Source organism: Comamonas serinivorans, assembly GCF_002158865.1.
In the GTDB taxonomy this organism is placed as follows: domain Bacteria; phylum Pseudomonadota; class Gammaproteobacteria; order Burkholderiales; family Burkholderiaceae_C; genus Comamonas_E; species Comamonas_E serinivorans.
Map to the genome: position 1 here is coordinate 4,262,501 of NZ_CP021455.1, position 54,517 is coordinate 4,317,017.

55 protein-coding genes, 2 tRNA genes and 1 pseudogene (1 of these 58 only partly in view) are annotated in these 54,517 nt (G+C 67.6%); 22 read left to right on the plus strand and 36 right to left on the minus strand.

Annotation, left to right across the window (positions count from 1 at the left end; all coding sequences use genetic code 11):
* Nucleotides 1–860, plus strand: partial view of an ATP-binding cassette domain-containing protein gene (locus CCO03_RS18250; RefSeq protein WP_087283396.1) — the 3' portion only. 1,048 nt of this gene lie to the left of the window's left edge; 860 of the gene's 1,908 nt are visible here — the last part of the coding sequence; its start codon lies beyond the left edge, outside the window; its stop codon occupies nucleotides 858–860.
* Nucleotides 861–1,462: 602 nt separating this feature from the next.
* Here CCO03_RS18250 and CCO03_RS18255 read toward each other — a convergent pair.
* Both CCO03_RS18255 and CCO03_RS18260 read right to left on the minus strand, forming a co-directional pair.
* Nucleotides 1,463–2,590, minus strand: coding sequence for an anhydro-N-acetylmuramic acid kinase (locus CCO03_RS18255; RefSeq protein WP_087283398.1), 1,128 nt, complete (start codon nucleotides 2,588–2,590; stop codon nucleotides 1,463–1,465).
* Nucleotides 2,591–2,654: 64 nt separating this feature from the next.
* The gene (locus CCO03_RS18260) at nucleotides 2,655–3,968 is read right to left on the minus strand and encodes a M23 family metallopeptidase (RefSeq protein ID WP_087283400.1); all 1,314 of its coding nucleotides are present in this window, start codon (nucleotides 3,966–3,968) and stop codon (nucleotides 2,655–2,657) included.
* 234 nt (nucleotides 3,969–4,202) lie between these two features.
* Here CCO03_RS18260 and tyrS point away from each other — a divergent pair, with 234 nt between their 5' ends.
* Nucleotides 4,203–5,435 carry a tyrosine--tRNA ligase gene (gene tyrS / locus CCO03_RS18265; protein ID WP_087283402.1) on the plus strand — a complete coding sequence of 411 codons (1,233 nt, stop codon included), beginning with the start codon at nucleotides 4,203–4,205 and terminating at the stop codon, nucleotides 5,433–5,435.
* A 242-nt stretch (nucleotides 5,436–5,677) separates the two neighbouring features.
* Here the strand turns inward: tyrS and CCO03_RS18270 are convergent, their stop codons facing one another.
* Nucleotides 5,678–6,229, minus strand: a complete 552-nt coding sequence (locus CCO03_RS18270) for a hypothetical protein (RefSeq protein ID WP_157667793.1) — start codon at nucleotides 6,227–6,229, stop codon at nucleotides 5,678–5,680.
* A 42-nt stretch (nucleotides 6,230–6,271) separates the two neighbouring features.
* Here CCO03_RS18270 and dtd point away from each other — a divergent pair, with 42 nt between their 5' ends.
* From dtd to CCO03_RS18295, 6 genes are all read left to right on the plus strand, one after another.
* Nucleotides 6,272–6,730: a D-aminoacyl-tRNA deacylase gene (gene dtd, locus CCO03_RS18275; protein WP_087283406.1), complete on the plus strand. Its 459-nt coding sequence runs from the start codon at nucleotides 6,272–6,274 to the stop codon at nucleotides 6,728–6,730.
* Nucleotides 6,731–6,957: 227 nt separating this feature from the next.
* The gene (locus CCO03_RS19990) at nucleotides 6,958–7,170 is read left to right on the plus strand and encodes a hypothetical protein (protein ID WP_205690333.1); all 213 of its coding nucleotides are present in this window, start codon (nucleotides 6,958–6,960) and stop codon (nucleotides 7,168–7,170) included.
* Between the two features lie 105 nt (nucleotides 7,171–7,275).
* Entirely contained in the window at nucleotides 7,276–8,439 is a 1,164-nt protein-coding gene (locus CCO03_RS18280) for an acyl-CoA dehydrogenase family protein (protein WP_087283408.1), read from the plus strand.
* Between the two features lie 122 nt (nucleotides 8,440–8,561).
* Nucleotides 8,562–8,930, plus strand: a complete 369-nt coding sequence (locus CCO03_RS18285; RefSeq protein ID WP_157667795.1) for a hypothetical protein — start codon at nucleotides 8,562–8,564, stop codon at nucleotides 8,928–8,930.
* 3 nt (nucleotides 8,931–8,933) lie between these two features.
* Nucleotides 8,934–9,155: a hypothetical protein gene (locus tag CCO03_RS18290; protein WP_087283411.1), complete on the plus strand. Its 222-nt coding sequence runs from the start codon at nucleotides 8,934–8,936 to the stop codon at nucleotides 9,153–9,155.
* Nucleotides 9,156–9,341: 186 nt separating this feature from the next.
* Nucleotides 9,342–10,610 carry a multifunctional CCA addition/repair protein gene (locus CCO03_RS18295; RefSeq protein WP_087283413.1) on the plus strand — a complete coding sequence of 423 codons (1,269 nt, stop codon included), beginning with the start codon at nucleotides 9,342–9,344 and terminating at the stop codon, nucleotides 10,608–10,610.
* 256 nt (nucleotides 10,611–10,866) lie between these two features.
* Here the strand turns inward: CCO03_RS18295 and CCO03_RS18300 are convergent, their stop codons facing one another.
* Complete coding sequence (locus CCO03_RS18300) at nucleotides 10,867–12,078, minus strand: MFS transporter (protein WP_087283415.1); 1,212 nt, start codon at nucleotides 12,076–12,078, stop codon at nucleotides 10,867–10,869.
* 134 nt (nucleotides 12,079–12,212) lie between these two features.
* Between CCO03_RS18300 and CCO03_RS18305 the strand changes: the two genes are divergently transcribed.
* A complete protein-coding gene (locus CCO03_RS18305) occupies nucleotides 12,213–13,274 on the plus strand; it encodes a LysR family transcriptional regulator (RefSeq protein ID WP_087283417.1) in 1,062 nt (353 codons plus the stop codon).
* Nucleotides 13,275–13,346: 72 nt separating this feature from the next.
* On the opposite strand, the gene CCO03_RS18310 is transcribed toward CCO03_RS18305, so the two are convergent.
* Entirely contained in the window at nucleotides 13,347–14,585 is a 1,239-nt protein-coding gene (locus CCO03_RS18310; protein ID WP_087283419.1) for an MFS transporter, read from the minus strand.
* A gap of 196 nt (nucleotides 14,586–14,781) precedes the next feature.
* On the opposite strand from CCO03_RS18310, the gene CCO03_RS18315 reads away from it, so the two are divergent.
* Both CCO03_RS18315 and CCO03_RS18320 read left to right on the plus strand, forming a co-directional pair.
* Nucleotides 14,782–16,497: an IPTL-CTERM sorting domain-containing protein gene (locus CCO03_RS18315; RefSeq protein WP_157667796.1), complete on the plus strand. Its 1,716-nt coding sequence runs from the start codon at nucleotides 14,782–14,784 to the stop codon at nucleotides 16,495–16,497.
* A 148-nt stretch (nucleotides 16,498–16,645) separates the two neighbouring features.
* Entirely contained in the window at nucleotides 16,646–18,367 is a 1,722-nt protein-coding gene (locus CCO03_RS18320; RefSeq protein WP_157667797.1) for a DUF11 domain-containing protein, read from the plus strand.
* A gap of 226 nt (nucleotides 18,368–18,593) precedes the next feature.
* On the opposite strand, the gene CCO03_RS18325 is transcribed toward CCO03_RS18320, so the two are convergent.
* Genes CCO03_RS18325 through CCO03_RS18335 form a run of 3 tightly spaced genes read right to left on the minus strand, consistent with a single transcriptional unit; the run spans nucleotide 18,594 to nucleotide 20,617 of the window.
* A complete protein-coding gene (locus CCO03_RS18325) occupies nucleotides 18,594–18,788 on the minus strand; it encodes a DUF2905 domain-containing protein (protein ID WP_087283425.1) in 195 nt (64 codons plus the stop codon).
* The gene (locus tag CCO03_RS18330) at nucleotides 18,785–19,420 is read right to left on the minus strand and encodes a DJ-1/PfpI family protein (RefSeq protein WP_087284909.1); all 636 of its coding nucleotides are present in this window, start codon (nucleotides 19,418–19,420) and stop codon (nucleotides 18,785–18,787) included. The genes CCO03_RS18325 and CCO03_RS18330 overlap by 4 nt, the downstream gene beginning before the upstream one ends.
* A gap of 21 nt (nucleotides 19,421–19,441) precedes the next feature.
* Entirely contained in the window at nucleotides 19,442–20,617 is a 1,176-nt protein-coding gene (locus tag CCO03_RS18335) for a class I SAM-dependent methyltransferase (protein WP_418236032.1), read from the minus strand.
* Nucleotides 20,618–20,810: 193 nt separating this feature from the next.
* On the opposite strand from CCO03_RS18335, the gene CCO03_RS18340 reads away from it, so the two are divergent.
* From CCO03_RS18340 to CCO03_RS18355, 4 genes are all read left to right on the plus strand, one after another.
* On the plus strand, nucleotides 20,811–21,647 hold the full coding sequence (locus tag CCO03_RS18340; protein ID WP_087283427.1) for an SDR family oxidoreductase: 837 nt from the start codon (nucleotides 20,811–20,813) through the stop codon (nucleotides 21,645–21,647).
* Between the two features lie 64 nt (nucleotides 21,648–21,711).
* On the plus strand, nucleotides 21,712–22,158 hold the full coding sequence (locus CCO03_RS18345) for a dihydroneopterin aldolase (RefSeq protein WP_087284912.1): 447 nt from the start codon (nucleotides 21,712–21,714) through the stop codon (nucleotides 22,156–22,158).
* Nucleotides 22,155–22,553, plus strand: coding sequence for a dihydroneopterin aldolase (locus CCO03_RS18350; protein ID WP_087283429.1), 399 nt, complete (start codon nucleotides 22,155–22,157; stop codon nucleotides 22,551–22,553). The genes CCO03_RS18345 and CCO03_RS18350 overlap by 4 nt, the downstream gene beginning before the upstream one ends.
* Before the next feature lie 312 nt (nucleotides 22,554–22,865).
* The gene (locus CCO03_RS18355) at nucleotides 22,866–24,134 is read left to right on the plus strand and encodes an alpha/beta fold hydrolase (protein ID WP_087283431.1); all 1,269 of its coding nucleotides are present in this window, start codon (nucleotides 22,866–22,868) and stop codon (nucleotides 24,132–24,134) included.
* Between the two features lie 243 nt (nucleotides 24,135–24,377).
* Here CCO03_RS18355 and recG read toward each other — a convergent pair whose 3' ends face one another.
* Nucleotides 24,378–26,615, minus strand: a complete 2,238-nt coding sequence (recG, locus tag CCO03_RS18360) for an ATP-dependent DNA helicase RecG (protein WP_087283433.1) — start codon at nucleotides 26,613–26,615, stop codon at nucleotides 24,378–24,380.
* 276 nt (nucleotides 26,616–26,891) lie between these two features.
* On the opposite strand from recG, the gene CCO03_RS18365 reads away from it, so the two are divergent.
* Complete coding sequence (locus tag CCO03_RS18365; RefSeq protein WP_257789721.1) at nucleotides 26,892–27,422, plus strand: YiaA/YiaB family inner membrane protein; 531 nt, start codon at nucleotides 26,892–26,894, stop codon at nucleotides 27,420–27,422.
* A 592-nt stretch (nucleotides 27,423–28,014) separates the two neighbouring features.
* On the opposite strand, the gene CCO03_RS18370 is transcribed toward CCO03_RS18365, so the two are convergent.
* The 5 genes and pseudogenes from CCO03_RS18370 to queA form a co-directional block, all read right to left on the minus strand.
* Nucleotides 28,015–28,893 (minus strand): YiiX/YebB-like N1pC/P60 family cysteine hydrolase, encoded by an 879-nt coding sequence (locus CCO03_RS18370; protein WP_087283435.1) that lies wholly within the window; start codon nucleotides 28,891–28,893, stop codon nucleotides 28,015–28,017.
* Between the two features lie 355 nt (nucleotides 28,894–29,248).
* A complete protein-coding gene (tgt, locus tag CCO03_RS18375) occupies nucleotides 29,249–30,442 on the minus strand; it encodes a tRNA guanosine(34) transglycosylase Tgt (protein ID WP_087284916.1) in 1,194 nt (397 codons plus the stop codon).
* Nucleotides 30,443–30,812: 370 nt separating this feature from the next.
* Entirely contained in the window at nucleotides 30,813–32,303 is a 1,491-nt protein-coding gene (locus tag CCO03_RS18380) for a PQQ-dependent sugar dehydrogenase (protein ID WP_087283437.1), read from the minus strand.
* 434 nt (nucleotides 32,304–32,737) lie between these two features.
* Entirely contained in the window at nucleotides 32,738–34,057 is a 1,320-nt protein-coding gene (locus CCO03_RS18385) for a methyltransferase domain-containing protein (RefSeq protein WP_087283439.1), read from the minus strand.
* A gap of 172 nt (nucleotides 34,058–34,229) precedes the next feature.
* A pseudogene (queA, locus tag CCO03_RS18390) lies at nucleotides 34,230–35,299 on the minus strand (tRNA preQ1(34) S-adenosylmethionine ribosyltransferase-isomerase QueA).
* Between the two features lie 194 nt (nucleotides 35,300–35,493).
* Here queA and CCO03_RS18395 point away from each other — a divergent pair.
* The 3 genes from CCO03_RS18395 to CCO03_RS18405 all read left to right on the plus strand — a co-directional run bounded on the left by CCO03_RS18395 (nucleotide 35,494) and on the right by CCO03_RS18405 (nucleotide 38,371).
* A complete protein-coding gene (locus CCO03_RS18395) occupies nucleotides 35,494–36,687 on the plus strand; it encodes a phosphoglycerate kinase (protein WP_087283441.1) in 1,194 nt (397 codons plus the stop codon).
* A gap of 90 nt (nucleotides 36,688–36,777) precedes the next feature.
* A tRNA-Gly gene (locus CCO03_RS18400) sits at nucleotides 36,778–36,853 on the plus strand.
* 540 nt (nucleotides 36,854–37,393) lie between these two features.
* Nucleotides 37,394–38,371, plus strand: coding sequence for a Bug family tripartite tricarboxylate transporter substrate binding protein (locus CCO03_RS18405; RefSeq protein WP_087283443.1), 978 nt, complete (start codon nucleotides 37,394–37,396; stop codon nucleotides 38,369–38,371).
* A 16-nt stretch (nucleotides 38,372–38,387) separates the two neighbouring features.
* On the opposite strand, the gene CCO03_RS18410 is transcribed toward CCO03_RS18405, so the two are convergent.
* The 21 genes from CCO03_RS18410 to glpK form a co-directional block, all read right to left on the minus strand.
* Complete coding sequence (locus CCO03_RS18410) at nucleotides 38,388–38,987, minus strand: LysE family translocator (protein ID WP_087283445.1); 600 nt, start codon at nucleotides 38,985–38,987, stop codon at nucleotides 38,388–38,390.
* Between the two features lie 190 nt (nucleotides 38,988–39,177).
* A tRNA-Met gene (locus tag CCO03_RS18415) sits at nucleotides 39,178–39,254 on the minus strand.
* A 22-nt stretch (nucleotides 39,255–39,276) separates the two neighbouring features.
* Complete coding sequence (gene rplQ / locus CCO03_RS18420) at nucleotides 39,277–39,669, minus strand: 50S ribosomal protein L17 (protein ID WP_087283447.1); 393 nt, start codon at nucleotides 39,667–39,669, stop codon at nucleotides 39,277–39,279.
* Nucleotides 39,670–39,766: 97 nt separating this feature from the next.
* Entirely contained in the window at nucleotides 39,767–40,765 is a 999-nt protein-coding gene (locus CCO03_RS18425; RefSeq protein ID WP_087283449.1) for a DNA-directed RNA polymerase subunit alpha, read from the minus strand.
* Nucleotides 40,766–40,866: 101 nt separating this feature from the next.
* Nucleotides 40,867–41,490 carry a 30S ribosomal protein S4 gene (rpsD, locus tag CCO03_RS18430; RefSeq protein WP_087283451.1) on the minus strand — a complete coding sequence of 208 codons (624 nt, stop codon included), beginning with the start codon at nucleotides 41,488–41,490 and terminating at the stop codon, nucleotides 40,867–40,869.
* A gap of 122 nt (nucleotides 41,491–41,612) precedes the next feature.
* Nucleotides 41,613–42,014, minus strand: coding sequence for a 30S ribosomal protein S11 (gene rpsK, locus CCO03_RS18435; protein WP_087283453.1), 402 nt, complete (start codon nucleotides 42,012–42,014; stop codon nucleotides 41,613–41,615).
* An 18-nt stretch (nucleotides 42,015–42,032) separates the two neighbouring features.
* Nucleotides 42,033–42,398: a 30S ribosomal protein S13 gene (gene rpsM / locus CCO03_RS18440; protein ID WP_087283455.1), complete on the minus strand. Its 366-nt coding sequence runs from the start codon at nucleotides 42,396–42,398 to the stop codon at nucleotides 42,033–42,035.
* Nucleotides 42,399–42,421: 23 nt separating this feature from the next.
* Nucleotides 42,422–42,535 carry a 50S ribosomal protein L36 gene (gene rpmJ, locus CCO03_RS18445; protein ID WP_087283457.1) on the minus strand — a complete coding sequence of 38 codons (114 nt, stop codon included), beginning with the start codon at nucleotides 42,533–42,535 and terminating at the stop codon, nucleotides 42,422–42,424.
* A 37-nt stretch (nucleotides 42,536–42,572) separates the two neighbouring features.
* Complete coding sequence (gene secY, locus CCO03_RS18450; protein WP_087283459.1) at nucleotides 42,573–43,886, minus strand: preprotein translocase subunit SecY; 1,314 nt, start codon at nucleotides 43,884–43,886, stop codon at nucleotides 42,573–42,575.
* Nucleotides 43,887–43,911: 25 nt separating this feature from the next.
* Nucleotides 43,912–44,343, minus strand: a complete 432-nt coding sequence (gene rplO, locus CCO03_RS18455; RefSeq protein ID WP_087283461.1) for a 50S ribosomal protein L15 — start codon at nucleotides 44,341–44,343, stop codon at nucleotides 43,912–43,914.
* 9 nt (nucleotides 44,344–44,352) lie between these two features.
* A complete protein-coding gene (gene rpmD, locus CCO03_RS18460; protein WP_087283463.1) occupies nucleotides 44,353–44,535 on the minus strand; it encodes a 50S ribosomal protein L30 in 183 nt (60 codons plus the stop codon).
* A gap of 12 nt (nucleotides 44,536–44,547) precedes the next feature.
* On the minus strand, nucleotides 44,548–45,066 hold the full coding sequence (gene rpsE / locus CCO03_RS18465; RefSeq protein ID WP_087283465.1) for a 30S ribosomal protein S5: 519 nt from the start codon (nucleotides 45,064–45,066) through the stop codon (nucleotides 44,548–44,550).
* Between the two features lie 17 nt (nucleotides 45,067–45,083).
* Entirely contained in the window at nucleotides 45,084–45,449 is a 366-nt protein-coding gene (gene rplR, locus CCO03_RS18470; protein ID WP_087283467.1) for a 50S ribosomal protein L18, read from the minus strand.
* 11 nt (nucleotides 45,450–45,460) lie between these two features.
* Entirely contained in the window at nucleotides 45,461–45,994 is a 534-nt protein-coding gene (gene rplF / locus CCO03_RS18475) for a 50S ribosomal protein L6 (RefSeq protein ID WP_087283469.1), read from the minus strand.
* A 24-nt stretch (nucleotides 45,995–46,018) separates the two neighbouring features.
* Nucleotides 46,019–46,414: a 30S ribosomal protein S8 gene (gene rpsH, locus CCO03_RS18480; protein ID WP_087283471.1), complete on the minus strand. Its 396-nt coding sequence runs from the start codon at nucleotides 46,412–46,414 to the stop codon at nucleotides 46,019–46,021.
* An 18-nt stretch (nucleotides 46,415–46,432) separates the two neighbouring features.
* Nucleotides 46,433–46,738, minus strand: a complete 306-nt coding sequence (rpsN, locus tag CCO03_RS18485; protein WP_087283473.1) for a 30S ribosomal protein S14 — start codon at nucleotides 46,736–46,738, stop codon at nucleotides 46,433–46,435.
* 8 nt (nucleotides 46,739–46,746) lie between these two features.
* Nucleotides 46,747–47,286 (minus strand): 50S ribosomal protein L5, encoded by a 540-nt coding sequence (gene rplE / locus CCO03_RS18490; protein WP_087283475.1) that lies wholly within the window; start codon nucleotides 47,284–47,286, stop codon nucleotides 46,747–46,749.
* Between the two features lie 8 nt (nucleotides 47,287–47,294).
* On the minus strand, nucleotides 47,295–47,627 hold the full coding sequence (gene rplX / locus CCO03_RS18495) for a 50S ribosomal protein L24 (RefSeq protein ID WP_087283477.1): 333 nt from the start codon (nucleotides 47,625–47,627) through the stop codon (nucleotides 47,295–47,297).
* 9 nt (nucleotides 47,628–47,636) lie between these two features.
* On the minus strand, nucleotides 47,637–48,005 hold the full coding sequence (gene rplN, locus CCO03_RS18500; RefSeq protein WP_087283478.1) for a 50S ribosomal protein L14: 369 nt from the start codon (nucleotides 48,003–48,005) through the stop codon (nucleotides 47,637–47,639).
* 201 nt (nucleotides 48,006–48,206) lie between these two features.
* A complete protein-coding gene (locus tag CCO03_RS18505) occupies nucleotides 48,207–49,808 on the minus strand; it encodes a glycerol-3-phosphate dehydrogenase/oxidase (protein ID WP_087284918.1) in 1,602 nt (533 codons plus the stop codon).
* Complete coding sequence (gene glpK, locus CCO03_RS18510; protein ID WP_087284917.1) at nucleotides 49,805–51,352, minus strand: glycerol kinase GlpK; 1,548 nt, start codon at nucleotides 51,350–51,352, stop codon at nucleotides 49,805–49,807. Before glpK ends, CCO03_RS18505 begins: the two co-directional genes overlap by 4 nt.
* Nucleotides 51,353–51,465: 113 nt before the next feature.
* Here glpK and CCO03_RS19995 point away from each other — a divergent pair, with 113 nt between their 5' ends.
* The 3 genes from CCO03_RS19995 (at nucleotide 51,466) to CCO03_RS18520 (ending at nucleotide 53,452) form a co-directional block, all read left to right on the plus strand.
* Nucleotides 51,466–51,816, plus strand: a complete 351-nt coding sequence (locus CCO03_RS19995) for a hypothetical protein (protein WP_157667799.1) — start codon at nucleotides 51,466–51,468, stop codon at nucleotides 51,814–51,816.
* Nucleotides 51,817–52,010: 194 nt separating this feature from the next.
* Nucleotides 52,011–52,850 carry a pyrroline-5-carboxylate reductase gene (proC, locus tag CCO03_RS18515; protein WP_087284919.1) on the plus strand — a complete coding sequence of 280 codons (840 nt, stop codon included), beginning with the start codon at nucleotides 52,011–52,013 and terminating at the stop codon, nucleotides 52,848–52,850.
* Between the two features lie 2 nt (nucleotides 52,851–52,852).
* Entirely contained in the window at nucleotides 52,853–53,452 is a 600-nt protein-coding gene (locus tag CCO03_RS18520) for a P-loop NTPase family protein (RefSeq protein ID WP_205690334.1), read from the plus strand.
* 57 nt (nucleotides 53,453–53,509) lie between these two features.
* Here CCO03_RS18520 and ubiA read toward each other — a convergent pair whose 3' ends face one another.
* On the minus strand, nucleotides 53,510–54,424 hold the full coding sequence (gene ubiA, locus CCO03_RS18525) for a 4-hydroxybenzoate octaprenyltransferase (protein WP_087283480.1): 915 nt from the start codon (nucleotides 54,422–54,424) through the stop codon (nucleotides 53,510–53,512).
* Nucleotides 54,425–54,517: the final 93 nt, after the last annotated feature.

Here is a 54,517-nt window from a genome sequence, read left to right on the forward strand (position 1 = left end):
CGCTGCTCAAGCTGATCCTGGGCGAGCTGGACGCCGACTCGGGCCACATCAAGCGCGGCGCCAACCTGCAAGTCGCCTACTTCGACCAGATGCGCGACACCCTCAACCTCGATGCCACGCTGGAGGACTTCATCAGTCCCGGCAGCGAATGGATCGAGATCGGCCAGAAGCGCCAGCACGTGAAGAGTTACCTGGGCGATTTCCTGTTCAGCCCGGCGCGTGCGCATTCGCCCGTTCGCAGCCTGTCCGGCGGTGAACGCAACCGCCTGCTGCTGGCCCGCCTGTTTGCCCGGCCCGCCAACGTGCTGGTGCTGGACGAACCCACCAACGACCTCGACATCGACACCCTGGAATTGCTGGAAGACATGCTGGCCCAGTACGAAGGCACGGTGTTCCTCGTCAGCCACGACCGCGCCTTCCTGGACAACGTGGTCACCAGCACGATTGCCTGGGACAGCCCCGGCCACTGGCGCGAATACGAAGGCGGGGTGGATGACTGGCTGGCGCAAAGCGAGCGTTGGCGCGCCTTCGCCGACACGGTGCCGGCAGCGTCCCGCACGACGGCCCCCTCCGCGGCCGAGGCGTCGTCACCCGACAGCGCAGCCCCTTCATCCGCCAGCCCGAGCGCCCCGCGGAAAAAGCTTTCCTACAAAGAGCAGCGCGAGTTCGATGCCCTGCCCCAGCAGATCGAAGCGCTGGAGGCCGAGCAGACCGCCCTGCGCGCCGAACTGGCCGACGGCAGCCTGTACGCCAGCGACCTGGAGCGCGCCGTGGCCCTGCAGGCACGCGACACCGAGATCGAAACCGCCTTGATGGATGCCCTGGAACGCTGGGAAGCCTTGGGCGCTCGCATGGGCTGAGCGTCACGTCGCATCTCAGATCGATTGTTGAATTTCAAGCAGTATGACCCGATTTTCGTTTATCCAGAAACGGTGACCACCCCATACTACCTCACGCTCAACATCGAAGCCAGGATGCAACGTTCAACGTGACTCGCCGGCCGCATGCCCCATCGAACCACCAGACACGATGTACGCCGATGTGCGGGCCAAACCGTCCAACGTGAGGCGCCAAGCGGCCCACCCCGCACGCATCGGCACCGCCGGCGCGTTTCGCGCCAGGCAAACCCTCACACACCGAACCACAGACCGTCGCAGCGAGGAACCGTCGAACTGCACGCACGCACGCGGTGGGACCCACGGCGTGGCCCTGCCGCGCCGCGCACAGCCAACGCATCCGCTTCGCCCAGCTTATCGAGATCGCGCAACGCATCGGGCTTACGCAACATTTTTTGCGGGGTATGGGGTTGTTGCCGATCTCCTGTAAACGGCAATGTCAGGATACCCCATGCACCAATCGCACTCAACGGGACCAACGCATGTGGGCGCATGGACCATGCTCCACACGGTGTGACGCAGACGCCCGCAGCCCTGACCAGCGCGCCAAAGGCTTCAGCCCAGCCTCATCGCGGGTAGATGGCCCCCAGGATGCGCGGCCCCTGGGCATGGGTGACGCTGGGCAGGTTGCCCGGCAGCCCCTGGCAGCAGCGCCAGGCCAACCAGGCAAACGCCGCCGCCTCGACCTCGTCGCTGGCCAGGCCATGCATCTCTGCCGTTTCAAAGCACAACCCCGGCAATCGGCGCTGCAAGCGGCGCACCAGATCGCCATTTCGGCTGCCGCCCCCGCACAGGATCACGCGCGTGGCCGCCGGCGCGTGCCGCACGATGGCGTCGGCCGTGCTCTGCGCCGTCAGCTCGGCCAGCGTGGCCTGCACATCGACGGGTGACACATCCCCCACGGCCTGCAAACACCCCGTCAGCCAAGCCAAGTGGAAATCGTCGCGCCCCGTGCTCTTGGGCGGCTGCCGGGCAAAGAACGGGTGGGCCAGCAAGCGCTGCAGCAGCTCGGGCTGCACCCGTCCCGTCGCTGCCCATGCGCCATCGCGGTCATAGGGTGCCTTCAGGTGCCGCTCGCACCACAGGTCGAGCAGGGCATTGGCCGGTCCGGTATCCAACCCGCGCACCGCATCGCCCTCCAGGATGCTGATGTTGGCAATGCCGCCCCAGTTGAGGACCACGGTATCGCCCGCCGCCTTGCCCAGCCACGCCTGGTGAAAGGCTGGCACCAACGGCGCCCCCTGGCCGCCCGCCGCCAGATCGCGTGCACGCAGGTCGGCCACCACGGTGATGCCCGTCAACTCGGCCAACAACGCGGGCTGGTTGAGCTGCAAGGTGTAGCCATGGGGCAAGTCGGCCGACACCGCTTGCGGGTGATGGCGCACCGTTTGACCATGCGCGCCCAGCGCATCGATCGCCGCGGCCTGCAAGCCGGCGTCTGCGAGCACCCGCGTCACCGCTTCGGCATACAAGCGCACCAGGGCAATCGATGCCACCGAGGCCCGATGCAACTCGTTGGCCCCGGCGGCATTCAGCGCCAGCAACTCTTCGCGCAGCTCGCCGGGCATGGCCCGGTGCGCATGGGCCAGGCGCTGCATCGGCGCCTGGGCGTCGAAGCGCATCAGCACGGCATCCACCCCGTCCATGGAGGTGCCGGACATCAGGCCAATGGCGAGAAACGGTGCGTGGGTCATGGTCGGCTACATGAAAAAAGCCGCGAAACGCGGCTTTGAATCGGAACAGGGATGGGCGACGGGCTCACTCACCCATCACACCGCTTTGCAATTGCTTGGCCGCCGCCATTTGGGTGCTCATGTAGGCCGACGCCGTCTTGAACACCTGGCGCAACTCGGGCGCGATGGGCTGGGTGCGGGCGTAGTCGGCCAACACCGCCGGGTCGTGCGGCTCGTTGTTGATGCGGAATTCGAAATGCAGGTGGGGGCCGGTGGCATAGCCGGTCGAGCCCACGGCGCCGATCGTGGTGCCTTGCGTGATCTTTTGACCCTGCGCAACGTCGATCCGGCTCAGGTGGGCATACACCGTGCTCTGGCCTTGGCCATGGTCCACGAACACCACGTTGCCATAGCCGCTCTGCACGCCGGCAAAGGTCACCTGACCATCGCCCACCGTGCGCACCGGCGTGCCGGTGGGCGCCGCGTAATCGACCCCCGAATGCTCGCGCACGTAGCCGAAGATGGGGTGATTGCGGCTGCCGAAGTTGCTCGACACGCGCGTGAACGCCAAGGGCGCCACGGTGTAGCTGCGCTTGAGGCTCTTGCCGTCAGGGGTGTAGTAGCCGCCGTTGCCCGGGGTCTGCTCGAACCACATGGCCTGGTTGCGCTTGCCCCGGTTGATGAACTCGGCCGACAGCACACGCCCTGCACGCAGCGCCTCGCCATCGGCCTCCATCACCTCGTACACCAGCGTGAACCGATCACCGCGGCGCACCGACCGGTGGAAATCGACCAGACCGGAAAAGATCTCGGTCAGCTGGTCGGTCACCGAATCGGGAATGCGCGCCTCGTCCATCGCCGTGAACAGCTTGGAATCGACCTGGCCGCTCACCACCCGTGTGGCAGCAGTCAGCGGCGCCGACTCGACGCGCGACAGCAGGCCCTGGTCGTCGCGCTCGACCACCAGCCGCGAAAACTTCACGGCCTCGTCTCCATCGATCCAACGGGTGGTCAGCGACACCAGGCGCTGGCGCTCGTCAACCTGCGCCGACACCGTGCGCCCCGACGTGCCCAGCAACGCCTCGCGCACCGATTTGTTCTGGCGGATGAAGGCTGCGGCTTCGGCATCGACCACCCCCAGGCGGCTCAGCAACGAGTCGGCGGTGTCGTTCTGGCGCGAGGTGTCCTGACGGCTCAACTGGAAGCTGTAGCCCTCCAGCGCCTTGACCTGTTCGGCCAGGCCTTGCGTCTGCACCGAATGCGTGATCTCACGAACTTTTACATTGCTGTCGGTGGCGCTGCCATTGGCCACGGCGAAGGCCCCACCACCGCCCAACAGGAACACCGCTGCCAAAGCGGCCGTCACGCGCTGAGGGTGACGCTGGAGGGAATCGGCCATCGCCAACGATGCGTTGATGAATGTTTGTTTCACGAGAACCTGTCTTGCCCGCCAGGGATGTCGGGGTGATGGCCCATACCATCGATCGGCACCGGGCAGAAGCCCGATCCGCCCCGGAAACGGCGCGCAAGTGTGAAAATTGCATGAAGTTTGGCCGCATAAAATGCTTTGAGCTGCGACCAGCGATAGCTTCAGTATATCGACGTAGGTAGATGCCTACAATAAATTATCCCTATGAATGCCCCTGCTGTTACACGCCATCCGGTCACCGATCGGGTCCGCGAAGCGTTGGCCATCACCTTGCGTGGCGCCGACGAATTGATCCCCGAATCCGACTGGCTGCAGAAGCTGGCCCGGGCGGAAGCCACGGGTGAGCCGCTGCGGATCAAGCTCGGGCTGGACCCCACCGCGCCCGACATCCACATCGGCCACACGGTGGTGCTCAATAAATTGCGCCAATTGCAGAACCTGGGGCACACGGTCATCTTCCTGATCGGCGACTTCACCAGCCTGATCGGCGACCCCTCGGGCCGCAACAGCACGCGCCCCCCGCTGTCGGCCGAGCAGATCCGCGTCAACGCCGAGACCTACCGCGAGCAGGCCTACAAGATCCTCGACCCCGAGCGCACCGAGCTGCGCTACAACTCCGAGTGGTGCGACCAACTGGGCGCGCGCGGCATGATCCAGCTCGCCGCCAAGTACACGGTGGCCCGCATGATGGAGCGCAACGACTTCCACCAGCGCTTCACCGAGGGCAGCTCCATCAGCCTGCACGAGTTCCTCTACCCGCTGATGCAGGGCTATGACTCCGTCGCCCTGAAGTCGGACCTGGAACTGGGCGGCACCGACCAGAAGTTCAACCTGCTCATGGGCCGCCACCTGCAGCAGGAGCACGGGCAGGAGCCACAGTGCGTGCTGACCATGCCGCTGCTGGTGGGGCTGGACGGCGAGCACAAGATGTCCAAGTCCAAGCACAACTACATCGGCATCACCGAGGACGCGAACACCATGTTCGCCAAGACCTTGTCGATCTCGGACGACCTGATGTGGGACTGGTACACGCTGCTGTCGTTCAAGTCCCTGGCCGAAATCGACGCCCTGAAGGCCGAGGTGACGGGCGGACGCAACCCCAAGGACGCCAAGGTCATGCTGGCCAAGGAGATCACGGCGCGATTCCATTCGGCCGCGGCGGCCGACGCGGCCGAGCAGGACTTCGCATTGCGCAGCAAGGGCGGCATCCCCGACGAGATTCCGGAGCTGACGCTGACCGGTGCACCGGTGGGCATCGGCGCACTCATCAAGCAAGCCAACCTGGCCGCCTCCACCGGTGAAGCCAACCGCCTCATCGACGGCGGTGGCGTGCGCATCGACGGCCAGGTCGTCAGCGATCGCGGCCTCAAGCTGGATGTGGGGACGTATGTGCTGCAGGTGGGCAAGCGCAAGTTCGCGCGCGTGACCCTGAGCTGAGTCGCGCACGGCCAAGGCCCAGGCCTGGCGGACGCGGCGCACCGGGGGTCTGGCGATCAACGCGGTCAGCCGTGGCCTCAGACATGGCGTCCAACCGCTGCGCCAGCCGGGCTGCGAACCGCCCAGTGCCCCGCACAGAGCATCGAAGCCTGGCAGATCACCCCATGAAGCAGTATGGCCGGGTTGTCGTTCAAATTTGAACGACAACCCGGCCATACTGCCTTTCAACACACCAACGCGCGTCAGTTGCTGGGCTGGGTGTGCTGCGGCGCCAGGGCCTTGCACTCGGCCGAGCTCCAGTCGTTCTTGCAATGCGCCCAGCCGCAGGCGTTGCGGCGGAAGGGGTTGTTACCCGCCTCGGTCAGGCACTTGCCCAGCGGCGTGTTCGAGCGGCCGCCCTGGTCGCCGATGACGTTGCCGCCACTGGCCGGACAGGCCCCCTGGCCCCAGCGCCCCTGGCAGTGCTGGCGCATGCAACGGTCGCGTGCCACGGGGTTCATGCCCACGTGGTCCATGCAGCTCTTGAGGCTGGCGTTGGGGTCCGCCGAGGGATCGGCGCTCGAGCGGTAGGGCTGGTCCTTGGTCGACCGCGGCGCGGCTTTCGCCGCAGGCGCCGGGCTGCGCTGGCCCTGCTGCTGGCTTTGTTCAGCGCGGTGCTTGCGAACGGCTTCGATGGCCTCGCGCGAATTCTGGGCCTGCGCATCCACGCCGGCCGTCAGCGTCGTCACGGCCACCGCCAGCACGGCCAGGCCATGGCCCATGCGCCGCAGCAGGGTTTGCCATTGGGGTCTCATGCATACTCCTCGGTTGTTCATCCATGGGCACTGTAGCCAAGAATGATTGCCTTGATCCAGCGCGTGTTGCAAGCCAATGTGACAGTGGGCGGCCGCACCACCGGCGCCATCGGCCGCGGCCTGCTGGTCCTGCTGTGCGCCGAACGCGGGGACGACACCGCCACCGGCGAGCGCCTGCTGGCCAAGCTGCTCAAGCTGCGCGTGTTCGCCGACCCCGCCGGCAAGATGAACCTCAGCGTGCAGGACGTGCAGGGCGGCCTGCTGATCGTGAGCCAGTTCACGCTGGCGGCAGACGTGTGGAGCGGCAACCGCCCCAGCTTTGGCGCCGCCGCCCCACCCGAGCTGGGACGTGCGCTGTACGAGCACGTGGTGGCGCGCGCCCGCGCGCTGCACCCCACCGTGGCCACGGGGGAATTCGGCGCCGACATGCAGGTGCAGCTCGTCAACGACGGCCCGGTGACGATCCCGATGCGGGTGGCGCCCGTGAGCCTCGCTGGCTGACCGCTTCGGCTGGCTTCCGTTGCGGCGTCCTCGGGAAATGCTGGGCCAGGGCGCGTGGGCGGTGCAATTCGTTGTTGCCCCTTGACGCCCTTGTGCCGCGGCGGCATCCCTCGGATGCAACCTGCAGGCTCGAGCCGTGCAGGGACGCCTCATGCTGTGGAGTAGTCCCTCACTCCCGTTTTTCAATCAATGATGACAAGGCCATACTGCTTTTCAGTTGTGAGGGGTTGGGCACTGTCCCTCGGCGAACACCCCTCATCCAGCCCGACATGCGCGTCTCGGCGCGCCGTTGCATCGCCGATCTGGGCGAGACGCGCGAGCCGCTGGCGCTGGCGCTGCTCGCATCCCGGGCACGTGGCGCGGCCCGCCTCGCGCGGCCCTTCACCACGCCGGATCGCCTGTGCGGCAACCCCGATTCCATGGGCCAGGCCCGCGCATGACCTGGCGCCAGCCCGCCGCCTTTGACGCGCGGGCGATTGGCCGCGCCCCGCGACGGTGCAAAAATGCCCAGTTCCGCCCGTCCGGGCAAGCTATCCCACACGCGCATGGACTTCGCACTCAACGAACAGCAGCAGCAAATCGTCGACGCCATCGAAAAGGTGTGCACGCCGTTTGATGCCGACTACTGGCTGGCCCGCGACAACGACGGCGAATTCCCCGAGGCCTTCTACAACGCCCTGGCCCAGTCGGGCTGGCTGGGCATCGCCATGCCCGAAGAGTTCGGCGGGGCCGGCCTGGGCATCACCGAGGCGGCGCTGATGATGCACACCATCGCCGGCACCGGCGCGGGCCTGTCGGGCGCGTCGGCCGTGCACATGAACATCTTCGGCCTGCACCCGGTCGTGGTCTACGGCACGCAGGCGCAGAAGGCGCGCATGCTGCCGCCGCTGATCGCCGGCAAGGACAAGGCCTGCTTCGGCGTGACCGAGCCCAACACTGGACTCAACACCCTCAAGCTCAAGACCCGCGCCGTGCGCGACGGCGACCACTACGTGGTGCACGGCCAGAAGGTGTTCATCTCGACCGCGCAGGAGGCCAACAAAATCCTGCTGCTGGCCCGCACCAAGCCGGTGGAAGACTGCAAGGGCACCGAAGGCCTGAGCCTGTTCTACACCGACCTCGACCGCAGCACGGTCGAAGTGCGCGAGATCCCCAAGATGGGCCGCAAGTGCGTGGACACCAACCAGGTCTTCATCGACGGCCTACGCGTGCCCGTCGAAGACCGCATCGGCGAAGAGCACAAGGGCTTCGAATACATCCTGCACGGCATGAACCCCGAGCGCATCCTCATCGCGTCCGAGGCCATCGGCCTGGGCCGCGCGGCCCTCAAGCGCGCCGCGCACTACGCGGGCGAGCGCATCGTGTTCGACCGCCCGATCGGCAAGAACCAGGGCATCCAGCACCCGCTGGCCGAGCGCTGGATCGAGCTGGAAGCCGCCTTCCTGCTGGCCATGAAAGCCGCCTGGCTGTACGACCAGCACAAACCCTGCGGGGCCGAGGCCAACGCCGCCAAGTTCTTTGGCGCCGAAGCCGGCTACCGCGCCTGCGAAACCGCCATCTTCACGCATGGCGGCATGGGCTACGCCAAGGAATTCCACGTCGAGCGCTACATGCGCGAGAGCTGGATCCCCCGCCTGGCCCCCATCAGCCCGCAGCTGATCCTGTGCTTCATCGCCGAAAAGGTGCTGGGGCTGCCGAAGTCGTATTAATGGGGTATTACATGCCTACTCCTATAAATCTGGCGGCAAGCTTTGCATACTGCCAATGATGTGCTGGTGTGACCGTTTGGCTGTGCAGCTGAACCTTTGTCGACGGACCGAGTCGCAGCGGCATGCATGCACCTTTGCGATGGATCTGTGGTGGCCTGGCCTTGGCGGCTGGCTTTGTCCTGCTGTGGCCGCCGATTGATGAATCGGTCAGCAAGGCGCAAGTCACCTGCGTTCAGTTCAACGACGTGGACAAGGCCATTGCGCTGTACCGCACGGCGCATGGGCGTCCACCTGCACAACTGACCGACTTGCTGCCTGAGCAATTGCGCGAGCTGCCAGTCGATTCCTGGGGCCGGTCCATGCGCTATCGGGTTTTGAGTGAGAACGGCTGGTCGCTGCACTCAGCCGGGCCCAATGGGCAAGACGAGGGCGGCGGGGGAGACGACCTGCGCTGGGACCCTGTGGCAGAGGTCTGCCAGGTGAAGGAGTGATGCATGCGCAAGCTGTGGCTGGGATTGATTGCGCTGCTCGGCGCTGCGGTGTTGTTTTTCTCTGCGTTCTTGCATGCGTTTGACGACAGCCACGACAACACCACTTGCTTTCTCCTTACGGAAGAGATGCGGGCGATCGAGGCATTTCGCCTTCGCCACCAACGGCTGCCCGTGGGGCTGGCCGAGTTGCCCGGCGATGGCCAGGACCCTGGGTTTACCGTGTGACGGGTGCGGCGAGTTACGAGCCGCGCAGCATGGGCGGCAATGGCGTGGATGAGGCGGGCCATGGTGATGACGTCTGGCGCGAGGCCAATCATCACCGCCCGGGCATCGGCTTGTGCTTTGATCAATGGGCGTCGCGCCTGCTGGGGTAAAGCTGAGCGGTGTGTGGCAGCAAGCCACAATCCCCCCATGCAAACCTACCTCGTTGGCGGTGCCGTGCGCGACCGCTTGCTCGGCCTGCCCACGCAAGACCACGACTGGGTGGTGGTGGGCGGCACACCCCAGGCCATGCTCGATGCCGGCTACACCGCCGTGGGCAAGGACTTCCCCGTCTTTTTACACCCGCAGACCCACGAGGAGTACGCGCTGGCCCGCACTGAGCGCAAGACGGGACAAGGCTATACCGGCTTCGCCGTGCACGCCGCGCCCGACGTGACGCTGGAAGACGACCTGGCCCGGCGCGACCTCACCATCAACGCCATCGCCGCCGAGCTGCCCTGGCTGGACGAAGGCGCGCCGGCCGGCAGCGCGCGGCTGATCGACCCCTACGGCGGCCAGCGCGACCTGGCCGCCAAGGTGCTGCGCCATGTGACCGACGCTTTCCGCGAAGACCCGGTGCGCATCCTGCGCGTGGCGCGCTTTGCGGCGCGCTATGCCGACTTCAGCGTGGCGCCCGACACCCTGGCGCTGATGCGCGAGATGGTGGCGGCCGGCGAAGTCGACCACCTGGTGCCTGAGCGCGTGTGGCAAGAGCTGGCGCGCGGGCTGATGGAGGCCAGGCCCTCGCGCATGTTCGCCGTGCTGCGCGACTGCGGCGCGCTTCAGGTCTTGATGCCCGAGCTGGACCGCCTGTGGGGCGTGCCGCAGCCGCCCGCGCACCACCCCGAGGTGGACACCGGCGTGCACGTGATGATGGTGATCGACCAGGCCGCTGCCCTGCAGGCGCCGCTGACCGTGCGTTTTGCGGGCTTGATGCACGACCTGGGCAAGAGCACCACGGACCCCGCCCTGCTGCCCAAGCACCACCTGCACGAGCTGCGCAGCGTGGACCTGCTGCTGCCGCTGTGTGAGCGCCTGAAGGTGCCCGTGGCCTGCCGCGACCTGGCCGAGCTGGTGGCGCGCGAACACACCAGCGTGCACCGCAGCCTGGAGGCCAAGCCCGCCAGCATCGTGCGCCTGCTCGAGCGCAGCGACGCCATCCGCAAGCCGGCGCGTTTTCGCGATGCGCTGTGGGCCTGCGAGTGCGATGCGCGCGGCCGCCTGGGCCTGGCCGACCGGGCCTACCCGCAGCGGGCCTACCTGAATGCCCTGCTGGACGCCCTGCTGGCCCTGGACACCGCGCCCATCGCCCGGGCCGCGCTGGCCAAGGGACTGCGCGGGCCGCAGATCGGCGAGCAGATCCACAGCGCCCGGGTCGACGCCGTGCGCGCGGCCATGCCGGGCGCAGCGCCCGCGTAGCGCACCTGGGCCGCGTCAAGGGCCGTGCCGTCCAGCCCCGGCGCCGCCAGCCTTGCCCGTCCACCAAGCGTTGGCGCTGGGATGGCGCGAGAAGCGAGAAGCGAGAAGCGAGAAGCGAGAAGCGAGAAGCGAGAAGCGAGAAGCGAGAAGCGAGAAGCGAGACATGATCCGCTTCATGGCGTCATGATTTCAAGCAGTATGCCGCCACATTCGTTTTTTAGAAAACGAGAACAGCCGCATACCGCACATCACCCCATCAAACCGCCTGGCAGACGGCGCCAGCCTCTGCAAGGGGCACGCCGCCGCCGGCCGGCGCTGCGCTGGCATCGGGCAGGCGGGCGCTCCAGGCTTGCAGGGCCAGGCCCAGCACCGTCAGCCCGGCGGCCACCCAGGTGACCGACAGCAGGCCCAGGCCGTGCGCGATGGCCCAGCCGCCGGCCCAGGCGCCCAGGGCGTTGCCCAGGTTGAAGGCGGCGATGTTGAGGCTGGACGCGAGGTTAGCGCCCGCCGTGCCAGCCTGCGCCAGCACGCGCATCTGCATGGGCGCCACGGTGGCAAAGGCGGCCACGCCCAGCACCAGCACATAGACCATGGCCACGGCCGTCTGCCCAAAAGCCCAGTGACCGACGACGAGCACGGCCAGCAGCGCCAGCAGGCTCTGGCGCAGCGCCCGCATCACGCCCCGGTCCGCCAGCTTGCCGCCCCACAGGTTGCCCAGCGCCAGGCCGGCGCCGAACAGCAGCAGCGTTGCGGCGACGGCGTTGTTGCCCATGCCGGTGAGCTGCGTCAGCACGGGCTCGATGTAGGTGTAGAGCGCGAACACGCCGGCAAAGCCGAACACCGTGATGCCCAGCGCCAGCCACACCTGCAGGCGACGCAGCCCGGCCAATTCCTGGCGCAGCGGCGCGGGCTGGGGCCGTTCGCGGTCGGCCGGCACGAACACCGCCAGGATGGCCAGGGCCACCACGCCCACCCCGGCCACGGCGGCAAACGCCATGCGCCAGCCCCAGTGCTGGCCGATCCACGCGCCCACGGGCACGCCCAGCAGCGTGGCCAGCGTCAGGCCCGAAAACATCAGCGCGATGGCCGAGGCCCGCTTGTCGGGCGCCACCAGCCCGGTGGCCACCACCGCGCCCACGCCGAAAAAGGTGCCGTGCGTGAACGAGGTGAGCACGCGGGCGGCCAGCAGCCAGCCGTAGCTGCTGGCCAAGAAGGCCGCCACATTGCCCAGGATGAAGATGCCCATGAGGGCCATGAGCAGCTGCTTGCGCGGCCAGCGCCGCGTGCCCAGGGTGAGCACCGGCGCGCCCACGGCCACGCCCAGGGCGTAGCCCGAAATCAGCGTGCCCGCGGTGGGGATGGAGATGTGCAAGTCCTGGCTGACCTGGGTCAGCAGGCCCATGATGATGAATTCGGTGGTGCCGATGCCAAAGGCACCAGCCGCCAGCGCCAACAGCGACAATGGCATGTGAAGTTTCCTGGTTGGATGCGATGCGGCCGGAGCCCGTTGGCCCGGCCGGATGCCCACGTGGGCAGGGGGCAGAGGATGCGCCCGGCGCCGGCTCTTGAGTAGATGGACACCGGGCACTACATTTGTGCCCCATGGGCACAAATGAACCCGCCGCGTCCGGTCACACCACCGGTCACGTCCCTGATCCCACGCCGCGCCAGGTGCCCAGCCGCCCGTTGGGTCCGCATCGCCCGCGCGCGCTGCCCGGTGCAGGCGACGAACTGCGCGTGAACCGCGCGGCCGAGCTCAGTGTCTTCGTGCGCGTGGCCGAGCTGGGCAGTTTTTCAGCCGCGGCGCAGGGTTTCGAGATGACGCCCTCGGCCGTCAGCAAAATCGTCGCCCGGCTGGAGCAGCGCCTGGGCGTGCGCCTGCTGCAGCGCTCCACACGCCAGCTGCAGCTCACCCCCGAGGGCCGCGAGCTGCTGGCCGGCGCCAAGCGCGTGCTGGGCGAGCTAAACGACCTGGAACACGCGCTGGGCGCCCAGGCCCAGCCGCAGGGGCTGGTGCGCCTGAACACCAGCTCGTCGACCGGCCAGCGTCTGGTGGTGCCCCTGATGCCACGCCTGATGGCCGAGTTTCCGCGGCTGCGGTTCGACCTCAGCTTCACCGACCACGTGGTCGACCTGATCGAGGCCCAGGCAGACATCGCCATCCGCTGGGGCCGGCTGCCCGCGTCCGACCTGGTGGCGCGGCGCCTGGGCCAGACCCAGCAGGTCCTCGTCGCCTCGCCGGCCTACCTGGCCGCGCACGGCGTGCCGCGCCAGCCGTCCGACCTGGCGGCGCACGTGCGCATCGGCTGGAACTACCCGCGCGCCATGCCGCACTGGCCGCTGCGCGTGGCGGCCAAGCGCCTGACCCTGCCCATTGGCGAACAGCTGCGCGTGAACGACGGCGAGGTCATGCGCCACCTGGCGCTGGCAGGCGCCGGCGTGGCGCGCCTGTCGCTGTACCACGCCTGGGATGACCTGCGGCATGGCCGCTTGCGCGTGCTGCTGCAGCACGCCAACCCCGGCGACCTGGAGCCCATCCACGCCGTTTACCCCGGCCGGCCCGACCAGCTGCCGCCCCGCACGCGCGCCGTGCTCGATTTTCTGCAGGCCCACGTGGACCTGCGCCATGCCGAAACCGTGCCGCCAGACTGGTGCGAATCCTGACGCGCGGCAAATCGATCCCTCAGTCAGTATCGGCCTGTTCCCGTTGTTCATGAAACGGCGATGAGGCCATACTCATGAACCGCCTCGCCTGGCCAGGCCGCCCAGGGCCGGCGTTCGCCACAGCAGCAGCGCGCACACCAGGATGGGCGCCGCCAGCAGCGCGTAGCCCAGCCGAAAGTGGCCCACCTGCGCCCCCAGCCAGCCAAAGGCCGTGGGCCCGAAGACGTTGCCCATGAAGGTGATGGCCAGCGTGCCGCCCGTGGCCATGCTGGCCAGACCCGTCGGCGCCTGGCGCGCCACCTCGGACAGGTAGACGCCGTTCCAGCCCACGGCGCTGGCGCCAAACGCCACCAGCAGCACCCCGATGGCCCACAGCGGCCAGCTCATCTGCAGGTTGGCCGTCGCCAGCGCGCAAGCGGCCATCAGCAGCGCCAGGCCGATCAGGGTCCAGCGCGGCCCCAGCCAGCGGTCGGCCACATAGCCCCAGGCCACGCGGCCGAGCACGCCGCCCGTCTGCGCCCACGACAGCCACAGGCCGGCCAGCACCAGCCCCACGCCCAGGTCGTGCGTGAGGAAGGTCGACAGGTAGGCCGTGAGGGCCAGCTGCGTGGCCGAAAACACGAACGAGCACGCGGCCAGCCGCGCCAGCGTGGGCTCGCCCAGCACCAGGCGCACCGGCTCGCTCAAAGCCGCGCCCCCCAGGCGCGCGTGCGGCTGGCGGTCTGCATCGAGCGCGGCGCGCAGCGGCTGCGCCACGCCCGCCAACACCACGGACACCGCCGCCACCGCCAGCAGGGCACCGGACCAGCCCAGCCAGAGCGACAGTCCCGGCACGCTGGCGCCCGCCAACAGACCGCCCAGCGGCACCCCCGTCTGCTTGAGCGAAAACACCAGCGCCATGCGGTGCGGCGGCGTGCTTTGCGCCAGCAGGTGTGAGCTGGCCGGCGTGATCGGCCCATAACCCATGCCCACCGCCAGCGCCCCCAGCGCCATCACCCCCACGTGGGGCACGGCGCTCAGCGCCAGCCCCGCCGCGCATGCCAGCAAGCCCAGCTGACTGGCGCGGATGGCGCCAAAGCGCTTGACCAGCGCCCCCGACCCCAGGCTGGACAGCATGGCCGCCACGTAGGCCAGGGCCACGTAGCCGCCCACCCAGCTGACGGCGACGCCCAGCTGCGGCGCCACCTCGCTCGCGATGACCGGCAGGCTGAGCAGCGCCATGGCCACCATGGACTGGATGGCCAGCGTGATGGTCAGGGTTCCCCACACGCCGGTGGGCGGGTGCGGCGGCTGGGTTTGGGGCAACGACATGGCCGCATCATCGTCGAGGCGATGGCCACGGGGCAGCCGGAGGCTGGTGGGCCTGTCGCGGGCGCGCAGCGCCTTGCCGGGCTTAAGTCACGCCAGGCGGGCATGAGGCGACGACGGGCGGTCAAAACCGATGGACACATTCGGCACGCTCTGGCACAAACGCGGCATTTGGTAACAAATGATGGGAAATCAACGCATGATCCGCCGCAATCGCCCCGCATCGCGCGCTCGCTGGACCCTGGTCATGGCCCTGACGGCCAGTGCGCAACTGGCACATGCCGCCTGCGTGGACAACGCCGATCGGGCGCAGGCCCCGATCGCTGGCGACACGTGCCTGGCCAACGGTTCCAGCTATCTGGGCTCGGGCAACGCCAACAACACCTTGCTGGCCAGCGGGGCAGGCAGCACGCTGACCGTGGCCAACACCGTCACGGTCAACCCCGGCAACGTCAGCTCATCCGGTGGCCAAGGCGTGGTCTCGGCCTTCAGCGGCGGGCATGTGATCGCGCAAGGCGGCGTCACGGTCATCCAGCGCGGAGGCGCCAACTCGTACGGCATCTCGGCCGGGGGGCAATCGGCAACCGGGGGCACGGTCGACATCGCCGGCCCCCTTTCGGTGACCATGTCGGCTGCGGGGCAATTCAGACGTGCCGTCATGGCCAATGGCGCCACGGGGCTGGTGACCATCGGCGGCCACACCACCATCCGCCACACCGGCGGCAGCGGGCACCGGGGCTTGAGCGCCGAAGGCGGCGGCACCATCCACTACACCAGCGCCGACATCGACTTCACCGCGCGCCCCGCGGCTCCCCCAGACCCGGCCATTCCCGGTGACACCGGCAGCAACGGCATCCGCGTGCTGACCGACAGCGCCCGCCTGCATGGCACCGGCAACACCGACATCCGGGTGGAGGGCACCAACTCCATCGGCCTGCTGACCAATGCCAATGCCGAATCCACCATCGACGGCTGGCTGCGCATCAACGTCGGCCCCAATGGCGCATCGGCCGCCAACATCCAAGGCAATGCCACCGTCAGCATCGGCCCCAATTCGGCGCTGAACCACCCCACGGGCAGCGCCGTCGTCATCAGCAGCGCCCATGCCACGCCGCTGGTGGCTGGCCCCGGCTTGACCATGGCGGCTGTCACCGGCTTCACCTACACCGGCGCCATCGCCCCCGAAACCACGCTGACCAACGCCACCGTCACCGCCACCACCCTGTGGCACGCCACATCCGGTGCGGAGGCCGACTTCACCGCCCATGGCGGCGGCTACACCGGCACCAGCACGCAAGACGGCACCAGTACCCTGACCGTGACCCTGGCGGACGCGGCCGTGTGGCATCTCAACGCCGACGCCACGCTCACCACGCTGAACCTGGAAAGCAATGGCACGCTGGAAGCCGCCAGCGCCTCGCGCACTGTGACGGGTGACGTGAAGAACATCTCGGGCCTGGTCGATCTGAGCGGCACCACCCCGCAAACCGGCGACACCTTCACTGTGGGTGGCAACCACACCGGTGGCGGCGGCACCGTGCGCCTGGACACCGCGCTGGGCGACTCCGCCTCGCCCACCGACGTGCTGCACATCACCGGCGACAACGTCAACGGCGGCAACACCCAGCTCGACGTGCGCAACCTGGGCGGCGCCGGCGCAGCCACCACAGGCGACGGCATCCTGGTTGTGCAGGTGGATGGCGACTCATCCGGCACCTTCACGCTGGCCAACAGCCCGCTGGATGTGGGCGGTTTCCGCTACAGCCTGGTGCAGGTCGGCAGCCACTGGTACCTGCAATCGCAACGGGCCCCGGTCGCCACCGCCAAGCCCGTGCCCACCCTGGATGCGTGGGCCTTGGCCGCGCTGGCCGGCCTGCTGGGCGGTGTCGGCTGGCGTCGCCGCCGCACGCGCTGAGGCCAGCCCCCGGGCATGCCGATGGGGCACGCCGGGTGGTTGGTGGCTGCGGGCCGTTGACCTGACCTCCTTTCCCTTCCGACAACCGCAACCGCCCTGCACCCCAAGCCCACCGTCGTGGCCCGGGGTGGCAGGGCCGCTTTTCGACATGCGCGCCTCGTTCACCCTGCACCGCTTCGTCTCCTTCGCTCCCCGACGCCCCGCCCTTCACGCCACCTGGATGCTGGCGCTGGCCGTGCTCGCTGCGCCCCTGGCCGCACAGGCCCAGGACCGTGTGCTGTTCATCAGCTCGGATGAATCGGCCAACGCCGGCTGGAACGGCTACCTCACCAACGCCCGCAACGCCTTCGAGGCGGTGGCCCCGGCAGGCACCTTCGTCAACCGCACCGGCGCCTTGTCGGGCACGGCGTCGCTCACCGGCGACATCGCCGACGCTCGGATGCTGATCCTCGCCACCGTGTGCAGCGCCACCCAGGCCAACCGCTGGGCCGAAGTCGAAGAGGCGCTGAAAACCCGGCCCGACCTGATGGTGATCAGCTTCGTCGATGGCTCGACCGCCCCGGGCTGCCCCGCCAATCTGGCCCGGTTCACCACCGCCATCAACGCCATCCGGCCGGCGGCCTGGAGCCCCATCACCGCCACGCCCACCAGTGGCGACATCACCGCGCCGCTGAACCAGCAATCGCTGTATGCGGCCACCTTCCAGGCGGTGCTGCCGTCCATCCGGGGGCAGTTCTGGGGCCGCATGTCGCCCGTCCCCACCGACTACGCCCTGTACACCTCGGCCGCGGTCGCATCGCCGGCCCCGGCCACCGTCACCAACGCCTATGGCTTGTTCATCCCGCAAGCCGCGTCCAACGGCGGCCACGGCGCCTGCCTGTTCTTCGTGGCCGACGCCACCCAGTTCAACCTCAACCAGCCCGCCCAGTCGACGGCCATTGCCCGCGCCTTCTACGCCGCGGCCACCGACCCCAGCGGCGCCTGCCAGCAACCCGTGGCCAACGTGCCCGACCTCACGCCCAGCCTGGCGGGCGCCACCGCCTTGAACATCGGCGCCACGCACAGCGTGCGGCTCACGGTGTCCAACGCCGACCAGGCCGCCAGCGCGGATGGGCTGGTCACCGTCACGCTGCCGGCCGGCCTGGCACTGGTGAACGCGCCCGCCGGCTGCACGCCGTCTGCCACGCCACCCGAGGGCTTCAGCTGCCCGCTGTCCGCGCTGGCGGCCAGTGGCACCCTGGCGCTCGACTTCGACGTTCGCGCCACGGCCGTGCTGGCCAACGCGGCCATCTCGGCCGAGGTGAGCGGCGTCACCGGCGAAGTGAACACGGGCAACAACAGCGCCACCCTGCTCGTGTCCGCATCCGGCGCGCCCGACCTGACCAGCACGCTGACGGGCCCGGCCCAGCTGAACGTCGGCGCAACCGGCAGCTACCAGGTGGCGGTGCGCAACCAGGGCAACCTGGGCAGCACCGATGGCGTGCTGACCCTCGTCCTGCCCACGGGCTTGGCGCTGGATGCGGCCACCCTGCCCGCGGGCTGCACCGCGGTGGCCACAGGCTTCACCTGCCCGCTGTCCGCCATCGCCGCCGGTGGCAGCGCGGCCGCCCTCAGCTTCAGCGCCCTGGCCACGGCCGCGTTCACCGATCAGCCCATCGAGGTGCAGGTGACCCAGGTGAACGGCGAACAGGTGATCGGCAACAACGGCGCCTCGCTGTTGGTGACGGCCACCTCGGTCCCGGTGGCGCCCACCCCGGCCGTGCAACCCGTGCCCTCGCTGCAGGCCGGCGCACTCGGTCTGCTGGGGCTGCTGCTGGCCGGCATGCCAGCGTGCGTACGCCGGCAACCCCGTGCCTTGAAGCGGAGCTGACGCAGGCATCACGTCAGCAAGCAGTATCACCTAATTTTCGTTTTAAATGAAACGCAGTTGGACCCATACTCCCGTATTTCAAACCTGCGTCTTCATGGTCAGGCGCGCACGACGTGCGCTTGACCCAGGAGCGCGTGTCCCCGGCCACGACCGAGTTCGGTGCCCCGTGCGCTACCCGGGTTGAGTGGTCTGCTGGTCTGGCGCCGAAAGGCGTCTGACCGCGGCGTCACACCAGGTGCACCAGCCAATTCAGCAGCGCGGACAGGATCAGCGTGCTGGCCAGGGGGATGTCCCAATCGCGGCCCAGCAGGCGAAAGCGAAAGTCGCCGGGCAGCCGCCCCAGGCCCAGTTTGCGCAGCCAGGGCGTCAGGCCGTTGAGGACGACCAGCGCCAGGAACACCACGATGACCCAGCGGATCATGGCGACTCGCCCGCCGTGTGCGCATACCGCGGCGCCAGGGTGTGGGCCGCCGGTCCGCCGTGGCGCACCCCGTCGGGGTAGTACTCGGCCGCCAGCTGCACCTTGCCGGCCACCGCCTCGCCGGCCGTGGCCGCGATGAAGGCCAGCGCCATGTCCATGCCGGCCGACACGCCGGCCGCCGTCCAGGTGTCGCCATCGCGCACCCAGCGGGCCTCGACCACGTTCACGTCGCCCAGATCACGCAAGCGCTGCAACGACGCCCAGTGCGTGGTCGCGCGCTTGCCGCTCAGCAAGCCGGCCGCGTGCAGCACAAAGGCACCCGTGCACACCGACAGCACGGCCTGAGCGCGCGCCGCCTGCTGGCGCACAAAGGCCAGCAGCTCGGGGTTGCCGACCTCGCGGCGCGTGCCCTGGCCGCCGGGCACCAGCAGCACATCCAGCGGCGGGCAGGTCGCGAAGCTGTGCTGCGGCACCACCGACAGGCCTTTGGCGCAGCGCACGGGCGCGCCGGTGGCGCTGACGGTGACGCAGGGCGGGCCGCCCGCCACCTGCTGCCACATCGTCAGCATCTCCCAGGGGCCGACAAAGTCCAGCTCCTCCACGTCGTCAAACAACAGCACGCCTGTGGTCATGAACATCTCCTGGATGGGGCGTCACAGCCGGTGGCTGCGGTCGCCATGCGCAAACCCCAGCGCCGCGAATTCGGGGTGGGACGTGAACGCCAGCACCTTGAACAGCTCGCCCATCTCGTGTTCGGCGATCAGCTTCATCGCCTGGGCGCGCTGGGGCAGCGCGGCGGCCTGCATGCGCTCGGTGAGGCCGCAGTTGATGAGGAAATGCGCCTGCGAGGTGTAGCCCAGCACGGCCATGCCGGCCTGCTGCGCGGCCAGCGCGATGCCGGTGAAGTTGACGTGCGCCGTGATGTCCTTCTCGCCCACGGCGATCAGCGGGTTGTCGTCGACCTGGTGCAGCTGGTGGCAGACCAGCGTGCCCGTGCTGCGCTGCGGGTGGTAGTACTCGGCCTCGGGAAAGCCGTAGTCCAGCAGCAGCGCGCAGCCGCCGGGGCCGCCGGCCGCCTGGTTGCGCGCAAAGGCCTCGGCCAGCGTGGCGATGAAGGCCTCGGCCTGGGGGTGGACCTCGGTGACGTAGTCGTGGTCGCCCTCGACCTCGACCGGGGGGCGCAGCGCGGTGGGCCGGTCGGCCCAGACCAGCGCGCCGTCGTGCAGCACCACGCCACGCTCGTGCCAGGCGCCGTTCACGCGCGCCAGCAGCTGCACGGGCATGGCGTCCAGCAGCTCGTTGCCTAGTACCACGCCCTGCACGTTTTCAGGCAAACGGTCGTGCCAGCATACTTGCTCACCATAGGCCGACAGCCGTTGCTGCTGACGCGCGCGCAGGCTGCCCGACAGGTCGACGATGTGGTAGCGCGCCACGCGCACGCCCTGCTCGGCCAACGCGCCCAGCACCTGCTCGGCCAGCGCGCCGCTGCCGGCGCCGAACTCCCAGACCTCGTCGCTGCCCAGCTCGGCCAGCATCTGCGCCACCTGCACGGCCACGGCCTGGCCGAACAACGGCGACAGCTCGGGCGCCGTGATGAAGTCGCTGCCCGACTGCGGCAGGGCGCCGAATTTGGTGCGCCCCCCGCTGTAGTAGCCCAGGCCGGGCGCGTACAGCGCCTGCGCCATGAAGCGGTCAAACGGGATGAAGCCCTGCTCGGCCTCGGGCTGCAGGCGCGCCAGCCACTCGGCCGACAAGGGCGACACCAGGCCCTGGGGAGAGGCCGGCTCAGGCACCGCGGAGGGGCTGGCTAGAATGGATTTGCGAGTCACGGCGGCATTGTCGCCCAGGCCGCCGCCGCATCGGTCCGCCCGTCCGGAGCGAATTGCAGGGGCGTCTGGAGCGCCGCCCCGCGATCCGACCCAGGCCGCGCCACCGCCCGGGCCAGACCCCGCCCGCCTTCGACCCATTCACCATGCCCATTCCGCTCGTTCACCACCGCCGCACCGGCCCGAAAGGCTGGGCATGACGCCCTGGGTGCTGGTCACCGGGGGCGCCAAGCGCCTGGGCCGGGCCGTGTGCGAGGCCTTTGCCGCGGCGGGGTGGAACGTCTGCGTGCACCACCTGCGCTCGGGCGAGGCCGCACAGGCCCTGTGCACCGAACTGCGCGCCCGCGGCGTGCGGGCCGACACCGTGCAGGGCGACCTCTGCGACGCCCGCGCCGTGGCGCGCTGGTTCGCCCAGGCCTGCGCGACCATGGGCCGCGCCCCGCAGGCCGTGGTCTGCAACGCCTCGCTGTTCGAGCCCGACACGGGGCGCGACCTGGCGCCGGACCTGCTGGCCGAGCAGCTGCAGGTCAACCTGATCGCCCCCATGCAGCTGGGGAGTTTGCTCTGGCACGCGATTGATGCGCAACGGCAACCGGGTGATGCTGTCCATGACCCGCAACACGAGGCGACCGCCCGCCCCAGCGTCATCCACGTGCTGGACCAGAAGGTGTTCAACCTCAACCCCGACTACTTTTCGTACACGCTGACCAAGCTGGCGCTGGAGCGCGCCGTGGTGCTGCAGGCCCAGGCGCTGGCGCCCCAGGTGCGCGTGAACGCGGTGGCCCCGGGCCTGATGTACCTGAGCGGGCCGCAAAGCGAGGACAATTTCGCCCGCGCCAGCCGCGTGAACGCGCTGCAACAGCCCATCGACCCGGCCGACGTGGCGCGCGCGGCCGTCTACCTGGCGACGGCCGCCGCCTGCACCGGCACCACCGTGCGCGTGGACAACGGCCAGCACCTGGTGCCGCTGGGGCGTGACGTGATGTTCGCCGTGGACCACCTGCAGGCCGGCGTGCTGCCCGGCTCGGCATGACCGCGCGGGCCGCCCCCGACCGGCGCACGTGCCGACCACCGGCCTCTTTTTCACCGCCTTCGCCATGAACCCTGTCCTGTCCTTTGCCGAAACCGAACTGGCCCTGCTGCGCCAATGCCGGCGCCTGTTCCTGAACCGCCTGGAGCTGCCGGCGCGCATCGGCGTGCACGCGTTCGAGCGCAACGCGCCCCAGCGCCTGTGGCTGGACGTCAGCCTCTGGGTGCCGCTGGCCCAATCGACGCCGCGGGGGGACGAACTGGCCGAAGTCGTGGACTACGACTTCGTGCGCGCCGAAGCCCAAGCGTTGCTGTCACGCGGCCACCTGCAGCTGCAGGAAACCCTGGTCGATGCCCTGGCCGAGCGCCTGCTGGCCCATCCCGCCGTGGTGGCCGTGCGCGTGGCCAGCAGCAAGCCCGACGTCTACCCCGACACCGCGGCCGTGGGCGTGGAGGTTTTCCGCCTTCGCGCCACAGGCCTCACCCCCTCTGCCCCTTCTTCTGCCCCCGCATGACCCCCGCATCCCCTTCCGACGCCCTCGCCCACCGCACCGGCGGCCAGGTGCTCAGCCTGACCGGCCTGCGCTTCCAGGCCAGCCTGGGCATCCTGGCCCACGAGAAAAAAGCGCCGCAGCCGATTCAGGTGGACGCCGAACTGAGCCTGGGCGAACAGCCGCTGGTCCCGCAGGACGACGACATCAAGCACGTGCTGGACTACCGCAAGGTGCGGCAGATCATCATCGACGAGTGCACGGCCGAACACGTGAACCTGCTGGAAAGCCTGATCGGCAAGCTGTGCGCGCGGCTGATGCAGCTGCCCGGCGTGCACGGCGTGCGCGTGAAGATCGTCAAGCTGGAGATCTTCGACGACTGCGAGGTCGCCATCCGCATGGAAGCCGGCAGGTGGTGAGGGCGGTGGGCCCATCGCGGTCGGCGCAGGCCAGCAGGCCTGCGGACCCGCCGCGTGGCCGGCCTTGCTTCGATGTGGATGGCGCTTGAGACCTTGAGTATGGGGTGATTGCCGTTTTCATCTAAACGACCATGGAACCATACTCCAGCATTTCCGACTCTGCGGTCTTCATCATGCCCCAGCATCCCGCTGCGGGCGATGCCCGGCCCGGCCCCTGGCGCTGCAGGGCTGACAACCCGGCACGCCCGCGGCCGGCCCTGTTCATGAGCACCCCCCGCACCCCGCCCGCGTGAGCGGCCCCGCGCAGACCGCATGACCCCGACCTCGCCCATCGCCCGACGCCAACGCCTGCTGCTCGCGCTGTGCGGCCTGAGCGCGGTGGCGGGTGGCGTGCTCGGCGCCCACACGCCCCTGCTGGCCGCCGCCTGGGCGTTTCAGGCCCTGGTGGGCTGGTGGGCAGGGGTGCTGGCCCTGCAGATGGCCCTGGCCCAGCAAGGCAACCGCCGCGCGTGGCGGCAGCACCTTCAGCGCCGGGATGGCACCGGCCCCCGAATCGCCCACACCGCTCAACCCCAAGCTGCAGAAGCCACGGCAGCCACGCCTGCCTCCCATGCAGGCTCGGCGCCCGGCGCAGCGCCAGGTGCCGCACAGGGTGGGTCCGCCTCCCGCATGGCGCCGGCCAGCGCGCCCTCGCCCTCCGGCACGGCCTTGGGTGCCCCGGACCCTCACGACCGCCAGGACCCGCTGCATCCGGCCACACGCCTGGTCGCCGTGCGCGCCTGGCTCTGGAGCTGCTGGGCCGCGCCCGCGGTGTTCTTCTGGCGCCAGCCCTTTCGCGAAGGGCGCTGGCCCGACCTGCTGCCGCAGGCCACGGCCGGCCATGCCGGTGCGCCACAGGCCTCACGCGGCGCACCAGACACCCCATCGGGGCAGCCAGTCCGACGTGACGTGCCGGACATGCCCGATCAGCGGCAGGCACAGCGCGCCGTGCTGTTCGTGCACGGCTTCGTGTCCAACCGCGGGTTCTGGAACCCCTGGCTGCAGCGGCTGACCGCCGAGGGCGCGCCGTTCATGGCCGTGAGCCTGCGCCAGCCGTTTGCGCCGCTCGACACGCAGGCCGCCGAGCTGAGCGCCGCCGTGGACCACGTCATCGCCACCACGGGCCAGCCCCCGCTCATCGTGGCCCACTCCATGGGCGGGCTGGTGGTGCGCGCCTGGTTGCGGCACGAGGCGCGGTCAGGCCTGCGCTGGCCCGACCGCGTGCACCGCGTGGCCCTGATCGCCACGCCCATCGCGGGCACCGGCCTGGCGCGCTGGGCGCTGGGGCCGCTGGGCGCGCAGATGCGCCGGGCCGAAGATGGCGGCCACTGGGTCACGCGGCTGAACGCCGACTTGGACGCGCTCGCCATCCCGCGCCAGCTGTTCGCCTGCTGGGCCTCCAACACCGACAACATGGTGTTTCCGGCCCACACCGCCCTGCTGGCCGGCGCCGACTCGCATGTGCACCGCGGTGTGCCCCACGTGCCGCTGGCCCACCACCCCGCCGTCATGCGGGCCGTGCTGACGTTGCGGCATGGCTGAAGAAGCAGTACCCCACCAAAGTCGATTCAACACCATCGGCCCATGCACCATACTCCTCCAAGTCAGAATCCCCACGTTTTTGCTGCAATGCCGATCGGCGCGTTGACGCGGACCCGGTGTAAGCCCCGCTGAACACCCGGGTGCAGCGCCGCCACCGGCAGGGCCTGAAGCGGCCTGGGCGAATGTCTCCGTGGTCTCTCGCCAGACGCCTGGTCTTCCTTCGACCAGCAGCCCCTCCCCCGCTCACGCCTTCAGGTAATCGGCACGCCCGCCCAGCCACAGTGCGACCAGCGCCTGGGCCTGCTGCGGGTGCTCGCGCAGCATGGCGGCGGCGGTGTCCCGCGCCCAGTCGAGCAGGTGCTCATCCTGCGTCAGGTCGGCAAAGCGCAGCAGCGGCGCACCCGACTGCCGGGCGCCCAGGAACTCGCCCGGGCCGCGAATCTCCAGGTCGCGCCGCGCGATCTCGAAGCCATCGCTGGTCTCGGCCATGGCGCGCAGGCGCTCGCGCGCGGCTTCGCTCAAGCGCCCGCCTTCGGGCTGCGAATACAGCAGCACGCAGGCCGAGGCCGCCGCCCCCCGCCCCACGCGGCCGCGCAGCTGGTGCAGCTGCGACAGGCCGAAGCGCTCGGCATGCTCGATCACCATGAGGCTGGCATTGGGCACGTCCACGCCCACCTCGATGACCGTGGTGCTGACCAGCACGCCCATGTCGCCCGCCGTGAACTGCGCCATGACGGCTTTTTTCTCGGCCACCGGCAGGCGGGCGTGCAGCAGGCCCACGTTCACGCCGGGCAACACGGCCTGCAGCTCCTCGTGCGTTTCGGTGGCGTTGCGCAGGTCCAGCGCCTCGCTCTCTTCGACCAACGGGCACACCCAGTACACCTGCCGGCCCTGCGCCAGCTGGCCCTGGATGCGGGCGATCACCTCGTCGCGCCGGTAGTCGGCCACCAGCTTGGTGATCACCGGCGTGCGCCCGGGGGGCAGCGCGTCGATGGTGGACACGTCCAGGTCGGCATAGTGGGCCATGGCCAGGGTGCGCGGGATGGGCGTGGCGCTCATCATGAGCAGGTGCGGCTCCATCTGAGCAACCGCAGTATCAGCCTGTTCTCGATCTTCTTCAGACGCAGACCCCGCCATACCCCTCAATCGCAACCGCTGGGCCACGCCAAAGCGGTGCTGCTCGTCGACGATGGCCAGGCCCAGGCGCTGGAACACGACCTGCTGCTGGATGACGGCGTGCGTGCCCACCACGAGCGCGGCCTCGCCGCTGGCGATCTGCGCCAACGCGGCCTCGCGCTCTTTTTTCTTCTGGCTGCCGGTCAGCCAGGCGACGCACTGGCCGCGCGGCGCCAGCAGCGGCGTAAGCCAGTCCACCAACTTGGCGAAGTGCTGCTCGGCCAGGATTTCGGTGGGCGCCATGAGCACGCACTGCCAGCCCGCCTGCATGGCCACGGCGGCGGCCAGCGCCGCGACCACGGTTTTGCCGGCGCCCACGTCGCCCTGCAGCAGCCGGTGCATGGGCACGGGCTTGGCCAGGTCGGCGGCGATCTCGGCCGTCACCCGCACCTGCGCGGGCGTCAGCGACCAGGGCAGGCTGGCGGCCAGCTGATCCTGCAGGCCGCCGGGCTCGGTCGGCAGGCCGGGTGCGCGCTGCGCCTGCCGGCCCGCCCGCGCCAGCTGCTGGGACAGCTGCTGCGCCAGCAGCTCCTCGGCCTTGAGGCGCTGCCAGGCCGGGTGGCTGTGGTCTTCGAGGGCGGCCAGGGGCACGTCGGGCGCCGGATGGTGCAGGAACAGCAGCGCATCCACCATGCGCCAGGGTGGCTGTGGGCTCATGGCCGACAGCAGGCGGGCGGGCACCAGCTCGGGCCAGCTGAAGCGCAGCAGGGCCTGGTCCACGGCCTTGCGCAGCACCGGCTGCGCCAGACCGGCCACCGTGGGGTAGACCGGCGTGAGCGCCGCCGACAGCGCGCCGCCGGCTGCCTTGACGTGGGGGTGCATCAGGGTCCAGCCCAGGAAGCCGCCGCGCACCTCGCCGCGGATGCGCAGGCGCTGGCCCTCGGCCATCTGCTTTTGCTGCGAGGGGTAGAAGTTGAAAAAGCGCAGCTGCGCCTCGGCGTCCCCGTCTTGCACGCGCACCAGCAGTTGCTTGCGTGGTCGCCAGTTGACCTGTTGCTCGACCACCGTGGCCTCGAACTGCACGGTGTCGCCCTCGCGGGCCTGGGCCAGGGGCGTGAGCCGGGTTTCGTCCTCGTAGCGCAGCGGCAGGTGCAGCGCCAGGTCCACGTCGCGCGTCAGACCCAGCTTGGCCAGGCCGCGCGCCACGGCGGTCTGGGCCGTGGCCGGTTTGGGCGCGGAGCCTGGCTTCGCCCCAGCACCCGGCTGGCCCGCCTGGTCCGACTTTCCCGCCGCGCCAGACGCGGCCGGTGCGGGCTGGGTCGGTGCGGAAGCGGGGGTCCGAGCAGCAGAGCGAGGGCGTGGCATCCCGGCGATTGTCCCATCCCGCCACACCCCTGCTCGGCTACCCCCACAGCCTCGGCCCCAACCGCCGCCCAGCCGCCGTCCACCCGCGGCTCGGCCGCCACCGCGCTCTGCGGCGAATCGGACTGGCCTCGCCAACAGCTCGCGCCCCGCCCATGACGCGCCCAAAGTAGCGTCAAACGATGCCCAAGCTTGCGCCGCACGACACCCAGCACGCCAGCCCTGGCGCGGGCGCCGGTGCGGCCGCACAGTCGCGCCATGTCCTCTTCAACGAAAGCGATGACAGCCATGCAACCCCTCATCCGCCGCGACACATCGGCCTGGCAAGGCCAGGTCTGGGCCTCGTTCGGTGCCGCCCTGCTGCTGTGCACCATCGGGCTGTGGAACCTACCGGGCCAGAACATGGACCGCGCCTTCATGGTGCTGGGCTACTTCTTCTGCCTGAGCTCGGGCTTTGTGCTGGCCAAGTTCATCCGCGATGCCGAAGCGGCGAAATTCGACGGGCGCGAGGCCGACACGCCGCTGTTCCTCATGGTGGTCTGGGGCGGGTTCGGCGGCGCCATGCTGCTGACGGCCTGGGGCCTGTACCGCATGAACCTCGACATCACCTACAAGGGCTACCTGGGCGTGTGCTGGCTGTACCTGATCAGCTGCACCTTCACGCTGGCCAAGATGCTGCGCGACCGCCACGAAGCCGACCTGGCCGAGGCACGCGCCCTGGGCACGGTGTCCATCCGCCGCGACAGCCGCGCCACGGCCGGCACCAGCACCGACGGCGACCGCCCCGAAGCCACCGCCCGCAACGGCTGACCCACACCCGGGGAGTGCCCGCCCGATGTGGCGAGCCCCCCACCCCGAATGGGCCCGCGCAATGTCGGCTGGCGCCGCATTGCCCAAGGGCTTGAGTCCCCCGCGCACCTGCAGCGCACCCAGACCGGGCACCTACCCGGTCTGGACTTTCATGAAGTATGCGGCCACTGTCGTGTTTGAGAAAACGACATTTCACTCATACTGCGCACTCACACCACCACTTGAGGCGACCCGCCCGTCTACGCGCACGCCGCACCCGTTGAACAAGCCGGCGATCACGTTGGGGGAGCTGCGAGAAACGCCGCGCGCGGCCGGCGCCGGTCGACACACGCCAGCATGCAAGGCCTGACGGGTCGGGGAACAGGTGCGTGCCCAGGTGTTCCCCCTCACCCAGCTGCACGCCCATCTGAGCAGCAACCCACGCCAAGGCGGCGGGCTGGGAGGTCGTCGAGGTGCACGCCACCACGACAAGCTGCGCCCCGTGCATGCACGCCTCAACCGTCGATCACCAGCGCGTCACGGCGGACACCGCAACACCGCAACAGCGAGGGGCACGCCGCGATGCCGCGCAACCGCAGGGCGCAGGCCGGCCTCACTGGCCCGACATCGCCTGCACGCTGTCGGCGTCGCGCCCTGGCCCGGTTTCGTCGGGCAGCTTCAGGTGGCCCACGTAGCGCAGGGCCTGGTGCGTGCGCACCGAGGGCACGTCGCCTTCGCGCATGTGCAGCAGGTCGACCGGCGTGGCCAGGCGCGGGTCGGCATCGGTCAGGGGCAAGCCGGCACGCCGGTAGGCCTCGAGCACCAGCTGCGAACAGAAAAAGCGGTCGCTGGGCCCCACCCCGAGCTGGATCAGCGCGATGCCGCGCAGGCAGAAATCGCGCACCGGGCCGGGCAGCACGGGCAGCTCGCACAGGCGGCGCTCCAGCGTGAACGGCGCCTGCAGCACGATGCCGGTCAGGTTGTAGGGCTGGCCCACCTGGTCCTGCGCAAACGCGGTCAACGCGGGCAGGTGATCGGGGCGCATGCCCGGATGGCGGAAGGCCACCACGGCGCTGGCTTCGTCCACGAACACATCGAGCGGCACCTCGCGCACGCCGCTGCCCACGGCATCGATGACGCGGCCCTCGCCCAGGTACAAGGCCGCATGGCTGACCGGCGACAGCGTGGACACGCGGATGCTGACGGCGTTGAGGCCGGAGCCGGCCGACAGCAGGATGTCGCCCGCCTGCAGGTCTTCAACGCGCGCCTCGCGCCCACCGTTGTCGGGCGTGAGCGCCTTGTTCTGCACCACCAGCCGGGGCAGGCCCTGCTCGCCCCCCTGCCATTGCGTGGCGCATCCGCTCAGCATCAGCAACGAGGCCACCAGCGGCCAGAGCGCGCGGGGCGCCCTGCGCCCTGGACCGGCACGCCGCGGGCGGTCAGGCCGGGGCTGAGCGGGCTCAGGCTGCAGGCGCGAGTCGCCCGGGCTCATGGCAGACACCTCGGCAGTATGCACTCAACGCCATTTTTCAAAGAACGGTTGTCCATGGTTACTCCCTGCATGTTGTGCGCCCCGGCTCGCCCATGGGGACCGCGAAATTCCGCGCACCCATGCGGCATGCCGGCCGCGTGGCCCGCAGCGCAGCGTCTTGGGGCCGACCGCCTGGGTCCGAGTGCCTGACGGTCCCCCGCTCTCGCCGGCACCGTGAAGTCGGCAACGCGACGCGGTCCCCTTGCCCCTTGCCGCTTGTTCCCGGGCACTTGGCCATGGCGCACCGTGGCCGACACACCACGCCGCGGTGACCCCCCGCGACCTCCGCGCTGGATCGCGGCCCGCGCCATGCGCCTCACACGCCGCGCGCGCGGTCTTGCTGGAAACGCAGCCGGAATTGCGCGAAGGTGCCGGCGTCCAGGGCATCGCGGATCTCCTGCATCAGGTTCAGGTAGTAATGCAGGTTGTGGATGGTGGTGAGCATGGGGCCGAGCATCTCGCCACAGCGGTCCAGGTGGTGCAGGTAGGCGCGCGAAAAGCCGGCGCGGCCGCCCTGGTCCCAGCTCAACCCTGCGCCATCAGCGCCTGGGCTGCCCGCGCAGGCGTAGCAGCTGCAGGTGGTGTCGATGGGCTGGTGGTCGGTCTTGTGGCGCGCGTTGCGGATCTTGAGGTCCCCATACCGCGTGAAGATGGTGCCGTTGCGCGCGTTGCGCGTGGGCATCACGCAGTCGAACATGTCCACCCCTTCGGCCACGCCCTGCACCAGGTCTTCGGGCGTGCCCACGCCCATCAGGTAGCGCGGCTTGTGGGCCGGCAGGCGATGCGGCGTGTGGGCCATGATGTCCAGCATCTCGTCCTTGGGTTCGCCCACGCTGACGCCGCCCACGGCATAGCCCGGAAAGTCCATCTCGACCAGGGCTTCGAGCGACTCCTGGCGCAGGTGCTTGAACATGCCGCCCTGCACGATGCCGAACAGCGCGTTGGGGTTGCCCAGGCGCTCGAATTCGGCCTGGGAGCGCAGCGCCCAGCGGCGGCTCATCTCCATGGACTGGCGCGCCTCGGCCTCGGTGGTGTTGTGGCCGTTGGTCTCGTAGGGCGTGCATTCGTCCAGTTGCATGACGATGTCCGAGTTCAGGATGGTCTGGATCTGCATGCTGACCTCGGGCGACATGAACAGCTTGTCGCCGTTCACCGGGCTCTGGAAATGCACGCCCTCTTCGGTGATCTTGCGCATCGCGCCCAGGCTCCAGACCTGGAAGCCGCCCGAATCGGTGAGGATGGGCTTGTCCCACTGCTCGAACCCGTGCAGCCCGCCAAAGCTTTGCATGACGTCCAGGCCCGGGCGCATCCACAGGTGGAAGGTGTTGCCCAGGATGATCTGCGCGCCCATGTCGTGCAGGCTGCGCGGCATCACGCCTTTGACGGTGCCGTAGGTGCCCACGGGCATGAAGATGGGGGTCTGCACCACGCCATGGTTGAGCGTGAGGCGGCCACGGCGCGCGTGGCTGGCAGGGTCGGTGGCAAGCAGGTCGAACGTGAGGGCGGGCATGGCGGGTGCGGCGTCCATCGCGGGCGGTGAACGCAGGGCGTGCAAAGCCGCCATTGTCGCAAGAGTGCCGCCGGCACCGGCTTGGCACCGGACTTGGTCGCCTGCTCAGCGTGCGGCGGCATGGGCCGCGCTGCCCATGTCGAACGGCATGCCGAATGGCGTGCCCAACGCTTGACGGCGCAGACCATCCCTTCGCGGGTGAACGCAGCGGCAGCACGCCATCGATGGCGGCGCGGCCGGCTCAGCACAGCGGACCTGCATCGGCCTTCTGCATGCGAACCGCGTCCCGTCCTTGTCGGACATCACCGCACTCAACCACAGTACGAGCAGAAATTCGATATCAACGAATCAGCCATTGCACCATACTGCCTCATTTCTTCAACGTCCCGTCTTCACGCATCAGCATCAGCAGGCTGCGGTTGAAGTCTTCCACCACCAGCAACCGGCCCGCCTGGTCGAGTGCCAGGCCTGTGGGGCGGCCGCGTGGCCGCAGGCTTTTCCCATCCGGGTTCTTGCGGGCCGACCAGCCGCTGAGCCAGTCAATGGGCGCGCCGCTCGGCAGGCCTCGCGCATCGCGCGCCAGGCCCACCACGCGCTGACCGCCGGCGCCCGGGCCATGCCAGGCGGCCAGCAGCTGGCCCTGGAACGGGCTGTTCGCGGGCGTGGCCAACAGCTGCACGGGCGCGACGTGGGCCGGCCACAGCAGATGCGGCGCCTGCGTGGTGCTGCAGTCCACGCGCTGCTCGTAGCCGCGCGCGGGCTGGCGGTTGCCGATGCAATAGGGCCAGCCATAGTCGCCGCCCTCCTGCAGGCGGTTCAGCTCTTCAGGCGGGTGGTTCGCGTCGGTGTAGTCGATGCCGTTTTCGCCCTGCCAGACGCTGCCGGCGGCCGGGCCATCGGGCAGCACAGCCAAGGCCATGGAGTTGCGCAGGCCCTGGGCAAAGGGCTCGAAACGCTGCACGGCAGCTGGACCGGTCTTGCCCTCGGCCAGGGTCAGGCGCCACACGGCGGCACGGGGTTTGCCGCCCACGGCACGGCGGTCGGGACAGGGCATGGGCAGCTTCTGGTCGTCGCCGCGGCAGGCATCGGTGCTGGAGCCGAGGTTCACGTAGAGCTGGCCATCGGGCGCCACGGCCAGCTCCTTGAGCGGGTGCGCGCCGTCGCTGGGCAGCGGGTCCAGCAGCACCTCGGGCACAGGCGGCTGGCCCAGCGCCGGCACGGCCGTGCGCCAGATGCGCCCGGCTTCGCCGACGTAGATCCGCCCATCGCGGCCACGCACCAGGCCCGACGGGCGGTCCAGGCGGTCCAGCAGCACCTTGGCCTCGACGCGCTTGGCCGTGGTCGACGCGTTGGCGGGCAAGGCCGCGTCGGGCGGCAGGCGCAGCTCGATCAGCTGCCCTTTGCCGGGCAGCCAGCTGCCCATGTCCAGCACCCAGAGGCGCCCGGGCGAGACCTCGAGCACGCGGCGCGGAAAGCGCAGGCCGTGGGCCTCGTCGGCCACCAGCGCGACGCAGGTGCCGGCCGGGCTGGTGATGGCCAGGCGCGGGTAGGGGCCGCAGCTGCCGATGCTGCTGTAGTCCCGCGCCTGCACCGGCGCGCTGGCGGCGAGCAAGGCCCCCAGGGCCAGCGCCCCGCGGCGCAGCGCGGTGCGCCAACCGCGCACGTTCAGACCGGCAGCAACATCCTGCTGCGGATCAACCAGACCACCGGCGTCGTCACTACCGTGGGTGCTGTGGCCGATCTGCCCGCTGTGCGGCGACCGCCGAACGCGATCGCGGCGCTGTGTGACGCCCTGGGCGCGGGTGGTGACGGGGGCTGCAGCGCGGGCGTGCAGGTCGGCGGAAGAACAGGTGCTGGGCATGGGCCGCATGGTGCCATGCCGGCGGGGCCCGGCCAGGCAGGGCCAGGGAAGGCCTGCCAAGGCTTGGCGAGACAGGTTGCGGGCGGCCCCTGCCTGACCGCGGTCATCCGCGCCGCAAACACGCAACAGCCTGGGTTGGCCCAGCGGCTGGTTGCGTTGCCGGTGCGGGGGCATCGCGCTGAGTGCGATGCCGCGGGTTCGCGATGCGGACAGCGGTGGACGCGCACCACGCCCAGAGCCTACGCGTTGCTCATGGCTCGGCCGGCTCAGCATGACAAAGGGGTATGACTCCATTTCCGTTCAGTGACGAACGAGAATTCAGTCATACCCCTTGAAGACATGCAGGTCACCCAGCCTGACGAGCAGGTCACGCCGGTCCTGGCGCACATCGCGTGCGCTCCGCTGTGCGGCTGCGCGTGCGGGCGAATCCGCGGTCAGACCACGGCTTTGCGCGCCACCACCAGGAAGCCCTTTTGCGGCTCGCCGCCTTCCATGCGCAGCTTGGGCATGGCTTCGATGTGCACGTAGGCAAAACCAGCGTCCTGGCACAGTTGCTCGACCTTCGATTGCTTGTGCGCATAGCGGCCCGAGGGGCGCAGCACCAGGTCGGCCTCGTCTTCACCAGCCACCTCGCACGAGAAGATGAAATGGCCACCGGGTTTGAGCACCCGCAGCGCGTTCGGCACCACGGTGGTCAGGTCACCGACGTAGATCAGCGCATCCAGGCAGGTGATGGCCTCGTAGGTGTCCGACGGCGTTTCGCGCAGGGCATCGACCAGGTTGACGGTGTGGAAGCGCGAATAGATGTTGTGCTTGGCCGCCTGGCGAATCATTTCCGTCGACAGGTCGACGCCGATGATGTGCCCCTGGATGCGGCGCAGGTACAGGCCCAGCAGCCCGGTGCCGCAACCCAGGTCCAGCAGGTTGAACTTGCGGTCAGGGTGCAGGTCGACGAGCATCTGCGCCACTTTTTCGGGCAGCTTGTACTGCAGGCCTTGCACCAGGGTGTGGTCGAACTGGCCCGCCATCTCGTCGAACAGGTGGGCCACCAGCTGCTTGGGCTGGCTGCTGGGCACCACCCCGTGCGCCTGGGCATGCCAGAACTGGATGGTCTCGTCGTTCGGCATCAGCTCGAGCAGCGTGTCGGCATCGGCCTGGGCCTGGGCGGTGTCCTTGCGCCCGAAGGCGACGGACAGGCGCCCCAGCAGCCCGTTCACGTCATGGGGGTTGGCCTCCAGCATGGGGCCATAGATCGCCATGGCCTCGTCCCACTGCTGGCGGTGCACGTACTTGTTGGCCAGCGCGTACTTCAGGTCCGCACGCTGCGGCTGCAGCTCGGCCGCCTTGGCCGCCCACACCACGGTTTCATCGGCGTTGCAGCGTTCGGCCACCTGGGCGGCACTCAGCATCACCTGGAAGTTCTCGGGCTCGAGCCGCGCCGCCTTGCGCGCCAAGGTCATGGCCTCTTCGGCCTGGTGGGACTGGCTCAGCATCTGGGCCAGCTCGATCATGGGCACGTGCCAGGTGGGCTCCATCTGCAGCGCCTGCCGCGCCGACTTGATGGCCATGGGCAGGTTGCCGGCCTTCTGGGCCAGGCGCATGCCCATGAGCAGCACGCGCGCGTCGGCGGGGCGCTCGGCACGGGCCAGGTTCAACGACGTGGCGGCCTTGCGCAACTGGTCCTTGTCGATCATGCGACCAATGGCCTGCAACTCCTGCGTGAAGGCGTCTTGGGGAATCTTGAACGTGCTCATGACTTCTCAACAAGCACCTGGAGGCGGTGCTGGACTGCGTGACAAAACCCGGCCACCGTGCAGCCAGGGAACCCGGGATTATCCCGCATCGTCAGGCGGCAGCTGTCCGCCAGAGCGGCCAGCAACGCCAGTCGGGGACACGGCTTGGCCGCCAGCGGCCATGGGCGCCACCTCAAGCGCCGGGCTGGGCCCGTGCCAGCAGCATGGCATCGCCATAGCTGAAAAAGCGGTAACGCTCTGCAATGGCGTGGCGGTAGATGGCCTGGATGCGCTCGTAACCTGCGAACGCACTGACCAGCATCATCAGGGTGCTCTTGGGCAGGTGGTAGTTGGTGATGAGCAGGTCAACCCGCTGAAAGGCAAAGCCCGGTGTGATGAAAATGGTGGTGTCGCCCTGCGCGCGGCCCGATTGCGCCCAGGACTCGAGCGTGCGCACGCTGGTCGTGCCCACAGCCACCACGCGGCCGCCCCGCGCGCGGCATTCGGCGATGGCCGCTTGCGTGGCCACGGGCACGTCGTACCACTCGCTGTGCATCTGGTGCTCGGCGATGTTTTCGGATTTGACCGGGGCAAACGTGCCGGCGCCCACGTGCAGCGTCACCGTGGCGCGCTGCACGCCCATGGCCTGCAGGCGATCCAGCAGGGCCTGGTCGAAATGCAGCGAGGCGGTGGGCGCGGCCACCGCTCCGGGGTTGCGCGCGAACACCGTCTGGTAGCGCTGCAGGTCTTCGTCGGCGTCCAAGGCATCGCCACCGGTTGGCCGGGTGATGTAGGGCGGCAAGGGGATGTGGCCGTGCGCCGCCAGCAAGGCATGGGGCTCGGCGGGAAACTGGAGGTGGAACAGCGCGCCATCGGCATCGGGCCAGCGCCCCAGCAGGCGGGCGTCGAACCCGCCCCGGTCGGCGCCGCCGGCGAGGTGCAGCGTGGCCCCCACCGGGGGCTTTTTGCTCACCTTCATGTGGGCCACCACCTGGTGGCCCGGCAGCACCCGCTCAACCAGGATTTCCAGCTTGCCGCCCGAGGCCTTTTCACCGTGCACACGGGCCTTGATGACCTGCGTGTCGTTGAGCACCAGCAGGTCGCCGGGCGCCAGCAGCGCGGGCAGGTCGGCAAAGATGCGGTCCTGCAGCGCCTCCTCGCGGCCGTCGAGCAGGCGGGAGGCCGTGCGCTCGGGCGCGGGGTGCTGGGCAATCAGTTCGGGGGAAGGTGAAAATCGAAATCGCTGAGGCTGAACGTGCGCATGAGGTGTGGGGCTGAACAGGCCCGCCATTGACAACACAAAGGCGCGGATTGTCCACCCTGCGACGCCGGTCCGCGCACGAGGCGGTCTGCGGTGCGCGCCGAACGCGTGTCTGCGACCCGGCACGGTGACAGCTCACGCGGACCAGTCTGCGAAAATGGCGGGTTTGTCCCATCCCTTACCCCCATTGCCTGCCATGAACGTCATCCGTTTTTCCGACCTGTGTGCCCAGGGCCAAGCCCAAGCCAAGCGCGTGTTCATCCGCGCCGACCTGAACGTGCCGCTGTCGGACGACGGCCAGATCACCGAAGACACGCGCGTGCGGGCCTCGGTGCCCTGCATTCAGCTGGCGCTCGACGCAGGCGCTGCCGTGATGGTGACCAGCCACCTCGGGCGCCCCACCGAAGGCGAGTTCAAGCCCGAAGACTCGCTCGCGCCGGTGGCGCGGCGGCTGTCCGAGCTGCTGGGCCGCGAGGTCAAGCTCATCGCCAACTGGGTCGATGGCGTGCCGGTGCAGCCCGGCGAGGTGGTGCTGTTGGAAAACTGCCGCGTGAACAAGGGTGAAAAGAAAAACAACGAAGACCTGGCCCGGAAGATGGCAGCCTTGTGCGACATCTATGTGAACGACGCCTTCGGCACCGCCCACCGCGCGGAAGCCACCACCTACGGCATTGCGCAGTTCGCCCCCGTGGCCGCCGCCGGCCCGCTGCTGGCGGCCGAGCTGGACGCCCTGCAACAAGCCCTCACCAGTCCCAAGCGTCCCCTGGTCGCCATCGTGGCGGGCTCCAAGGTGTCGACCAAGCTGACCATCCTGCAGAGCCTGGCCGACAAGGTGGACCAGCTCATCGTGGGCGGCGGCATCGCCAACACCTTCATGCTGGCTGCGGGGCTGCCCATTGGCAACAGCCTGGCCGAAGCCGACCTGGTGAACGACGCCAAGGCCGTGATCGACGCCATGGCCCAGCGCGGCGCGGCCGTGCCCATTCCCACGGACGTGGTGGTCGCCAAACAATTCAAGGCCGACGCCCCGGCAACCGTCAAGGCAGCCAGCGATGTGGCGGCCGACGACCTGATCCTGGACATTGGCCCGCAAACCGCCGCCAAGCTGGCCGAGATGCTCAAGTCCGCGGGCACCATCGTCTGGAATGGTCCTGTGGGGGTGTTCGAGATGGACGCTTTTGCCCGCGGCACGGAAACCATCGCACGCGCGATTGCCGCCTCGCCGGCCTTCAGCATCGCGGGCGGTGGCGACACCCTGGCCGCGATCGCCAAATACGGCATCGAACAGGACGTGGGCTACATCTCGACCGGCGGTGGCGCCTTCCTCGAGGTGCTGGAGGGCAAAACGCTGCCCGCGTTCGAAATTCTGGCCAAGCGTGCGGCGGGTTGATTTTTTCGGGTATACTCACGCCTTCGATTTAACGGTGACGAGGGCCTTGCCATACTGGCATTGGCAACACTCAAGGGCCTCGTCCACCATGCGGGAATAGCTCAGTTGGTAGAGCGCAACCTTGCCAAGGTTGAGGTCGCGAGTTCGAGCCTCGTTTCCCGCTCCACATGGCAGTCGCCGGCACCTGACCGGCGGCCAAAAAGCGAGGTTTTCACCTCGCTTTTTTCTTGCCCGGCGGGCCTCCTCCACCTGCCTGATGCGCGTGCACCAGCGGGGCATGACAGTGCCCAGACCTGTCAGTTCCTCTGCACCGGTCATGCCTGCGTGGCCAGACGACTGCGGGATGACAGGTCACGTGGCCATCGGCGATGAATTGACTGATATCAGGCAGTATGGGCGCATCGTCGATGATGATGCATCGACAAACCACCATTACCCCCTGAATTCGACATGCAAACCGCCATCCCGGGTTTGGCCGCGTCCGGCATCGGCTCGTCACACAGCCATGCCTACAGGCGGCAATGAGCACGGTGCCAGCAAGGAAGGTCTGCGCCACACATGCCTTCTGCGCAGCTCCACGCCACCCGCCATCCCGAGCCCCAACGCAACCGATCACCAGCCCGGCCCCCCGGACAACTGAGCGACACCCCGCCGCTGTCCGCTCTCTGAACATGTTGGCCTCACCCAACAGCCATTCGGAGACTTCATGCGTTTCGTTCACGCGTTGACACACGGCCTGCTCAGCCTTGGCCTGATCGGCACGGCCCTGGGCGCCGCTGCGGCGGACTACCCCAGCAAATCCATCACCCTCATCGTGCCGTACGCGCCGGGCGGGGTGACGGACGGGCTGTCCCGCCAGGTCGCTCAATTCCTGAGCAAAGAACTCAAGCAAGCCGTGCCCGTGGACAACCGCCCCGGCGGCAGCGCCACGATCGGCGGCCGGCTGCTCGCCACGGCCAAGCCAGACGGCTACACCATCGGCGTCTTCGATGCCACTGGCATCACCGTCACGCCACAGCTGTACAGCCACCCGCCCTACGACTCGCTGAAAGCCTTTCAGCCCGTGACGCGGCTGGGCAACAACTACCAGATCATCGTGGCCCACCCTGCCGCGCCGGTGAACACCCTGGCCGAGTTGATCAGCCACGCGCAAAAGCACCCGGACACGCCGATCGCCACGCCGGGCGCCGTGGGCATCAACATCATCGAGTTCGCCCGCCTGGGGCAAGTGGCCAACTTCAAGATGACCAACGTGGGCTACAACGGCAGCGCCCCGCTGCTGCAGGACGTGATGGCCGGCCAGATCCAGTTCGCCTTCCTCGACGTCGCGAGTGCCATGAACTACGTCAAAAGCGGCAAGGTCAAAGCCATTGCCGTGACCTCCAAGAAGCGCCTCGATCTGCTGCCCCAGGTGCCGACCGTGGCCGAATCGGGCTACCCCGACTACGAAGCCGTGGCCTGGTTTGGCGTGCTGGTGCCGGCTGCCACCCCCAAGGCCGCCGTGGCTCGCCTGGATGCGGCGCTGCAGGCCTTTGGGCGCAGCAAGGAGTACGCCGACTGGGCACGCGAGCGTTCATTCGTCCCGGCGGTGTCCAGCGATCCCGACGCCTTTGCGCAAAGCCTGCGCGGCGAAATCGAGCGTTACACCCGCGTGGGCCGGCAGCTCAACCTTCAAATCAACTGAGTCCGGGGCTGGCCCTTCAACGGAACAGGCCGTTGAAGCTCAGCCAGCCCGAGAATCCGAACAGCACCATCGCCGAAAAGCGCTTGAACCGCGCCGGCGTCAGCCACCGCAGCCGGCCTCCCATCAAGGCCGCGCCGAACACGATCCACAAGGTGCCGATGGCGGCCACGGACACGATGAAGCTGCTCAGGACAGCCGCATAACTGCCCCCGTCCCCCCAGGTTGCGAGGGGAAACACCGCCAGCGCGAAGATGGCCGCCTTGGGGTTGAGCAAGGTCGCGAGAAACAACTGGCGCCCACCGATGGCGGGCGCTTGAGCGGCATGCGGTTTCACCATGGCGCCGCGCAACAAATCCAGTCCGAGCTTGGCGATGTAGATGGCGCTGATCAACTTGATCACATTCAGCAGCATCGGATGATCCACCAGCTGTTGCCGCAGCAACACACCCCAGAGGGTGGTGGCCAGGAAGTAGCCCAGGCACTCCATGGGAATCAGGGATCGCGCAGAGCGCCAGCCCGACGTCGCACCCGAGGCCGCCAACAAGGTGTTGGTGGGCCCGGGCGTGAGCAAAATGGTGATCACCATCACCAGAAACGACCAATCAGCAATGTGCATGCAGTGGAGGCCGATGACCGGGCGTCACCCTTGTGGCCGCTGTGAAAAACGGGTTAAGCATACCCGAGCCGCGTGACCACCGAGGGTTTGCCCGTAAAGCCATGGCATTCGGACCTTGACTCAGATTCGAGCGGGCAAAAAAAAGCCCACACAGGGTGGGCTTTTGAATCAAGAACTCGCTTAGAAAACTTGGTTGCGCGAGAAGGATTTGAACCTCCGACCTTTGGGTTATGAGCCCAACGAGCTACCAGACTGCTCCATCGCGCGGTAAGCTGTTAGTGTACCACAGTTATTCTGCGGCTGCACCATCTTCCGAAGAAATTTCAGGACGATCCACCAATTCGACGAGCGCCATGGGGGCGTTGTCGCCCACGCGGAAGCCCATCTTCAGGATGCGCGTGTAGCCACCGGGACGCGTCTGGTAGCGCGGGCCCAGTTCGTTGAACAACTTGACCACCATGTCGCGATCACGCAGGCGGTCAAACGCCAGGCGCTTGTTGGCCAGCGTCGGCTGCTTGGCCAGGGTGATCATGGGTTCGACCACGCGGCGCAATTCCTTGGCCTTGGGCACCGTGGTCTTGATGACTTCATGCTGCAGCAGCGAATTCATCATGTTGCGCAGCATTGCCTGACGATGGGCGCTGGTGCGATTGAGTTTACGCAAACCGTGTCCGTGACGCATGTTGCTTTCCTTTCTTCCTTATTAATGGCGGGGCCGGATCAGGTACCTCGCCTGCACATGAAAAACCGACGATTCTAGCGCGCCGGCTCCGTGAATGTCAGCGCTTGTCCAAACCAGCCGGCGGCCAGTTCTCGAGCTTCATGCCCAGCGTCAAGCCGCGCGAAGCCAGCACTTCCTTGATTTCGTTCAACGACTTGCGACCCAGGTTTGGGGTTTTCAGCAACTCGTTCTCGGTGCGCTGAATCAGGTCACCGATGTAGTAGATGTTCTCGGCCTTGAGGCAGTTGGCCGAGCGAACAGTGAGTTCCAGCTCGTCCACGGGACGCAACAGGATCGGATCGAAACGTTCCGAGCTTGCGCGCTGACCGCCGTTGCCCGGCTTGAACGGATCCAGCTCGTGGCCTTCCAGCTGGGCAAACACAGCCAGTTGTTCCACCAGAATCTTGGCCGATGCACGCACGGCATCTTCCGCATTGATCGAGCCATTGGTTTCGATCTCAAGCACCAGCTTGTCGAGGTCGGTGCGCTGCTCGACGCGTGCACTCTCCACCTTGTAGCTCACGCGCTTGATGGGCGAGAACGAGGCGTCCAGCACGATGCGGCCGATCGATTTGCTGGGTTCATCCGCAAAACGGCGCAGGTTGCCTGGCACATAGCCCAGGCCCTTCTCCACCTTGATCTGCATGTCCAGCTTGCCGCCCTGCGACAAATTGGCAATCACGTGCTCAGGGTTGATGATTTCAACGTCGTGCGGGGTCTGAATGTCAGCCGCCGTCACCACGCCTTCACCGTCCTTGCGCAGGCTGACGGTGACCTCGTCGCGGTTGTGCAACTTGAACACCACGCCCTTGAGGTTCAACAAGATGTTGACGACGTCTTCTTGAACGCCATCGATGGAAGAGTACTCGTGCAAAACACCTGCAATCGTGACCTCAGTTGGCGCATACCCCACCAAGGACGACAACAACACGCGACGCAACGCATTGCCCAACGTGTGACCGAAACCCCGCTCGAACGGCTCCAGAGTCACTTCAGCCCGGTTCGGGCTCACTTGCTCTACATTGATTGACTTGGGCTTGAGCAAATTTGTCTGCATGAAAACGTCCTATCAATACCCCCGGCTCGTTACACCGGTAAGGCTGAAAAGGCACGCTGCAGCCTGAGCCACAGCGTGCCGACGAAAACCATTCGCGTGGATTAACGCGAATACAGTTCGACGATCAGGGATTCGTTGATGTCCGCAGCGAATTCGTCACGATCAGGAGCCTTCTTGAAGGTACCTTCGACCTTCTCGATGCTCACTTCCACCCAGGCCGGCATGCCCACTTGCTGAGCCAGTTGCAGCGCTTCCTGAACGCGCACTTGCTTGCGCGACTTTTCACGGATGGCGATCACGTCACCGGCCTTGACCTGGTACGACGGGATGTTCACTTGTTGGCCATTCACCGTCACCGTCTTGTGCGACACCAGCTGGCGAGCCTCGGCACGCGTGGAGCCAAAGCCCATGCGGTACACCACGTTGTCGAGACGCGATTCCAGCAGGCTCAGCAAGTTGGCGCCGGTGTTGCCGCGGCGGCGATCTGCTTCTGCGAAATAGCGGCGGAATTGCTTCTCCAGCACGCCGTACATGCGCTTGACCTTTTGCTTTTCGCGCAACTGCAGACCGTAGTCGGACGTGCGGGCACCCGAGGTGCGCCCGTGCTGACCTGGCTTGGTGTCGAAACGGGCTTTGTCGCTGATCGAGCGACGTGCGCTCTTCAGGAACAGGTCGGTGCCTTCGCGGCGGGAGAGTTTTGCCTTGGGGCCGAGGTAGCGTGCCACTTGGAATCCTTCAATGAACTGCCGTCAGGGGAAACCCAACGGGAGCCAGCTGCCTCAAGCAGCTGGCGGTGGTCTTAGGGTGCACAAGCCGAGCGCCATGCGCCGAGCTTGCAACAAATCGATCAGATGCGGCGGCGCTTCTGAGGGCGGCAGCCGTTGTGCGGAACGGGCGTGACATCGGAAATCGACGTGATGCGAATGCCCAGTGCAGCCAATGCGCGCACCGAGGATTCACGACCAGGACCGGGACCCTTGATTTCGACGTCCAGGTTTTTGATGCCCTGTTCCATCGCGCCACGGCCAGCCACTTCCGAAGCGACCTGAGCTGCGAAAGGCGTCGACTTGCGCGAACCCTTGAAGCCCTGACCACCCGACGAAGCCCAAGCAAGGGCGTTGCCTTGGCGATCGGTGATCGTGATGATGGTGTTGTTGAACGACGCGTGCACGTGCGCGATGCCGTCCGAAATGTTCTTGCGAACCTTTTTGCGCACGCGCTGAGCGGCGTTGTTAGGAGCTTTGGCCATGACGAACCTTCAATTGTATTATTTCTTCAGCGACTGAGCAGCACGACGCGGACCCTTGCGAGTGCGGGCGTTGGTGCGCGTACGCTGACCGCGCATGGGCAGACCACGGCGATGACGGAAACCGCGATAGCAGCCGATGTCCATCAAACGCTTGATGTTCATCGTGGTTTCACGACGCAGGTCACCTTCGATGGTGAACTGTGCAATCTGGTCGCGGATCTTCTCCAGATCACCGTCGGTCAGGTCCTTGACCTTCTTGTCGAATGCAATGCCACAAGCTTCGCAAATCTTGCGAGCACGGGTACGACCGATGCCAAAAATGGCGGTCAGACCGATCTCAGCGTGCTTATGCGGCGGAATGTTGATACCAGCAATACGTGCCATGTTCTTCCTTTAGTACCCGCGCCTCAACCTTGACGCTGCTTGTGACGAGGATCAGTGCAGATCACTCGAATCACGCCCTTGCGGCGAATCACTTTGCAGTTGCGGCAAATCTTCTTAACCGAAGCTGAAACTCTCATATCCTTCTCCTAAGCCAAATTCAGCACATGCACAGCTTCAGATGGATGTTCTGAAGTTGGCCTTCTTGAGCAGCGACTCGTACTGCTGCGACACCAGGTAGTTCTGGACCTGCGCCATGAAATCCATGGTGACCACCACCATGATCAGCAGTGACGTCCCACCAAAGTAGAACGGCACGTTGAACTTCAAGTTCAGGAACTCGGGCAGCAAGCACACAAACGTGATGTAGATCGCGCCCGCAAAGGTCAATCGCAACAGGATCTTGTCGATGTATTTGGCCGTTTGCTCTCCAGGACGGATCCCAGGGATGAACGCGCCACTCTTTTTCAAGTTATCTGCGGTTTCGCGGCTGTTGAACACCAGAGCCGTGTAGAAAAAACAGAAGAAAATGATGGCCGCTGCGTACAGCAGCACATAGACAGGTTGACCCGGCTGCAAGCCTGCTGCGATGTCCTTGAGCCACCGCATCGACTCACTGTCACCCGTGGCGAACCAACTCACGATGGTGGCTGGCAGCAGGATGATCGACGACGCAAAGATCGGGGGAATCACACCCGCCATGTTGAGCTTCAAGGGCAGGTGCGACGATTGCCCACCGTAAACCTTGTTACCCACTTGACGCCGGGCGTAGTTCACCAGAATCTTGCGCTGACCGCGCTCGACGAACACCACGAACCACGTCACCAGCACCACCACAGCCAAGATGAACAGGCCTGAGATGACCCCAATCGATTGATTGCGAATCAACTCGAACAAGCCACCCAGAGCGTTCGGCAGGCCAGCGGCGATGCCCGCGAAAATCAGGATCGAGATGCCGTTACCCAGCCCCCGCTCCGTGATTTGTTCACCCAGCCACATGAGGAACATCGTCCCTGCAGTCAGGCTGACCACCGTGGTCAACTGGAACATGAACCCAGGACTCATCACCAGACCAGCTTGTCCTTGCAGCGCAACCGCGATGCCGAACGACTGGAAAATGGCCAGGGCCAAGGTGCCTCGCCGCGTGTAGTCCGTGATCTTGCGACGCCCTGCCTCGCCTTCCTTTTTCAAGGACTCCAAGGCCGGAACGACGTAAGTCGCCAGTTGCATGATGATCGACGCCGAGATGTACGGCATGATCCCCAAGGCAAACACCGTCAAACGAGACAGTGCACCACCCGAGAACATGTTGAACAAGTTCAAGATGCCCGTGTGGCTGGAAAACAAGCGCTTGAGTTCGTCCGGGTTGATGCCAGGCACCGGGATGTGGGCACCAATGCGATAGACCACAAGCGCGAGCAGCAAGAACACCAACCGACGACGCAAGTCACCGAATTTGCCCGACTTGGCAATCTGAGCACCTGTGGCCACTGTTCAGTCCCGAGTCACAAATGAATCAAGCCAGCGAGCCGCCAGCGGCTTCGATGGCAGCCTTGGCACCTGCCGTGGCGCCCACGCCGGTCAGCTTGACGGCACGGTTGAGTTCGCCCGACTTGATGACCTTGACCACCTTGGCCAGTTGGCTCACGACACCGGCAGCCTTGAGCGACGCCAGATCAAACTCGGCACCTTCCAGGTTTTGCAGGGTGCCCAGCGTGACTTCGGCATTGAACTTCAGGCTGGCCGATTTGAAGCCACGCTTGGGCAGGCGACGTTGCAAAGGCATTTGACCGCCTTCGAAACCCACCTTGTGGTAGCCACCCGAACGCGACTTTTGACCTTTGTGACCACGGCCAGCGGTCTTGCCGAGGCCAGAACCGATGCCACGACCCACGCGGCGGCGAGCGCGACGCGCGCCTTCGGCGGATTGAATGCTGTTGAGTTCCATGTCGACCTCTTACAGAACTTTGACCAGGTACGCGATCTTGTTGATCATGCCGCGCACCGCCGGAGTGTCTTGCAATTCGCTGACGCTGTTCAACTTGCGCAGGCCGAGGCCGCGCACGGTGTCACGATGCGATTGCTTGCAGCCGATGGGGCTGCGGACCAGTTGAACCTTGACGGTTTTTTCTGCAGTCATGTTCAGCCCCTATCAGTTGAAGATCTCTTCAACGCTCTTGCCACGCTTGGCGGCCACCTCAGCAGGGGTGGTGCAGTTGCGCAGTGCATCGAACGTTGCACGGACCATGTTGTAAGGATTGCTCGAACCGTGGCTCTTGGCCACGATGTCGGTGATCCCCATCACTTCGAAGACAGCGCGCATCGGACCACCGGCGATGATGCCGGTCCCCTTGGGGGCCGGTGCCATCATGACGCGGGCAGCGCCGTGCTGACCAATCACGTTGTGGTGAATGGTGCCATCCTTGAGCGACACCTTGGTCATGTTGCGACGGGCTTCTTCCATCGCCTTTTGCACAGCTGCCGGCACTTCCTTGGATTTGCCCTTGCCCATGCCAACGCGACCATCGCCATCGCCAACCACGGTCAGCGCAGCAAAGCCCATGATTCGACCGCCCTTGACCACTTTGGTCACGCGGTTCACAGCGATCATCTTCTCGCGCAGACCGTCTTCGGGTCCATCGCCTTGAGTACGTGCTTGAAATTTAGCCATGATTGAATCCGATTCGCTTAGAACTGCAGGCCAGCTTCACGCGCTGCTTCAGCCAGGGCCTTGACACGGCCGTGGTAGGCGAAGCCGGCGCGGTCGAACGCAACCTTTTCCACGCCAGCAGCCTTGGCCTTCTCGGCAATGCGCTTGCCAATCAGTTCTGCGGCCGCGGTGTTGCCACCCTTGCCGCTGGCGCCCAGCGATTTGCGCACATCGGCTTCGGCCGTCGAGGCGGAAGCCAGCACCTGGGTGCCGTCGCCCGAAATCAGCGTGGCATAGATGTGCAGGTTGGTGCGATTGACTGCCAGACGGGGCATGCCCTTGCTGACAATGCGGATGCGCGTTTGACGAGCACGACGCAGACGTTGTTCTTTCTTGTTCAACATTGCGCAGTTCCTTATTTCTTCTTGGTCTCTTTGAGCACAATGCGCTCGTCCGCATAGCGGATGCCCTTGCCCTTGTAAGGCTCAGGCGGACGAACCGCGCGGATGTTGGCTGCAATCTGACCCACCGCCTGACGATCGGCACCCTTGACGATGATTTCCGTCGGAGCCGGCGTGGCGACCGAGACGCCCTGGGGCATCTGGATGTTGACCGGATGCGAGAAGCCCACCGCCAGGTTCAGCTTGTCGCCTTGGGCCTGGGCGCGGAAACCCACGCCGACCAGGGTCAACTTCTTTTCGAAGCCCTTGCTGACGCCCACGACCATGTTGTTCACCAGCTGACGCATGGTGCCGCTCATGGCATTGGCTTCGCGCGACTCGTCGGCCGGCGTGAAGCTCAGCTGACCAGCGTCTTGCTTGACTTGCACCAAGGCGTTCTGGGACACGACCAACTCGCCGCCCGAACCCTTGACGGCAATCTTGTCGTCGTTGATCGACACGGTGACGCCGGAGGGCACCACAACGGCCGTTTTTGCTACACGTGACATGTCAATTTCTCCTCAATGCCACGATCAGGCGACGTAGCACAGCACTTCGCCACCGACACCGGCTGCGCGTGCTTTGCGATCGGTCATCACACCCTTGGGCGTGGTCACAATGGCCACACCCAGGCCGTTTTGCACCTGGGGAATGCTCTGTGCGCCCTTGTAGACACGCAGGCCGGGACGGCTCACGCGCTCAATGCGCTCGATCACCGGACGACCGGCGTAGTACTTCAGCGAAATTTGCAGCTCGGACTTGCCGGCTTCGCTCTTCACTTCGAAACCATCGATGTAGCCTTCGTCCTTCAGGACTTGGGCAATGGCCACCTTCACCTTGGAGGAAGGCACCGACACCGTGGTCTTGGAGACCATTTGCGCGTTGCGGATGCGCGTCAACAGGTCGGCAATGGGATCACTCATGCTCATTTGTTTTTCTCCTGCCGATTACCAGCTGGCCTTGGTGACACCCGGGATGTCACCGGCGAAAGCCAGTTCGCGAATCTTGGCGCGGCCCAGACCGAATTGACGGAAGGTGCCACGGGGACGACCCGTGATTTCGCAACGTGCACGTTGGCGCGTCGGGTTGGCATTGCGAGGCAGCTTTTGCAGTGCATCGCGGGCAGCCATGCGCTCCTCATCGCTGCGCTTGGCGTCGCCTGCGATGTCCTTGAGCTCTTTGTACTTGGCAGCGTACTTGGCAGCCAGTTTTTCGCGCTTGAGTTCGCGTTCGATCAAAGCTTTCTTAGCCATGGCTGACCTCAGTTCTTGAACGGGAAACGGAAACCAGCCAGCAAGGCCTTGGCTTCTTCGTCGTTCTTGGCGGTGGTGGTGATGCTGATGTTCAGACCACGCAGAGCATCCACCTTGTCGTATTCGATTTCGGGGAAGATGATCTGTTCTTTGACGCCAACGTTGTAGTTGCCGCGGCCATCGAACGAACGGCCCGAAATACCACGGAAGTCACGCACGCGGGGCAGGGCCACGGTGACGAAACGGTCCAGGAATTCGAACATGCGGGCACCACGCAGGGTGACCATGCAGCCAATGGCTTGACCTTCGCGGATCTTGAAACCAGCGATGGCCTTGCGGGCAACGGTCACGACGGGCTTTTGACCGGCGATCTTGGTCAGGTCGGACACAGCGTGTTCCATGACCTTCTTGTCGGCAACGGCTTCACTCACACCCATGTTCAGGGTGATCTTGGTGATGCGCGGCACCTCCATGGGCGACTTGTAGCCGAACTTCTTCATCAGTTCGGGTGCGACGTTTTCGCGGTAGTGTTGTTGCAGTCGAGCCATGATGTACCTCAAGCGACCTTGATTGCGTCGCCGCTGGACTTGTAGACGCGAACGCGGCGCTTGCCCTTGGCTGCGCTCTCGTCCACCTTGATGCTGACGCGGTCAGCCTTGCCCGTGGCGGTGTTGAAAATGGCCAGGTTCGACTGATGGATGGGCATGGACTTCTCCACGATGCCGCCCGTCTCGCCCTTCATGGGATTGGGCTTGACGTGCTTCTTCACCAGATTCACGCCTTCCACCACCACGCGTTCGTCGTCGACGCGCAGTGCAATCTTGCCGGTTTTGCCTTTGTCGCGGCCGGTCAGCACGATGACCTGGTCGCCTTTGATGAGCTTGTTCATGGCGTGTCCTTACAGCACTTCAGGTGCCAGCGAGACGATCTTCATGAACTTTTCAGTACGCAGTTCACGAGTCACGGGGCCAAAAATGCGGGTGCCGATGGGCTCGAGCTTGGCGTTCAGCAGCACGGCGGCGTTGCCGTCGAACTTCACCAGCGAGCCATCCGGACGACGGATGCCTTTGGCCGTGCGGACCACCACAGCGCTGTAGACCTCGCCTTTTTTGACGCGACCACGCGGTGCAGCTTCCTTCACGGTCACCTTGATGATGTCGCCCACGCTGGCATAGCGGCGATGCGAACCACCCAGCACCTTGATGCACTGGACAGACTTGGCGCCGGTGTTGTCAGCGACATCCAACCGAGTTTCAGTTTGAATCATTTCAATGTTCCCAACTTGTATCCAGCAACCAAACGCTGCCGGATCAGTCTTGGGCCCGTCGCCCGCTTCAAACCACTCGAAGCCAGCGTTTGGGCAAGAATTCCGCGCCCTCTGATGCATCCCGCGCTCAAGACATTGAGCCGCAAATGCACCACGAAATTGGAGCGAAGCCTCGCATTGTCTGTTGAACAAGGCCCCTTGTCAAGTCAGAACTGACTGACTGGCCCTCGTCAAGGCGAGTTGTTGGCGTGACAACAACAGCGCGTGCGCCGGCTGCGGGTCGGGCACGCCTTCCTCGCGCAGGATCGCGGCCACGCGCGGCACCAGGCGCTCGGCACAGGCCGCGTCCAGCATCAGCACGCGCGCCCGACGCGCCAGGACGTCGGCGACCGTGCGCGCGAACTCGTGGCGCACGGCGAAGCGCACGCGGGCTTCGCTCAGGCCCAGGCCCAGCACGCGGTCTGCGCCGGGCAGCTGCTGCACGGCGGCGGCATCACGGCCCAGCCCCAGCCCATCGGGCGGCCGATGCAGCGGCGCGGGCAAAGCGTCGCCCACCTCGGGCGCGCCGGCCAGGCGCGGCAGCTCAGCGTCCTGCCCCACCCACGGTGGGCAGCCCAGCTGAAGCGCCACGCCTGCCAAGGCGTCGACGGCCATGACGCGGAAGGTGGTCCACTTGCCACCGACCACGCTGATCAGGCCGTCTGCGGCCACGTGCACGCGGTGCTCGCGGCTCAGGGTGGGGCTGGCGCCATGCGGGGCACCCGCGGCCAGCGCCAAGGGCCGCAGCCCCGCCCACAGGCTGCGCACATCCGTGGGCTGCAGCGGCCGCCGCGTGTAGCGGTTGATCTCCGTCAGGATGAAGGCCACCTCGGCAGCCGATGGCAAGGGGTCGCGCGCCGGCGCCGGATGGGGCGTGTCCGTGGTGCCCAGCAGCACATGGCCCAGCCACGGTACCGCGAACAGCACGCGCCCGTCCGCCGTTTGCGGCAGCAACACGGCGTGGTCGTTGAGCAGGCCCGCCTGCGGCACCACCAGGTGCGCCCCACGGCTCAGCAACACGGTGGCGGCGCCGCGCCCGTCGCCGTCGCCCCGCACGGCATCCGACCAGACGCCCGTGGCGTTGACCACGCAGCGGGCCCGCAGGGTGTGGGTGACGCCCAGCTCGGCGTCGCGGCACACCAGGCCCCGCACCCGGCCGGCGTCGCGCAGCAGGCGCACGGCGGGACAGTGGTTGAGCAGCACGGCTCCGTGCGCCACCGCACTGCGCGCCAATGCCAAGGCGAAGCGCGCATCGTCGAACTGCGCATCCCAGTATCGAATACCTCCGTTGTGCAGATCATCGGAGAAGCCGGGTACTGCTTGATGCAAAGCCTGATTGGAGAGCCACTCGGTGCGCCCCAGGCTGTCCGCACCCGCCAGCCAGTCGTAAACGCCCAAGCCCAGGCGATGCAGCCCGTTGTCCCAGGCGCGGTGGGCCGGCACCACGAAGGGCAAGGGCTGCACCAGGTGCGGCGCAGCCTGCATCAGCCGCTTGCGTTCGTGCAGCGCCTGGCGCACCAGGGCCACGCGGCCTTGCGCCAGGTAGCGCACGCCGCCGTGAACCAGCTTGGTCGAGCGCGAGGAGGTGCCACTGGCGAAGTCGTCGGCCTCGACCAGGACCACGCGCAGGCCGCGCCGCGCCGCCAGCAGCGCCACCCCCAGGCCGGTCGCGCCGCCGCCCACCACGGCCAGGTCCCACGGTTGTGGCCGCGCGATCTGCGCCAGCAAGGTGCGCCGGTCGGTGCTGGCCTCGGCCGGCGTCATGGCGCTGCCGCGTCGGCCCGCGCCCAGTGGCGGCTGCGCCTCATGGCGTCGCGCCACACGGCCCGGCGATCGGCCCGCTCCGCCTCAGACACGGTGGGCTCGAACCGCCGCGCCACGCCCCATTGCGCCGCAATCGCCGCGCCCGAGGTCCACACGCCGGTGGCCAGCCCCGCCAAGTAGGCCACACCCAGGGCCGTCGTCTCGGTCTGGCGCGGCCGCACCACGGGCACCCCCAGCAAATCGGCCTGCAGCTGCATCAGCACATCGTTGCGGCTGGCCCCGCCGTCCACGCGCAGCTCCTGCACCGGCGTGCCGGCATCGAGCGCCATGGCCTCGAACACATCGGCGCACTGCTGGGCGATGCCGTCCAGCGCCGCGCGCGCGATGTGCGCCCGCGTGCTGCCCCGGTGCAGGCCCACCAGCAGGCCCCGGGCGTGCGGGTCCCAATGCGGCGCCCCCAGGCCCGCGAACGCCGGCACCATGCACACCCCGCCGGCATCGGGCACGCTGGCGGCCAGCGCCTGCACCTCGTCGGCGCGCTGAATCAGGCCCAGGCCGTCGCGCAGCCACTGGATGGTGGCGCCGCCCATGAACACCGAGCCCTCCAGCCCATACGTCTTGTTGGCGGCCACCTCCGGCGGGCCTTGCCAGGCCACGGTGGTCAGCAGGCGATGCGTGCTGCGGCATGGCTCGTCGCCCGTGTTCATGAGCATGAAGCAGCCCGTGCCGTAGGTGTTCTTGGCCATGCCGGGGGCAAAGCAGGCCTGGCCGAACAGGGCCGCCTGCTGGTCGCCCGCCACGCCCGCAATCGGCAGCGGGATGCCAAACAACGCGGCGTCGGTGTCGGCCACCCAGCCGCAGGACGGCACCACACGCGGCAACACCGCACGCGGGATGTCGAACAGCCTCAGCAGCCCATCGTCCCAGGCAAAGCGGTGGATGTCGAACAACAGCGTGCGCGCCGCGTTGCTGGCATCGCACACGTGCGCGCGGCCGCCCGTCAGGCGCCAGATCAGCCAGCTGTCCACGGTGCCGAACGCCAGCTCGCCCGCCTCGGCCCGTTGGCGCGCGCCGGGCACGTGCGCCAACAGCCAGGCCAGTTTGCTGGCCGAAAAATACGCATCCAGCACCAGCCCGGTGCGGCGCTGCAAACGGGCCGCGTGGCCGGCCTGCCGCAGCGCCTCGCAGGCCGGTGCCGTGCGCCGGTCCTGCCAGACGATGGCGGGCGCCACCGGCAGCCCCGTGGCGCGGTCCCACAGCACCGTGGTTTCGCGCTGGTTGGCGATGCCGATGCCCGCCACCTGCGCCAGCGTGCGCGTCTCACCGGGCCGCGCCTGGGCCTGCCATTGCGCCAGCGCCTCCTGGGCCACAGCGTATTGGCTGCGCCAGATGTCCATGGCGTCGTGCTCGACCCAGCCCGACTGCGGGAAGTGCTGCGGAAACTCGCGCTGCGCGAGCGCCTGCACCTGCCCCTGGTCGTCGATGACCAAGGCGCGCGACGAGGTGGTGCCCTGATCCAGGGCCAGCAAATGGCGTGGCGGCATGCGCCACACGCTAGCGCATCGCGGCCCGGCTGACCAGCGAGGGCGCGCCACCAGGCGCAAGGCGCGAAGCTTCGGCAGCTTGAACATCAAGCAGTATCGACAGATCGCCGATTTTGTTCAAACGGGAAGTTACCCATACTCCAATCAAACCTACACGCCATCGATTCAACCCACTGCTGACTGCGCAGCCCCCCGGGAATGCCAGCCCCGACGCAGACCGACGATCCCCTCGCCCGGCCTGGCTCACGGCGTCCGGCCTGATCAGGCCCACCGCCACCGCCACCGCCACCGCCACCGCCATCGGCTTCGGCTTCGGCTTCGGCTTCGGCTTCGCGCCGCTGCGGCTGCGGCTGCACCGCATCGGCAACGTGAACGGCAGCGACGCCAAGGTTTCCCAGGCCAGCCAGAGCGTTGCACCGGGCCCTGATCGCCGCACGGCGCGCCGAACCCTGCCCTGTGGCTGATGGCCATCGCTGGGTGCCACCGACACAAGCTCCGTTCGCACCGCCCCCCGGCGCTCAGACGGCCGGACGCGCCCCGCGCGATCGGCGGTCCCGTCAGCCGCGCGCGCCGCACCGTGCAGGCGCCATGCACGGGTCGCCAAGGCGGGCGCCGTGGCCATTTCTCCCGCGCCCGCTCGGCGATGGACAATCGCGCCATGAGCTCCTCCACCCTGCCCTCCTCCGACTCCCCCACCATCGCCTTCATCGGCGGCGGCAACATGGCCAGCGCCATCGCTGGCGGCTTGCTGAGCCACGGCCTGACGCCGCGCCAGTTGCTCGTGGTCGAGCCCTTTGCCGCCACGCGCGAGGCCCTGAAGGCTGGCCACGGCATCGACGCCCTGCCCGCCGCCGACGAGCGCCTCGCGGCGGCCAGCCTGGTCATCTGGGCCGTCAAGCCCCAGGTGTTTGCCGAGGCGACCCAGCCGGTCGCGCCCTTCACGCGCCAGGCCCTGCACCTGTCGGTGGCCGCCGGCATCCCCACCGACGCGATCGCGCGCTGGCTGGGCACCGAGCGCATCGTGCGCGCCATGCCCAACACGCCGGCCCTGGTCGGCCTGGGGATGACCGGCCTGTTCGCGCGCGCCGGCGCCCAGGCCGACGATCGCCGCCAGGTCGAGCGCGTGCTGGCCGGCACCGGCCAGACGCTGTGGGTGACCGAGGAAACCCAGCTGGACGCCGTGACGGCGCTGTCGGGCTCGGGCCCGGCCTACGTGTTCTATTTCCTCGAAGCCATGGCCCAGGCCGGCCAGGACATGGGGCTGCCGGCCGAGCAGGCGCTGCAACTCGCGCTGGGCACCTTCGTGGGCGCCGCCACGCTGGCCCAGCGTTCGCCCGAGGCCCCCGCCACGCTGCGCGAACGCGTGACCAGCAAAGGCGGCACCACGTTTGCGGCGTTGGAATCCCTGCGTGGCAGCCAGGTGGCCGAGCACTTCATCACCGCGATGAAGGCCGCGCAGGCCCGCTCGGCCGAGCTGGGCGCCGAATTCGGGCGCTGAGCATGCACGCCCACCCCGACGCGCAGGCGCCCACCGCGCCGCCGGCCCCGGCGCGCATGCAACGGGTGTTGGTGCTGGGCTCGGGCGGCGCCGGCAAGTCCACCCTGGCCCAGACCCTGGCCGCGCGCACCGGCTTGCCGCTGGTCCACCTCGATCGCCTGTACTGGCAACCCGGCTGGGTGGAGCCGCCCAAACCCGCCTGGCGGGCCACGCTGGCGCAGCTGATCGCCCAGCCGGCCTGGATCCTCGACGGCAACTACGGCGGCACGCTGGAGGACCGCCTGGCGGCCTGCGACACCGTGTTGCTGATCGATGTGCCCACGCACGTCTGCCTGTGGCGCATCGTCAAGCGCCGCTGGCTGAACGCAGGGCGCGCCCGGCCCGACATGGCGCCGGGCTGCGCCGAAAAGCTGGACTGGCCCTTTGTGTGGTGGGTGGCCACCTACCGCCGCCAGCGCCTGCCGGCCTTGCGGGCCCGGTTGCGGGCCCTGCCCGCCACCACCCGCGTGCGGGTGCTGCGCCACGAGGCCGACCTGCTGCGCTGGCTTGCGACCTTGCCCGACGAACGGCCGCCTTCGGCCTCCGCATCGCTTCAGCATTGAAACGAGGAGTATGGTGCCATCACCGTTTTCAATTCAACGGCAACACACCCATACTCCTCACAGAATGGCATAGGCAGATGCCACGCCAGCGAACAGCGCCACCCCCATCCAGTGGCTTTTGCTGAAGGCGGTGAAACACCCTTCGCGCGTGCGGTCCTTGATCAGGTGGTGGTGCCAGACGATCTGCACCGCAATGGCGGCACAACCCAGCCAGAACGGCCACGGCAGGTGACGCAGGGCCAGGGCCCACAGCAGCAGGTTCAGCACGAAGAAGCCCAGCACCGCCGCCACATCGAAGCGCCCCAGCGTGATGGCCGAGGTGCGCATGCCGATCTTCAGGTCGTCGTCGCGGTCGACCATCGCGTACTCGGTGTCGTAGGCCAGCACCAGGCACAGGTTGCCCAGCCACATCAACCAGGCCTCGGCCGGCACGCGGCCCTGCACCGCGGCGTAGGCGATCACGATGCCGAAGTTGAACGCGATGCCCAGCACCGCCTGCGGCATGGCGAAAAACCGCTTGGTGAAGGGGTACAGGATGGTCACCAGCACCGCCGGCACCGACCACGCCACCGCCTCCCAGCGCGTGGTCAGTACCAGGCCCAGCGACACCAGGGTCAGCACCGCGCCCAGCAGCAAGGCCTCGGTCACCGACACCTGGCCCGAGGTGATGGGCCGATTGACCGTGCGCTTGACGTGGCGGTCGAAGTCGCGGTCGGCCACGTCGTTGATGCAGCAGCCCGCGCTGCGCATGAGCACCGTGCCCAGCACGAAAACGGTGAGCAGGTGCCAGCCCGGAAAACCACCCGAGGCCGCCCACAGCGCCGCCAGCGTGGGCCAGACCAGCACCAGCCAGCCCGCAGGCCGGTCGAAACGGATCAGGTTCAGGTACAGGGCCAGCTTGCGCCGCCACAGCGGCGCGGGCGACGGTGAAGAGGGGGGCACCGAAAGCGGCGCGGGAGCGGGAGCAGCCATGGGCTGAGCATACTGCGCGCCCCGTCGGACCCCTGGCCGCGGATGGACTGGCTGGCTGGAGTCGCCTGACCGCGGCAGTCGCCCGGGCGGCTG

What these genes read in the sequence shown, in the direction of transcription:
- CCO03_RS18300 (WP_087283415.1), bottom strand. Translation starts at nt 12,078, where the DNA reads ATGCCATTGTCGCTGTTGGCGCTGGCGGCTGGTGCCTTTGGCATCGGC.
- CCO03_RS18295 (WP_087283413.1), top strand. Translation starts at nt 9,342, where the DNA reads ATGCAAACCTACCTCGTTGGCGGTGCCGTGCGCGACCGCTTGCTCGGC.
- rpmJ (WP_087283457.1), bottom strand. Translation starts at nt 42,535, where the DNA reads ATGAGAGTTTCAGCTTCGGTTAAGAAGATTTGCCGCAACTGCAAAGTG.
- CCO03_RS18315 (WP_157667796.1), top strand. Translation starts at nt 14,782, where the DNA reads ATGATCCGCCGCAATCGCCCCGCATCGCGCGCTCGCTGGACCCTGGTC.
- glpK (WP_087284917.1), bottom strand. Translation starts at nt 51,352, where the DNA reads ATGCCGCCACGCCATTTGCTGGCCCTGGATCAGGGCACCACCTCGTCG.
- rplR (WP_087283467.1), bottom strand. Translation starts at nt 45,449, where the DNA reads ATGTTGAACAAGAAAGAACAACGTCTGCGTCGTGCTCGTCAAACGCGC.
- rpsK (WP_087283453.1), bottom strand. Translation starts at nt 42,014, where the DNA reads ATGGCCAAAGCTCCTAACAACGCCGCTCAGCGCGTGCGCAAAAAGGTT.
- CCO03_RS18380 (WP_087283437.1), bottom strand. Translation starts at nt 32,303, where the DNA reads ATGCCCAGCACCTGTTCTTCCGCCGACCTGCACGCCCGCGCTGCAGCC.
- CCO03_RS18520 (WP_205690334.1), top strand. Translation starts at nt 52,853, where the DNA reads ATGCACGCCCACCCCGACGCGCAGGCGCCCACCGCGCCGCCGGCCCCG.
- CCO03_RS18325 (WP_087283425.1), bottom strand. Translation starts at nt 18,788, where the DNA reads ATGATCCGCTGGGTCATCGTGGTGTTCCTGGCGCTGGTCGTCCTCAAC.
- CCO03_RS18330 (WP_087284909.1), bottom strand. Translation starts at nt 19,420, where the DNA reads ATGACCACAGGCGTGCTGTTGTTTGACGACGTGGAGGAGCTGGACTTT.
- rplQ (WP_087283447.1), bottom strand. Translation starts at nt 39,669, where the DNA reads ATGCGTCACGGACACGGTTTGCGTAAACTCAATCGCACCAGCGCCCAT.
- CCO03_RS18340 (WP_087283427.1), top strand. Translation starts at nt 20,811, where the DNA reads ATGACGCCCTGGGTGCTGGTCACCGGGGGCGCCAAGCGCCTGGGCCGG.
- CCO03_RS18255 (WP_087283398.1), bottom strand. Translation starts at nt 2,590, where the DNA reads ATGACCCACGCACCGTTTCTCGCCATTGGCCTGATGTCCGGCACCTCC.
- proC (WP_087284919.1), top strand. Translation starts at nt 52,011, where the DNA reads ATGAGCTCCTCCACCCTGCCCTCCTCCGACTCCCCCACCATCGCCTTC.
- CCO03_RS18355 (WP_087283431.1), top strand. Translation starts at nt 22,866, where the DNA reads ATGACCCCGACCTCGCCCATCGCCCGACGCCAACGCCTGCTGCTCGCG.
- rpsH (WP_087283471.1), bottom strand. Translation starts at nt 46,414, where the DNA reads ATGAGCATGAGTGATCCCATTGCCGACCTGTTGACGCGCATCCGCAAC.
- rpsN (WP_087283473.1), bottom strand. Translation starts at nt 46,738, where the DNA reads ATGGCTAAGAAAGCTTTGATCGAACGCGAACTCAAGCGCGAAAAACTG.
- CCO03_RS18410 (WP_087283445.1), bottom strand. Translation starts at nt 38,987, where the DNA reads ATGCACATTGCTGATTGGTCGTTTCTGGTGATGGTGATCACCATTTTG.
- CCO03_RS18505 (WP_087284918.1), bottom strand. Translation starts at nt 49,808, where the DNA reads ATGACGCCGGCCGAGGCCAGCACCGACCGGCGCACCTTGCTGGCGCAG.
- rpsM (WP_087283455.1), bottom strand. Translation starts at nt 42,398, where the DNA reads ATGGCACGTATTGCTGGTATCAACATTCCGCCGCATAAGCACGCTGAG.
- CCO03_RS18345 (WP_087284912.1), top strand. Translation starts at nt 21,712, where the DNA reads ATGAACCCTGTCCTGTCCTTTGCCGAAACCGAACTGGCCCTGCTGCGC.
- CCO03_RS18290 (WP_087283411.1), top strand. Translation starts at nt 8,934, where the DNA reads ATGCGCAAGCTGTGGCTGGGATTGATTGCGCTGCTCGGCGCTGCGGTG.
- rplO (WP_087283461.1), bottom strand. Translation starts at nt 44,343, where the DNA reads ATGGAACTCAACAGCATTCAATCCGCCGAAGGCGCGCGTCGCGCTCGC.
- CCO03_RS18385 (WP_087283439.1), bottom strand. Translation starts at nt 34,057, where the DNA reads ATGAGCACGTTCAAGATTCCCCAAGACGCCTTCACGCAGGAGTTGCAG.
- CCO03_RS18285 (WP_157667795.1), top strand. Translation starts at nt 8,562, where the DNA reads ATGCATGCACCTTTGCGATGGATCTGTGGTGGCCTGGCCTTGGCGGCT.
- dtd (WP_087283406.1), top strand. Translation starts at nt 6,272, where the DNA reads ATGATTGCCTTGATCCAGCGCGTGTTGCAAGCCAATGTGACAGTGGGC.
- CCO03_RS18425 (WP_087283449.1), bottom strand. Translation starts at nt 40,765, where the DNA reads ATGCAGACAAATTTGCTCAAGCCCAAGTCAATCAATGTAGAGCAAGTG.
- rplN (WP_087283478.1), bottom strand. Translation starts at nt 48,005, where the DNA reads ATGATTCAAACTGAAACTCGGTTGGATGTCGCTGACAACACCGGCGCC.
- rpmD (WP_087283463.1), bottom strand. Translation starts at nt 44,535, where the DNA reads ATGACTGCAGAAAAAACCGTCAAGGTTCAACTGGTCCGCAGCCCCATC.
- CCO03_RS18405 (WP_087283443.1), top strand. Translation starts at nt 37,394, where the DNA reads ATGCGTTTCGTTCACGCGTTGACACACGGCCTGCTCAGCCTTGGCCTG.
- tgt (WP_087284916.1), bottom strand. Translation starts at nt 30,442, where the DNA reads ATGCCCGCCCTCACGTTCGACCTGCTTGCCACCGACCCTGCCAGCCAC.
- CCO03_RS18320 (WP_157667797.1), top strand. Translation starts at nt 16,646, where the DNA reads ATGCGCGCCTCGTTCACCCTGCACCGCTTCGTCTCCTTCGCTCCCCGA.
- CCO03_RS18260 (WP_087283400.1), bottom strand. Translation starts at nt 3,968, where the DNA reads ATGGCCGATTCCCTCCAGCGTCACCCTCAGCGCGTGACGGCCGCTTTG.
- rplE (WP_087283475.1), bottom strand. Translation starts at nt 47,286, where the DNA reads ATGGCTCGACTGCAACAACACTACCGCGAAAACGTCGCACCCGAACTG.
- CCO03_RS18310 (WP_087283419.1), bottom strand. Translation starts at nt 14,585, where the DNA reads ATGTCGTTGCCCCAAACCCAGCCGCCGCACCCGCCCACCGGCGTGTGG.
- CCO03_RS18270 (WP_157667793.1), bottom strand. Translation starts at nt 6,229, where the DNA reads ATGAGACCCCAATGGCAAACCCTGCTGCGGCGCATGGGCCATGGCCTG.
- recG (WP_087283433.1), bottom strand. Translation starts at nt 26,615, where the DNA reads ATGCCACGCCCTCGCTCTGCTGCTCGGACCCCCGCTTCCGCACCGACC.
- tyrS (WP_087283402.1), top strand. Translation starts at nt 4,203, where the DNA reads ATGAATGCCCCTGCTGTTACACGCCATCCGGTCACCGATCGGGTCCGC.
- CCO03_RS18370 (WP_087283435.1), bottom strand. Translation starts at nt 28,893, where the DNA reads ATGAGCCCGGGCGACTCGCGCCTGCAGCCTGAGCCCGCTCAGCCCCGG.
- ubiA (WP_087283480.1), bottom strand. Translation starts at nt 54,424, where the DNA reads ATGGCTGCTCCCGCTCCCGCGCCGCTTTCGGTGCCCCCCTCTTCACCG.
- CCO03_RS18365 (WP_257789721.1), top strand. Translation starts at nt 26,892, where the DNA reads ATGACAGCCATGCAACCCCTCATCCGCCGCGACACATCGGCCTGGCAA.
- CCO03_RS18350 (WP_087283429.1), top strand. Translation starts at nt 22,155, where the DNA reads ATGACCCCCGCATCCCCTTCCGACGCCCTCGCCCACCGCACCGGCGGC.
- CCO03_RS18395 (WP_087283441.1), top strand. Translation starts at nt 35,494, where the DNA reads ATGAACGTCATCCGTTTTTCCGACCTGTGTGCCCAGGGCCAAGCCCAA.
- CCO03_RS18305 (WP_087283417.1), top strand. Translation starts at nt 12,213, where the DNA reads ATGGGCACAAATGAACCCGCCGCGTCCGGTCACACCACCGGTCACGTC.
- rpsE (WP_087283465.1), bottom strand. Translation starts at nt 45,066, where the DNA reads ATGGCTAAATTTCAAGCACGTACTCAAGGCGATGGACCCGAAGACGGT.
- rplF (WP_087283469.1), bottom strand. Translation starts at nt 45,994, where the DNA reads ATGTCACGTGTAGCAAAAACGGCCGTTGTGGTGCCCTCCGGCGTCACC.
- rplX (WP_087283477.1), bottom strand. Translation starts at nt 47,627, where the DNA reads ATGAACAAGCTCATCAAAGGCGACCAGGTCATCGTGCTGACCGGCCGC.
- CCO03_RS18280 (WP_087283408.1), top strand. Translation starts at nt 7,276, where the DNA reads ATGGACTTCGCACTCAACGAACAGCAGCAGCAAATCGTCGACGCCATC.